The 57671-nt window shown below is 67.9% G+C and carries 48 protein-coding genes, 2 tRNA genes and 3 pseudogenes (1 of these 53 cut by a window edge); 40 read left to right on the plus strand and 13 right to left on the minus strand.

What is annotated here, in order from left to right:
• Positions 1-17 precede the first annotated feature (17 nt).
• From pufB to MSPGM_RS13705, 10 genes and pseudogenes are all read left to right on the plus strand, one after another.
• On the plus strand, positions 18-248 hold the full coding sequence (pufB, locus tag MSPGM_RS13660; RefSeq protein ID WP_003601874.1) for a light-harvesting antenna LH1, beta subunit: 231 nt from the start codon (positions 18-20) through the stop codon (positions 246-248).
• A gap of 11 nt (positions 249-259) precedes the next feature.
• Positions 260-448 (plus strand): light-harvesting antenna LH1, alpha subunit, encoded by a 189-nt coding sequence (pufA, locus tag MSPGM_RS13665; protein ID WP_003601873.1) that lies wholly within the window; start codon positions 260-262, stop codon positions 446-448.
• 75 nt (positions 449-523) lie between these two features.
• Positions 524-1348 (plus strand): photosynthetic reaction center subunit L, encoded by an 825-nt coding sequence (pufL, locus tag MSPGM_RS13670; RefSeq protein ID WP_003601872.1) that lies wholly within the window; start codon positions 524-526, stop codon positions 1346-1348.
• A gap of 122 nt (positions 1349-1470) precedes the next feature.
• Positions 1471-2436: pseudogene (gene pufM / locus MSPGM_RS13675) on the plus strand (photosynthetic reaction center subunit M); the annotation flags it as partial.
• Positions 2437-2443: 7 nt separating this feature from the next.
• A complete protein-coding gene (gene pufC, locus MSPGM_RS13680; protein WP_012753130.1) occupies positions 2444-3553 on the plus strand; it encodes a photosynthetic reaction center cytochrome PufC in 1110 nt (369 codons plus the stop codon).
• A 397-nt stretch (positions 3554-3950) separates the two neighbouring features.
• Positions 3951-5699 (plus strand): type I secretion system permease/ATPase, encoded by a 1749-nt coding sequence (locus tag MSPGM_RS13685; RefSeq protein ID WP_003601869.1) that lies wholly within the window; start codon positions 3951-3953, stop codon positions 5697-5699.
• Positions 5700-5739: 40 nt separating this feature from the next.
• A complete protein-coding gene (locus MSPGM_RS13690; RefSeq protein ID WP_261926403.1) occupies positions 5740-7044 on the plus strand; it encodes an HlyD family type I secretion periplasmic adaptor subunit in 1305 nt (434 codons plus the stop codon).
• Positions 7045-7196: 152 nt separating this feature from the next.
• Positions 7197-7322 (plus strand): type B 50S ribosomal protein L36, encoded by a 126-nt coding sequence (ykgO, locus tag MSPGM_RS13695; protein ID WP_003601867.1) that lies wholly within the window; start codon positions 7197-7199, stop codon positions 7320-7322.
• Positions 7323-7399: 77 nt separating this feature from the next.
• Positions 7400-8008 (plus strand): tetratricopeptide repeat protein, encoded by a 609-nt coding sequence (locus tag MSPGM_RS13700; protein WP_003601866.1) that lies wholly within the window; start codon positions 7400-7402, stop codon positions 8006-8008.
• A gap of 10 nt (positions 8009-8018) precedes the next feature.
• On the plus strand, positions 8019-9014 hold the full coding sequence (locus tag MSPGM_RS13705) for an alpha/beta fold hydrolase (RefSeq protein WP_003601865.1): 996 nt from the start codon (positions 8019-8021) through the stop codon (positions 9012-9014).
• Positions 9015-9065: 51 nt separating this feature from the next.
• Here the strand turns inward: MSPGM_RS13705 and pyk are convergent, their stop codons facing one another.
• Positions 9066-10502, minus strand: a complete 1437-nt coding sequence (gene pyk / locus MSPGM_RS13710) for a pyruvate kinase (RefSeq protein ID WP_003601864.1) — start codon at positions 10500-10502, stop codon at positions 9066-9068.
• Positions 10503-10869: 367 nt separating this feature from the next.
• Here pyk and MSPGM_RS13715 point away from each other — a divergent pair, with 367 nt between their 5' ends.
• On the plus strand, positions 10870-11727 hold the full coding sequence (locus MSPGM_RS13715; protein ID WP_003601863.1) for an outer membrane protein: 858 nt from the start codon (positions 10870-10872) through the stop codon (positions 11725-11727).
• A 325-nt stretch (positions 11728-12052) separates the two neighbouring features.
• Here MSPGM_RS13715 and MSPGM_RS13720 read toward each other — a convergent pair whose 3' ends face one another.
• Both MSPGM_RS13720 and MSPGM_RS13725 read right to left on the minus strand, forming a co-directional pair.
• Positions 12053-12508 (minus strand): DUF1036 domain-containing protein, encoded by a 456-nt coding sequence (locus MSPGM_RS13720; RefSeq protein ID WP_003601862.1) that lies wholly within the window; start codon positions 12506-12508, stop codon positions 12053-12055.
• A gap of 52 nt (positions 12509-12560) precedes the next feature.
• On the minus strand, positions 12561-13874 hold the full coding sequence (locus tag MSPGM_RS13725) for a glycerate kinase (RefSeq protein ID WP_003601861.1): 1314 nt from the start codon (positions 13872-13874) through the stop codon (positions 12561-12563).
• Between the two features lie 227 nt (positions 13875-14101).
• Between MSPGM_RS13725 and MSPGM_RS13730 the strand changes: the two genes are divergently transcribed.
• The 3 genes and pseudogenes from MSPGM_RS13730 to MSPGM_RS13740 all read left to right on the plus strand — a co-directional run bounded on the left by MSPGM_RS13730 (position 14102) and on the right by MSPGM_RS13740 (position 15624).
• On the plus strand, positions 14102-14875 hold the full coding sequence (locus MSPGM_RS13730; protein ID WP_003601860.1) for an N-formylglutamate amidohydrolase: 774 nt from the start codon (positions 14102-14104) through the stop codon (positions 14873-14875).
• 58 nt (positions 14876-14933) lie between these two features.
• Entirely contained in the window at positions 14934-15254 is a 321-nt protein-coding gene (locus MSPGM_RS13735) for a DUF1244 domain-containing protein (RefSeq protein WP_003601859.1), read from the plus strand.
• A gap of 104 nt (positions 15255-15358) precedes the next feature.
• Positions 15359-15624: pseudogene (locus MSPGM_RS13740) on the plus strand (DUF2312 domain-containing protein).
• A gap of 221 nt (positions 15625-15845) precedes the next feature.
• On the opposite strand, the gene MSPGM_RS13745 reads toward MSPGM_RS13740, so the two are convergent.
• From MSPGM_RS13745 to MSPGM_RS13755, 3 genes and pseudogenes are all read right to left on the minus strand, one after another.
• Complete coding sequence (locus tag MSPGM_RS13745) at positions 15846-17336, minus strand: DUF882 domain-containing protein (RefSeq protein WP_003601857.1); 1491 nt, start codon at positions 17334-17336, stop codon at positions 15846-15848.
• 153 nt (positions 17337-17489) lie between these two features.
• A complete protein-coding gene (locus MSPGM_RS13750) occupies positions 17490-19517 on the minus strand; it encodes a murein L,D-transpeptidase (RefSeq protein ID WP_261925672.1) in 2028 nt (675 codons plus the stop codon).
• A 246-nt stretch (positions 19518-19763) separates the two neighbouring features.
• Positions 19764-21253: pseudogene (locus tag MSPGM_RS13755) on the minus strand (sigma-54-dependent transcriptional regulator).
• Between the two features lie 329 nt (positions 21254-21582).
• On the opposite strand from MSPGM_RS13755, the gene MSPGM_RS13760 reads away from it, so the two are divergent.
• The 16 genes from MSPGM_RS13760 (at position 21583) to MSPGM_RS13835 (ending at position 40793) form a co-directional block, all read left to right on the plus strand.
• Complete coding sequence (locus MSPGM_RS13760; RefSeq protein ID WP_004446448.1) at positions 21583-23460, plus strand: M3 family oligoendopeptidase; 1878 nt, start codon at positions 21583-21585, stop codon at positions 23458-23460.
• Between the two features lie 68 nt (positions 23461-23528).
• Complete coding sequence (locus MSPGM_RS13765; RefSeq protein ID WP_004446449.1) at positions 23529-23753, plus strand: AbrB/MazE/SpoVT family DNA-binding domain-containing protein; 225 nt, start codon at positions 23529-23531, stop codon at positions 23751-23753.
• Entirely contained in the window at positions 23750-24136 is a 387-nt protein-coding gene (locus tag MSPGM_RS13770) for a type II toxin-antitoxin system death-on-curing family toxin (protein WP_012753132.1), read from the plus strand. Before MSPGM_RS13765 ends, MSPGM_RS13770 begins: the two co-directional genes overlap by 4 nt.
• Positions 24137-24228: 92 nt before the next feature.
• Complete coding sequence (locus MSPGM_RS13775; RefSeq protein WP_004446451.1) at positions 24229-25599, plus strand: ABC1 kinase family protein; 1371 nt, start codon at positions 24229-24231, stop codon at positions 25597-25599.
• 112 nt (positions 25600-25711) lie between these two features.
• Complete coding sequence (locus MSPGM_RS13780) at positions 25712-26005, plus strand: aa3-type cytochrome c oxidase subunit IV (protein ID WP_261925673.1); 294 nt, start codon at positions 25712-25714, stop codon at positions 26003-26005.
• Positions 26006-26116: 111 nt separating this feature from the next.
• Positions 26117-27256 (plus strand): Re/Si-specific NAD(P)(+) transhydrogenase subunit alpha, encoded by a 1140-nt coding sequence (locus MSPGM_RS13785; protein ID WP_004446453.1) that lies wholly within the window; start codon positions 26117-26119, stop codon positions 27254-27256.
• A gap of 21 nt (positions 27257-27277) precedes the next feature.
• Positions 27278-27730: a proton-translocating transhydrogenase family protein gene (locus MSPGM_RS13790; protein ID WP_004446455.1), complete on the plus strand. Its 453-nt coding sequence runs from the start codon at positions 27278-27280 to the stop codon at positions 27728-27730.
• A gap of 4 nt (positions 27731-27734) precedes the next feature.
• Positions 27735-29135: an NAD(P)(+) transhydrogenase (Re/Si-specific) subunit beta gene (locus tag MSPGM_RS13795; RefSeq protein WP_004446456.1), complete on the plus strand. Its 1401-nt coding sequence runs from the start codon at positions 27735-27737 to the stop codon at positions 29133-29135.
• A gap of 94 nt (positions 29136-29229) precedes the next feature.
• Complete coding sequence (gene recJ, locus MSPGM_RS13800; protein ID WP_004446458.1) at positions 29230-31065, plus strand: single-stranded-DNA-specific exonuclease RecJ; 1836 nt, start codon at positions 29230-29232, stop codon at positions 31063-31065.
• Between the two features lie 89 nt (positions 31066-31154).
• A tRNA-Tyr gene (locus MSPGM_RS13805) sits at positions 31155-31238 on the plus strand.
• 284 nt (positions 31239-31522) lie between these two features.
• Positions 31523-32257 (plus strand): Crp/Fnr family transcriptional regulator, encoded by a 735-nt coding sequence (locus MSPGM_RS13810; RefSeq protein WP_004446461.1) that lies wholly within the window; start codon positions 31523-31525, stop codon positions 32255-32257.
• A gap of 51 nt (positions 32258-32308) precedes the next feature.
• On the plus strand, positions 32309-33013 hold the full coding sequence (locus MSPGM_RS13815) for a sensor histidine kinase (RefSeq protein WP_012254125.1): 705 nt from the start codon (positions 32309-32311) through the stop codon (positions 33011-33013).
• A gap of 209 nt (positions 33014-33222) precedes the next feature.
• Positions 33223-35208, plus strand: coding sequence for an autotransporter assembly complex protein TamA (locus MSPGM_RS13820; protein WP_261925674.1), 1986 nt, complete (start codon positions 33223-33225; stop codon positions 35206-35208).
• Positions 35209-39600 (plus strand): translocation/assembly module TamB domain-containing protein, encoded by a 4392-nt coding sequence (locus MSPGM_RS13825; protein WP_261925675.1) that lies wholly within the window; start codon positions 35209-35211, stop codon positions 39598-39600.
• 470 nt (positions 39601-40070) lie between these two features.
• A complete protein-coding gene (locus MSPGM_RS13830; protein WP_004446473.1) occupies positions 40071-40331 on the plus strand; it encodes a hypothetical protein in 261 nt (86 codons plus the stop codon).
• A gap of 192 nt (positions 40332-40523) precedes the next feature.
• The gene (locus MSPGM_RS13835) at positions 40524-40793 is read left to right on the plus strand and encodes a hypothetical protein (RefSeq protein WP_004446475.1); all 270 of its coding nucleotides are present in this window, start codon (positions 40524-40526) and stop codon (positions 40791-40793) included.
• A gap of 101 nt (positions 40794-40894) precedes the next feature.
• Here the strand turns inward: MSPGM_RS13835 and cynS are convergent, their stop codons facing one another.
• The gene (cynS, locus tag MSPGM_RS13840) at positions 40895-41383 is read right to left on the minus strand and encodes a cyanase (protein ID WP_004446477.1); all 489 of its coding nucleotides are present in this window, start codon (positions 41381-41383) and stop codon (positions 40895-40897) included.
• A gap of 289 nt (positions 41384-41672) precedes the next feature.
• On the opposite strand from cynS, the gene MSPGM_RS13845 reads away from it, so the two are divergent.
• The gene (locus MSPGM_RS13845; protein WP_004446478.1) at positions 41673-43562 is read left to right on the plus strand and encodes a sigma 54-interacting transcriptional regulator; all 1890 of its coding nucleotides are present in this window, start codon (positions 41673-41675) and stop codon (positions 43560-43562) included.
• A gap of 162 nt (positions 43563-43724) precedes the next feature.
• Complete coding sequence (locus MSPGM_RS13850) at positions 43725-45251, plus strand: carbohydrate porin (RefSeq protein ID WP_004446480.1); 1527 nt, start codon at positions 43725-43727, stop codon at positions 45249-45251.
• Positions 45252-45275: 24 nt separating this feature from the next.
• On the opposite strand, the gene MSPGM_RS13855 is transcribed toward MSPGM_RS13850, so the two are convergent.
• On the minus strand, positions 45276-46334 hold the full coding sequence (locus tag MSPGM_RS13855; protein ID WP_004446481.1) for a cytochrome-c peroxidase: 1059 nt from the start codon (positions 46332-46334) through the stop codon (positions 45276-45278).
• A 169-nt stretch (positions 46335-46503) separates the two neighbouring features.
• Complete coding sequence (locus MSPGM_RS13860; protein ID WP_261925676.1) at positions 46504-46875, minus strand: hypothetical protein; 372 nt, start codon at positions 46873-46875, stop codon at positions 46504-46506.
• A gap of 183 nt (positions 46876-47058) precedes the next feature.
• Between MSPGM_RS13860 and MSPGM_RS13865 the strand changes: the two genes are divergently transcribed.
• The 3 genes from MSPGM_RS13865 to MSPGM_RS13875 all read left to right on the plus strand — a co-directional run bounded on the left by MSPGM_RS13865 (position 47059) and on the right by MSPGM_RS13875 (position 51603).
• A complete protein-coding gene (locus tag MSPGM_RS13865; protein ID WP_012753137.1) occupies positions 47059-49923 on the plus strand; it encodes an EAL domain-containing protein in 2865 nt (954 codons plus the stop codon).
• Positions 49924-50157: 234 nt separating this feature from the next.
• The gene (locus MSPGM_RS13870) at positions 50158-51015 is read left to right on the plus strand and encodes a manganese catalase family protein (RefSeq protein WP_004446486.1); all 858 of its coding nucleotides are present in this window, start codon (positions 50158-50160) and stop codon (positions 51013-51015) included.
• Positions 51016-51093: 78 nt separating this feature from the next.
• Positions 51094-51603 (plus strand): ferritin-like domain-containing protein, encoded by a 510-nt coding sequence (locus tag MSPGM_RS13875; protein WP_004446487.1) that lies wholly within the window; start codon positions 51094-51096, stop codon positions 51601-51603.
• 84 nt (positions 51604-51687) lie between these two features.
• Here MSPGM_RS13875 and MSPGM_RS13880 read toward each other — a convergent pair whose 3' ends face one another.
• Both MSPGM_RS13880 and MSPGM_RS13885 read right to left on the minus strand, forming a co-directional pair.
• Positions 51688-51813, minus strand: a complete 126-nt coding sequence (locus MSPGM_RS13880; protein ID WP_261925677.1) for a hypothetical protein — start codon at positions 51811-51813, stop codon at positions 51688-51690.
• Positions 51792-52463: a spermidine synthase gene (locus MSPGM_RS13885; RefSeq protein WP_012753138.1), complete on the minus strand. Its 672-nt coding sequence runs from the start codon at positions 52461-52463 to the stop codon at positions 51792-51794. Before MSPGM_RS13885 ends, MSPGM_RS13880 begins: the two co-directional genes overlap by 22 nt.
• 88 nt (positions 52464-52551) lie before the next feature.
• Between MSPGM_RS13885 and MSPGM_RS13890 the strand changes: the two genes are divergently transcribed.
• The gene (locus MSPGM_RS13890; protein ID WP_004446489.1) at positions 52552-52803 is read left to right on the plus strand and encodes a hypothetical protein; all 252 of its coding nucleotides are present in this window, start codon (positions 52552-52554) and stop codon (positions 52801-52803) included.
• Positions 52804-52966: 163 nt separating this feature from the next.
• On the opposite strand, the gene MSPGM_RS13895 is transcribed toward MSPGM_RS13890, so the two are convergent.
• A tRNA-His gene (locus MSPGM_RS13895) sits at positions 52967-53043 on the minus strand.
• A 148-nt stretch (positions 53044-53191) separates the two neighbouring features.
• Between MSPGM_RS13895 and MSPGM_RS13900 the strand changes: the two genes are divergently transcribed.
• The 4 genes from MSPGM_RS13900 (at position 53192) to MSPGM_RS13915 (ending at position 56900) form a co-directional block, all read left to right on the plus strand.
• Positions 53192-55036: a chloride channel protein gene (locus MSPGM_RS13900; RefSeq protein WP_043766900.1), complete on the plus strand. Its 1845-nt coding sequence runs from the start codon at positions 53192-53194 to the stop codon at positions 55034-55036.
• A 28-nt stretch (positions 55037-55064) separates the two neighbouring features.
• On the plus strand, positions 55065-55553 hold the full coding sequence (locus tag MSPGM_RS13905) for a hypothetical protein (RefSeq protein ID WP_003597471.1): 489 nt from the start codon (positions 55065-55067) through the stop codon (positions 55551-55553).
• Positions 55554-55563: 10 nt separating this feature from the next.
• A complete protein-coding gene (kdsA, locus tag MSPGM_RS13910; RefSeq protein WP_003597470.1) occupies positions 55564-56412 on the plus strand; it encodes a 3-deoxy-8-phosphooctulonate synthase in 849 nt (282 codons plus the stop codon).
• A 176-nt stretch (positions 56413-56588) separates the two neighbouring features.
• Complete coding sequence (locus MSPGM_RS13915; RefSeq protein WP_003597468.1) at positions 56589-56900, plus strand: hypothetical protein; 312 nt, start codon at positions 56589-56591, stop codon at positions 56898-56900.
• Positions 56901-57228: 328 nt separating this feature from the next.
• On the opposite strand, the gene queF is transcribed toward MSPGM_RS13915, so the two are convergent.
• Positions 57229-57671, minus strand: partial view of a preQ(1) synthase gene (queF, locus tag MSPGM_RS13920; RefSeq protein ID WP_003597466.1) — the 3' portion only. It continues 19 nt past the right edge of the window; the window shows 443 of its 462 coding nt (coding positions 20-462); the start codon falls outside the window, past its right edge — the gene reads right to left on this strand; its stop codon occupies positions 57229-57231.

Raw genomic sequence — 57671 nt, forward strand, 5'->3', positions numbered from 1 at the left:
CAGCGGAGGTTCGATCGATGGCGAACGGTATCATGGAAAGACCGAGCAGCCTGTCCGGGCTGACGGAACCCGAAGCCAAGGAATTTCACGCGATCTTCCTGACGAGCTTCATCATCTTCACGGCCATCGCCGTTGTCGCTCACATTCTCGTCTGGCTGTGGCGCCCCTGGTTGCCCGGGCCGAAGGGCTACGCCCTGCTCGACGGCGTGACCAACGCGGCCCACGGCCTTGTGTCGATGATCGGCTGAGGAGACGCGCGATGCACAAGATCTGGCTTCTGTTCGATCCCCGGCGCACCCTCGTCGCGCTCTTCACCTTCCTGTTCGTCCTGGCGCTGCTGATCCATTTCATCCTGCTCAGCACCGACCGGTTCAACTGGCTGGAAGGCCCGAAGGACGCGAAGGCGGCCGCCGCCCACAGCCTCGTCCTCCCGACGATGCCGGCCTGACCGCCGGTTCTGCCGCGGGCAGGCTCTTTCGGGTCCGCCCCGGCATCCTTCGTCCTCACCGCGGGGATTTCCGCCATGGCGATGCTGAGCTTCGAGCGCAAATACCGGGTCCGCGGCGGCACTCTGCTGGGCGGAGACCTGTTCGACTTCTGGGTGGGGCCGTTCTACGTCGGCTTCTTCGGCGTCACGACGATCTTCTTCTCGGTGCTCGGCACCGCACTGATCCTCTACGGCGCGGCCATCGGCCCGACCTGGAACATCTGGCAGATCAACATCGCGCCGCCCGACCTGAAATACGGGCTGGCGCTGGCGCCCCTGAAGGAAGGGGGCCTGTGGCAGATCATTACCTTCTGCGCGATCGGGTCGTTCGTCTCTTGGGCGCTGCGCGAGGTCGAGATCTGCCGCAAGCTCGGCATCGGCTACCACGTGCCGTTCGCCTTCGCAGTGGCGATTTTCGCCTATGTCTCGCTGGTGGTGATCCGCCCGTTCCTGATGGGCGCCTGGGGTTACGGCTTCCCCTACGGCATCCTTTCCCATCTCGACTGGGTGTCGAACACCGGCTACCAGTATCTGCACTTCCACTACAATCCCGCGCACATGCTCGCCGTGACGTTCTTCTTCACGACGACTTTCGCTCTGGCGCTGCACGGCTCGCTAATCTTGTCCTCGACCAATCCCGCCAAGGGCGAGACGGTGAAGACGCCCGAGCACGAGGACACCTATTTCCGCGACACGATCGGCTACTCGATCGGCACGCTGGGCATCCACCGGCTCGGCCTGTTCCTCGCGCTTTCCGCGGGATTCTGGAGCGCGGTCTGCATCGTCATCTCGGGGCCCTTCTGGACGCAAGGGTGGCCGGAATGGTGGGGCTGGTGGCTCAACCTGCCCGTGTGGCGGTGAACCGGACCGCCGCCCGGCACCCGCGCCGGCCGGCCTGAAGCGCAGGTTCGATCTTCGGGGCTCGGGGGTCTCCGCCGACGGCGTGAGCCTCGAACGACCGCGGGTCCAGGGAGGAAGCCGCCGTGGCCTATTATCAGAACATCTTCACGCAGGTGCAGGTCCGCCCGGTCGAGCCGGAACACGGCATCCCGATCTCGTCCGACGCCCGCATCGGCCGACCGTTCAACAGCTACCTGTTCGGGCTGATCGGCAACAGCCAGGTCGGGCCGATCTACGGCGGCTATCTCGGGGCTTTGTCCTTCGCCTGCGGCCTGATCGCCTTCGAGATCATCGGCCTCAACATGTGGGCCAGCGTGAACTGGGACCCGATCCAGTTCGTCCGCCAGCTCCCCTGGCTCGCGCTCGAGCCGCCGCTGCCCAAGTACGGCCTCAAGGTGCTGCCGCCGCTCAACGAGGGCGGCTGGTGGCTGATCGCGGGCTTCTTCCTCACCGCCTCGATTCTGCTGTGGTGGGTGCGGATGTACCGCCGCGCCCGGGCGCTCGGCATGGGCACGCACGTGCCCTGGGCCTTCGCCTCGGCGATCTGGCTCTACCTCGTGCTCGGCTTCATCCGCCCGCTTCTGATGGGCTCGTGGAGCGAGGCGGTGCCCTTCGGCATCTTCCCCCACCTCGATTGGACCGCCGCGTTCTCGCTGCGCTACGGCAACCTGTTCTACAACCCGTTCCACATGCTCTCGATCGTCTTCCTCTACGGGTCGACGCTGCTCTTCGCCATGCACGGGGGCACGATCCTGGCCACCAGCCGCTACGGCGCCGAGCGCGAGATCGACCAGATCGTGGACCGCGGCACCGCCACCGAGCGCGCCGCCCTGTTCTGGCGCTGGACCATGGGCTTCAACGCCACGATGGAATCGGTCCACCGCTGGGCGTGGTGGTTCGCGGTGCTGACGACGATCACCGGCGGCATCGGCATCCTGCTCACCGGCACCGTGGTCGACAACTGGTATCTCTGGGCGGTCAAGCACGGCGTCGCGCCGTCCTACCCGCAGATCTACGGGCCGATCACCGACCCGCTCGCGACGCCAGGGGGGCGCCATGAAGACTCTGCTCGTCGTCGCGGGCGCGGTCGTCGCCCTGTTTCTCACCATCGCCCAGTTCGGCACGGCGGGCTGGACGAGGCCGCCGATCCTGGCCCAGCAGCACGGTTTCCGCGGCACGGGCATGGATCAGATCCAGACCAAGGCCGGCGCGGCGGCACTGAAGGCCGCGAACATCCCGCCGGCCCCGGCCGAGCCGGTCGAGGCCGGCACCGAGAAGGCCGGCGCGGTCTACGAGAACGTGAAGGTTCTGAAGGATCTGAGCGTCGAGGAATTCAACCGCCTAATGGTCTCGATGACGGAGTGGGTCAGCCCGGAGCAGGGCTGCACCTACTGCCACAACACCGAGAACATGGCCGACGACAGCCTCTATCAGAAGCAGGTCGCCCGGCGGATGATCCAGATGGTGCAGCACATCAACACCACCTGGAAGGAGAAGCATGTCGGCGAGGCGGGGGTGAACTGCTACACCTGCCACCGCGGAAAACCCGTGCCGGCACAGATCTGGTTCCAGAATCCGGGGCCGAACTACAAGACCGGCTTCATTGCCCGCAACAACGGGCAGAACATGGCCTCGCCCTCCGTCGGCCTCGCCTCGCTGCCCTACGACACCCTGAGCGAATTCTTCGGCAAGAAGGACGCCGACGAGAACCTCATCCGCGTCAACGCGACGACGGCGCTGCCGGAGAGCAAGGGCAAGCCGATCCAGGCCGCCGAGCGGACCTACGGCCTGATGATGCACATGTCGTCGTCGCTCGGCGTGAACTGCACCTACTGCCACAACACTCGCGCGGTCTCGAACTGGTCGCAGAGCACGCCGCAGCGCACGCTGGCCTGGCACGCGATTCGGATGGTGCGCGATCTCAACGGCGACTACATCGAGCCGCTGACGACGACCTTCCCGGCCAACCGCCTCGGTCCGACCGGGGACGCCCCGAAGCTGAACTGCGCCACATGCCACAATGGCCAGAGCAAGCCGCTGGCGGGTGCGCACGTTATCGACAGCTATCCGGAGCTGGCACGGACGACCGCCGAGATGGCGGCCGTGCCGCCGAATCCGGAAACGTCCGAGCCAACACCGGAGGCACCCGCGTCACCACCGCAATAGCAAGTTGCCGCTCCGTTCAAAGTTTAGCGTATCGGGAAACGAAACGCCGCCGGTCCATCGAACCGGCGGTTTTTTCGTTCCGTGGACCTTGCCGGATATCCGCTCCGGGACGAGTTACGCTATTTGAATTCGCTTTCGAGCGCGGCAAATATTGAGCCGGAACATGATCTGATCTTGCGAATTATTAAGACCGGCCGCATTTGGTCGATCTCTCGGAGATGGTGAGATTTAAGAATGTATTCAATATGCCCGTAGGCCCAAAGGTGTAATCCGTTCTGATGAGAGCACCTATGCTGAAATTTGGTCGCATTTTTAACTTTCAAGACGCTCACTTGGCACGGGTCGCGCAGCGGTCGGAATGGCGGCAAATCCAGACCGCGGGCAATCAAGGGGTACGATGGTGAACGTTAGACACGAAAAGAACGAAATCGCCGCCGCTCTGGCGCGATGCAAGACGGCCTTCATCGGCGTGGCCGTGATGAGCGGGCTGGTGAACATTCTCTATCTCACCGGCTCGTTCTTCATGCTCGAAGTCTACGACCGGGTGATCCCGAGCCGTTCGGTGCCGACCCTGATCGGCCTCGCGGCCCTCGCCCTCGTGCTCTATGCGTTCCAGGGCGTTCTCGAGGCCCTTCGTGGCCGGATCCTCGCCCGTGTCGGCGCTGCCCTCGACGAGGCCTTGAGCGGGCGGGTTTTCGATCTCGTGGTGCGCGCGCCGCTCAAAGGCACGACCCAGGGCGATGGCCTTCTGCCCTTGCGCGACCTCGATCAGCTCCGCGCGTTCCTGTCCGGTTCCGGTCCTTCCGCCTTCTTCGATCTGCCCTGGATGCCGGTCTATCTGCTGATCTGCTTCCTGTTTCACCCGCTGATCGGCGTCGCCGCCCTCGTCGGCATGGGCATTCTCGCCGCCCTGACCTTCATGACCGACCGCGCCAGCAAGGGCCCGACGCGGGCCGCGACCGGCCACGGCATGCGCCGCAACGGTCTGGCCGAAGCCGGCCGCCGCAATGCCGAGGTGCTGGCGGCCATGGGCATGCAGGAGCGCCTCGCCGCCCGCTGGGCCGGAGCCAACCGCGAATATATGGAGGCGCATCAGGCCGTGTCGGATGCCGGCAGCGGCTACGGTGCCGGTTCCAAGGTATTCCGCATGGCCCTGCAATCGGGCGTGCTCGCGCTCGGCGCCTGGCTCGTCATCCATAACGAGGCCAGCGCCGGCGTCATCATCGCGAGCTCGATCCTCGTCTCCCGTGCGCTCGCGCCCGCGGAACTCACCATCGCCAACTGGAAGGGCTTCGTCGCCGCGCGGCAAAGCTGGCATCGGCTGTCGGAGCTGCTGGCCCGGCTGCCGCAGACCGAGCGTCCGCACGCGCTGCCGGCGCCGAGCGAGACCATCTCCGTCGAGGGCGCCAGCATCGCCCCGCCCGGCACGCCGCGGCTCGTGGTGCAGGATGTGAGCTTCGGCCTCAGAGCGGGGCAGGGGCTCGGCATCATCGGCCCCTCGGCCTCCGGCAAGTCTTCCCTTGTGCGAGCCCTTGTCGGCGTCTGGCCGCCGATCCGTGGAAAGGTCCGGTTCGACGGTGCCGCCCTGGATCAATGGACGAGCGGCGACCTCGGACCGCATATCGGCTTCCTGCCGCAGGAGGTCGAACTCTTCGCCGGCAGCGTGGCTGAGAACATCGCCCGGTTCGAGCCAGGCGCGCCGGCGGAGGCCATCATCGCGGCGGCCAAGGCCGCCGAGGTCCACGAGCTGATCCTGCGGCTGCCGGAAGGTTACGACACCCGCATCGGCGAGGGCGGCGCGGGTCTGTCCGCCGGGCAGCGCCAGCGCGTCGGGCTGGCGCGAGCTCTCTACCGCGAGCCCTTCCTCGTGGTGCTCGACGAGCCCAACGCCAATCTCGATGCCGAGGGTGAGAACGCCCTGACGCAGGCGATCCTCGGTGTGCGGCAGCGCGGCGGCATCTGCGTCGTCGTCGCCCACCGGCCGAGCGCGCTCGCCGGTCTCGACCTGATCCTGATGATGGCCGATGGCCGCGTCCAGGCCTTCGGGCCCAAGGACGAGATCCTCAAGCGCGTGCTGCGCCCGGCGCCGGCCCCCATTCCGGCCGCGGCCGAGCCCGCCGTGCCCTCGATCCGTGAGAGTGCCTGATGTCCACGACCCTGGCCCCCTCGACGTTCTCCCCCCGGCACTGCCGCGTCCCGTCGCCCACGGCTCGATCCGCAGCCACCTCACCGTCGCGATCGGCCTCTCCGCCGCCCTCGTCCTCGGCGTCGGCGGCTGGGCCACCTTCACCGAGATCTCGGCCGCGGTGATCGCGCCGGGCCAGCTCGTGGTCGAAACCGACGTGAAGAAGGTGCAGCACCCCACCGGCGGTGTCGTCGGCCAGCTCCTCGCGCGCGAGGGCCAGCGGGTTGCGGCCGGCGACGTGCTGATCCGCCTCGATGAAACCCAGACCCGGGCCAACCTCGACATCGTGCTCAAGGCCATGGACGAGCTGGCAGCGCGGGGCGCCCGCGACGAAGCCGAGCGCGACGGGCTCAAGACGATCACCTTCCCTCCCGACCTCGTTGCCCGCATCAACGACGATCCGAGCGTCGCCCGGCTGATCGACGGCGAATCGCGGCTGTTCGCCTCGCGCGTTGCCGGCCGCGAGGGTCAGAGGGCGCAGTTGCGTGAGCGCGTCGAGCAACTGCGCCAGGAGATTGCCGGACTCACCAAGCAGGCCGCAGCCAAGGACCGCGAGATCAACCTGATTGGCCACGAACTCGGCGGCGTGCGCGACCTCTATGCCAAGAACCTCGTGCCGCTCTCGCGCGTCACCGCCCTGGAGCGCGACGCCGCTCGGCTCGAAGGCGAGCGCGGCCAGCTCGTCGCCTCGACGGCCTCGGCGCGTGGCAAGATCGCCGAGACCGAGCTGCAGATCATCCAGATCGACAGCGAGATGCGCACCGAAGTCGGAAAGGACCTCGCCGAGATCCGCGGCAAGTGGTCGGAATTGCGCGAGAAGCGCGTGGCGGCGGAAGACCAGCTCAAGCGGGTCGAGCTGCGCGCGCCGCAGGACGGCTTCGTGCACCAGATGAGCGTGCACACGGTGGGCGGGCTCGTGACCCCGAGCGAACCGGCGATGCTGATCGTGCCGGCTTCCGACCAGCTCCTCGTCGAGGTTCGGGTGCAGCCCCAGGACATCGACAACGTGCGGGTGGGACAGAAGGCGGTGTTGCGCTTTGCCGCCTTCAACACGCGCACGACGCCGGAGATCGACGGCGAGGTGGTCCGCGTTTCGGCTGACGTGACCCAGGACGTGAAGACTGGACAGAGCTACTACACGGCGCGAATCCGCATCCGCGAGGATCAGAAGGAGCGTCTGAAGGGCCTGCGCCTCGTGCCGGGCATGCCGGTCGAGTCCTTCACCCAGATCGGCGAGCGCTCCGTCCTGTCCTATCTCACCAAGCCGCTCACCGATCAGATTGCAAAAGCGTGGCGGGAGCGCTGACAATCTTGCCTCACAGGCGGGTTGTCTGATAAGGCGACCGCCTCCCCGCGATGTCGCTGATGTCATCGCCGGAGCGTCCCCGTGGCGCTCCGTTCCTTCGAGACACATGAACAACAGGCGGCCGGTCTCGAATCCGTGCCGATGTGAGACCGATGAAGATTCGCAACTCGCTCAAGTCGCTGCGCGGCCGTCACCGCGATAACCAGCTCGTGCGCCGCAAGGGCCGCGTCTACGTCATCAACAAGACCCAGAAGCGCTTCAAGGCCCGCCAGGGCTGAGTCCTCGGTGCCGCGATTCGCACGCGGCACCGAAGCGCGTTGACGGGAGCCGGGTTCGGGGTGGAAGCTCCGGACCTATGGACGCTCGCCGCACCCCACTCCTGACCGCCCTTTGCCTCGGCCTCGCGCTCGCAGGCAGCACGGCCACCGCTGGCCTCGCGGCCGCCGACAAGGCGCGGCCGGAGAAGGAGCGCAAGGCGCATCCGCCGGTCAGCCTCGACGATCTCTACACCCGCCTCAAGCAGGCCGAGGACGAGACCGAGGCCAAGGCCGTCGCCACCTTGATCGAGCGCCGTCTCGGCCGCTCCGGCAGCGCGACAGCCGACCTTCTTTCCGATCGTGCCCGGCAGGCGATGAGCGGCAACGACCTGCCGCTCGCCGTCGAACTGATGGACCGCTCCGTCGCCCTGGAGCCGAACTGGTCCGAAGGCTGGAGCCGGCGCGCGACCCTGTTCTGGCGCCTGTCCGACACCGCCACCGCCATCGCCGACCTGCAGCGCGCACTTGTGCTGGAGCCCCGCCATTTCGAGGCCTGGGCCGCGCTCGGCAAGCTCTACCTCGCCCAGGACGACAAGGGCCGGGCCCTCGACGCCTTCCGCCGGGCGGAGGCGCTCTACCCGCAATGGGACGTGCTCAAGAAGGCGATCGAGCGTCTGACACCCGAGGTGCAGGGACGCGACCTCTGATTCGCGTCCCGTGAGCCTCGCTGAACCTCTCCGCCTCGCCGTAGGCCTGCTGGCAACGGCCATCGGTCTCGTCGCGCTGCTGCTGCTCTGCGCGGCCGTGGCAACGCGGCTGATCGCGTGGCGCGTCGAGGCGCGCTATCCGGCCGCCGACCGAAGCGTCGAGATCGAGGGCGGCCGGATCGCCTATCTGGAGGACGGGCCGGAGACGGGGGCGCGAGGCACGGTTGTCCTGCTCCACGGCGCCTCGGCGAATGCCTATGACCCGATGGAGGGCGTTGGCCGGCAGCTCGCCCAATCCGGCTTTCGCGTCATCGCGTTCGATCGGCCGGGCTACGGCAACAGCGACCGAATCAGCGGCGCGGACGCCGCCTCACCGGCCTTCCAGGGGCGGGCGCTGGGACAGGCCCTCGACCGACTCGGCACCGGGCCGGCCATTCTGCTCGGTCATTCCTGGTCCGGCGCGCTCGCCCTGCGGATGGCCCTCGACCGGCCCGAACAGGTGGCAAGCCTCGTCCTCGTGGCACCCGTGGCCATGCCGCTTCCGTCGCACCCGTTGCCTTGGTGGGCGCGGATCGCTTTGACGCCGCCGGTGACGTGGCTGCTCACGCAGACCATCGCGGTCCCGGTCGGCCTCTCCTACCTTCCTTCGGTCGCGCGAAGCGTGTTCAAACCGGAAGCACCGGTCGAGAACTACCTCGCGGCGAGCCGGGCACCGCTGATTCTCCGACCGGGTCCGGCGCTGGCCAACATCCGGGATCTCTCCGGACTTCCCGCCGCGCTCGCCGAGCAGGCGCCGCGCTACGAAACCATCGCCGTGCCCACCGTGATCGTGGCCGGCGAGGCCGATCCCGTCGTCCAAACCCGCTTGCAGACCGATCCGCTGAGCCGGGCGATGCCGCACGCCCGGCGCGTGGTGCTGCCGGGCGCCGGGCATATGTTGACCTACACCGCCCCCGACACGCTCGTGCGCGAGGTCGAGGCGTTGACGGCGGCGATCGCGCGGTAGAGCTTCCGCGCGATCAAGCGTCCACCCGGATCCGATATCCGGGGTGATGTGTCAGGCCCGCTCGGCGTGCTCGCGGGTGACGAAGGCGATGCGCACCATGTTGGTCGCCCCCGGAATGCCGAACGGCACGCCGGCCACGATGATCACTCGGTCGCCGATCTCGGCGAAGCGCTCGCGCACCGCGAACTTCGCGGCGCGAAAGGCCATGTCGTCCACGTCGCTGGCATCCTTGGTGACGATCGGGTGCACGCCCCAGGCCATGGTGAGGCGCCGCGCCGTCTCGCGCTTCGGCGTCAGCGCGATGACGCTGGCATTGGGCCGGGCGCGCGCCAGCCGCAGCACCGTTGAACCGGAATGGGTCCAGGCCATGATCGAGCGCAGGCTCAGCGCCTCGACGATCTGGTGGGCCGCGGCCGCGATGGCGTCGGAAGCGGTCGGCTCCGGCTCGGAACGCTGCGCCATCAGGATCGACCAGTAGAGCGCGTCGCGCTCCACCTGTTCGGCGATGCGGTTCATGGTGCCGATCGCCTCGACCGGAAAGTCGCCGGCGGCGCTTTCGGCCGAGAGCATCACCGCATCCGCGCCCTCGTAGACGGCGGTGGCCACGTCCGACACCTCGGCGCGGGTCGGCACCGGTGAGGTGATCATCGATTCGAGCATCTGCGTCGCGACGACGACCGGCTTGCCGAGCCGGCGGGCGACGCGGGTGATGCGCTTCTGCACGCCCGGCACCTGTTCGAGCGGCATCTCGACGCCGAGGTCGCCGCGGGCGACCATGATGCCGTCGGAGATCTCGATGATCTCATCGAGGCGGGTGAGCGCCTGCGGCTTCTCGATCTTGGCCATCACCAGGGCGCGCCCGGCGGCGACCTTCTTGACCTCCGCCACGTCTTCCGGGCGCTGCACGAAGGACACCGCGATCCAGTCGGCGCCGGCCGCGAGGCCCGCTTCCAGATCACCGCGATCCTTCTCGGTCATCGCCGGCACCGGCAGCACGGTGTGGGGCAGCGACACGCCCTTGCGATTCGAGATGCGACCGCCGACCTCGACGCGGGTGACGGCACGCCCCTCGCTCACCTCCGTGACGATGAGGCGAAGCTTGCCATCGTCGATCAGGATGCCGTGGCTGGGCTCCAGCGCCGACAGGATCTCAGGATGGGGAAGGAAGACGCGGTCGGTATCGCCCGGCGTCGGATCCGAATCGAGCACGAAGGTCTGGCCGTTCTCCAGCACGGCCGCGTCGCCGACGAAGGTGCCGAGCCGCAGCTTCGGGCCCTGAAGGTCGACGAGGATGCCGATGGGGCGCTTGGCCTCCCGCTCGATGGTGCGAATCACCTCGATGCGTTCAGGCAGCTTCTCGCGAGCCAGATGGCTCATGTTGATGCGGAACACGTCCGCACCGGCGTGGAACAGCTTCTCGATCATCTCCGGCGTGTCGGATGCCGGGCCGAGGGTGGCGACGATCTTGGTGCGGCGCGAGCGCTTCAAAGGGGCCTCCATCATACCCGCTGGACCCGCGAGGCGCGGCAATCGCGTGCGGGAACGGCCCGGCGGATGGGTGGCGCGCGGGCGGGCGCCGATGGCCGGACGGGGGCTTGGCGGCCAGAAGCATCCCCCGGCCCGCGAGGTCAAGGCCGGAGCATCGACGCATTTCAACCCGAAGGCTGATACGGGAACTTTTTCTTTGGCTCGCCACTGTCTGTTGTTCAACTTTCCGAGATCTAAGCGTTTACGCGCCGCACAACGCAACTCTGGCGTTATCGACGCTGCGTGTTGCTGGAAAGTCATAGGCAGCTTGGCCGTCCCGCTGGTAGCTTAGCCCTCGAAATCAGCATTCTTCGAAGGCGGACCCATCGTGATCAGAGCTCTCCTCCTGGGCGGCACCGCGGCACTCGTGAGCACCGCCGCGCTCGCCGCCGATCTGCCGCGCCGTGAGGCTCCGCCGATCGCTTTCGCGCCCGTCCCGGTCTTCACCTGGACCGGCTTCTACGCCGGCCTGCACACGGGTTACGCGTTCACCGACAACCCGAACATCCAGACCCGCGGCAACGACCCCTTCACCGCCAGCAACGTGACGCTCGCCCGTCGTCCCGCCTCCCTCAAGAGCGAGGTCGATGGCTTCTCCCGCATCGGCGGCGGCTTCGGCTACAACCATCAGTTCACGCCGGGCGGCGGCTTCGTGGCCGGTCTGGCCTTCGACGCCACCTGGCTCGACCTCGACAAGCGCACGGGCTTCTACGGCGCGCCGAACCCCACCATCGGCAACGCCAGCGTCTACACGCAGAGCCTCGACTTCCTCGGCACCGTCAACGGCAAGCTCGGCTACGCCTTCGACCGGTTCTTCGTCTACGGCACCGGCGGTCTCGCGTTCGGTCACGTCAGCTACGGCGCGGACTTCTTCAACCCGGGCGCCACCGTCCTCCAGTACACCGGCGGCGGTCGCAAGATCTTCGAGACCGGCTACAACTACGGCGGCGGCATCGAGTACGCGATCCCGGTCGACAGCTTCCTGAACTACTTCTCGGTCGGTCGCTGGCTCGGCATCAAGTCCGACGTGACGATCAAGGCGGAGTACATTCGCTACGATCTCGGCAGCCGCAACGTGCTGATCAACCAGACCGCGCCGGTCCCGGCCGGCTCCTACACCGCGCGCTTCGCGACCGAGGGCAGCCTGATCCGCGCCGGCTTCAACTACAAGTTCAGCGGCCTCTAAGCCTCGAACCTCACAGATCGACGACGTTCAACGGGCGCCTCCAAGAGGCGCCCGTTTTCGTTTGGGCGGGTCTGATCGGATGTGCTGCGGAGGAGGACGCTCTTCATTCGTCCGGATCGCCGTGGCTCGATTGCACCGCCGACGTCGCCGATGGCGGGGCGCCCGTTCCATTCCTCGCCTGAAGTTCGATGACGGCATGCGAGCCAAGGCCCGAGGGGACCTCGCTCCCGCATGGCGCGATGCCTCAATGGCCGCGTTCGGCAGCACCGATACAAATCGAAGTGGTCTACCCGGTCGCGCCGCGAATCGCGGCGAGCGGCCGTCTCTACGGGCCGCCGGCCAGAGGCTGGCCCGGATCGGAGAGCTGGATCGTCCAGTTCCGCTGCTGACCGGTATCGACCTCGATGAAGCCGTTGCGGTCGAAGCCGCGGGCAAGACAATCCTCGACACCGCGGATGGTGAAGGCGGTGTCGCGGGTGCACATCATGGCGCGCCCGCTCCACTCGCCGCCGCGGCTGTAATCGACGGCGTAGAGGTAATAGAACTGCGCCGCCAGGGAGCCTTTGAGCAGGGTCTCGCAGTTACGCGGCTTGAGATCCCACCAACCCTCCGTCACCCAGCCCTGCGCATCCCGGTAGCCCAGGGTCACGCCGACCTTGCTGGCGGTCTGGTTGCACAGGCGCAGATCGGCCGAAGCGGGGAGGGGGAGGAGCGCGGAGGCGCCGAGGCAGAGCCCGAGGACGGCCCTGCGCCGCGAGCGCGCTCTCGCTAGTTTCTGCATCGTCTTCTTCCAAAAGCCGGTGGCCGCCTTTTGGGACGATGCTGTCAGGAACTCAACCGACGAGGATGACGCGGCAATCGTTGACATTGGTCCGAGTGGGGCCCGGCTGAACGAGATCGCCGATTGTCGCGAAGAATCGCGTCGAATCGTTGTCGAGCAGCATCGCTTTCGGATCGAGCCCTGCAGCCTGTGCGCGCGACAGCGTCGTCGCATCGACCAAGCCACCTGCGGGGTCGGTCGCCGCACCGCGTCCGCCATCGGTGCCGTCGGTATCGGCGGCGATGCCGGCGATGCCCTCGGCTCCGTCGAGCGCGATGGCGAGCGCCAGCGCATATTCCTGATTGGGGCCGCCATCACCCTCGCCGCGAATGGTGACGGTGAGTTCGCCGCCGGAGATCAGGGCGACGCGACGCCCCGCCTGCCGCGCCTCCAGCGCCAGCCGGGCATGTTCGGCCGCGACCTCGCGGGCCTCGCCCTCGAGATCGGAGCCCAGCATCACCGGCTCGTAACCGGCCCGCCGGGCGGCCTCGGCCGCCGCTTCGAGGGCGTCGATCGGCCGGGCGATGATGCGGTACTCGGCCCGGGCGAAGGCCGGATCGCCCGCCTTCGGCGTCTCGTTGGCCGGATCGTTCAGCAGGGCGAGCGCGGATTCGGGCAGGCTGATGCCGCGGCGCTCGCAGATCGCGCGGGCATCGGCCAGGGTCGAGGGGTCGGGCACGGTCGGGCCGGAGGCGATCACGGACGGATCGTCATGCGGCACGTCGGAGATGGCGAGCGTCAGAATCGACTTCGCGTTGCGTGCCGCCATCGCGAGCCGGCCGCCCTTGATGCGCGAGAGGTGCTTGCGCACGGCGTTGATCTCGTTGATCGGCGCACCCGAGCGCAGCAAAGCCTTGGTGATCGCCTGCTTCTCCGCGAGCGTCAGGTTGCCGGCGGGCGCGATCCAGTTCGCCGAGCCGCCGCCGGAGAGCAGCACCAGAACCTCGTCCTCCGGGCCCGCGCTCGCGGCAAGGGCGAGGGCTTCCTTGGTCGCCTCGATGCCGGCCGCATCGGGAACCGGATGGCCGGCCTCGACCATGCGGATGCCGGGTGCCTCCTCGCCGTAACCGTGCCGGGCCACGGCGAGACCGACGATCCGGTCCTCCGGCACCCCGTGCTCCTGGCGGTAGAATTCGCTCGCCACCGCGGCCATGCTGCCGCCGGCCTTGCCCGCACCGAGGATGATCAGCCGCCCCGACGTCGGCGCCGGCAGGTGCCCGGCGAGGCACTTGCGCGGATGGGCGGCGGCAATCGCCTCATCGAGAATCGACGAGAGGAGGGCGCGACGCTCCGCGTGGGCCGGATCGGTCGGGGCAGGGGCGGTCATGGGCGTCCTCGCGCGGGTCTTGACGGTTCTTGTTTGTGCGTTTGCTTGCCCGAGCGCTGCCGTGTCGGCAAGCCTTCGCGGTTTCACAAAACTTTCGGGCGCCGGAGCATTCTTTTTGACCCCGGCACCATCCTTGCTCTTCGGTTTACGTAGCGCCCTGCGCATGGCGGGTCGGCGGCGAGAGCCGCGCCCCTTCCGATCTCGCCGCGGCGGCCCAGATAAGCGCCATGCTCTCCCTTGAACCCGAGACCAAAACCCGCCCCGAACACCCGATCGAACGCATCGAGGGCGATGCGTCCCTGGGCCTCCTGCTCGTCTGCGAACACGCTTCGAACGCGGTGCCGGAGGATCTCGGCCGGCTCGGCGTGCCGGAAGCCGAATTCTCCCGTCACATCGCCTACGACATCGGGGCTGCCGAGGTGACGCGCCGGCTCGCCGCCCGGCTCGGGGTTCCGGCGGTGCTGACGCAGTTCTCGCGGCTGATCATCGATCCGAACCGGGGCCGGCGCGATCCGACGCTGGTGATGCGGCTCTCCGACGGCGCGATCGTGCCCGGCAACGCCCGGATCGATGCGGCCGGCATCGCCGAGCGGATACGGCGCTTCTACGTGCCGTTCGACCGCGCCGTGGACGAGGCGGTCGGCCGGTCGGAGGCCGCAGGCGTGCGTCCGATGTTCGTGACGATCCATAGCTTCACGCCGTTCTGGCGCACCATCGCCCGACCCTGGCAGGTCGGCATCCTCTACGATCAGGACGTGGGGCTGAGCCGCCTGCTGATCGAGGCGCTCAAGGCCGATCCGGCCGGCCTCTGCGTCGGCGACAACCAGCCCTACGATGGCGGCCTGCCCGGCGACACGATCGACCGGCACGCCACCGTTCGCGGTCTGCCCAACGCCCTGATCGAGATCCGCCAGGACCTGATCGGCGGGCCCGAGGGCCAGGAGGAATGGGCGCAGCGCTTCGCCCGCATCCTGAGGCCGATGCTGCGTCCGCCCGCTTGACGGGAGGGGATCGCAGGGCGACCTCTGCGTGATCCCCTCGACAGCGAAAGCCGCCCCCATGACCGAGCCCATGAACGGAATCGATCCCGCGACGCAGACCGAGCTGGAGGCGGCCGTGTTCCGCCGCCTCGTGTCGCATCTGCGCAACCGCGCCGATGTGCAGAACATCGACCTGATGAATCTCGCCGGCTTCTGCCGCAACTGCCTGTCGAACTGGCTGAAAGACGCGGCTGACGAGCGCGGCCTCGCTGTCTCGAAGGATCAGAGCCGGGAGCACGTCTACGGCATGCCCTACGAGGAGTGGAAGCAGAAGCACCAGACCGAAGCGAGCCCCGAGCAGCGGGCAGGCTTCTCCGCGGCTCAGACCAGCGGTCACTGAGGGGGCGCTGGCATCAACGAGCAGGTAAGGTTGATGCCGTAATCCCCAGGCATCCGGCGTGGGTCTTCGGACGCACGCCACCCCTCGCGTGAAGGAGCGCTGCCATGGCCGCCTCGCCTGCCCCGCCGTCGACCCATCCTCGGTCGCCGCCGACCAGCTCAAGAGCATCATCGAGCGCATCGAGCGTCTCGAAGAGGAGAAGGCCGGCATCGCGGGCGACATCAAGGATGTCTACGCCGAAGCCAAGGCCAACGGCTTCGATGTGAAGGTGCTGCGCAAGATCATCTCCCTGCGCAAGCGCGACCACGACGAGCGCCAGGAGGAGGAGGCGATCCTCGAGCTCTACCTCCAGGCACTCGGCATGGCCTAGCGCCACCGAAGCCACATCAGTCCCGCCAAAACCTCATCCTGAGGTGCCGCGCAGCAGCCTCGAAGGATCCTCCAGCTTTCGCGCGATCCCTGGAAGATCCTTCGAGGCCCGCTGACGCGTGCATCTCAGGATGAAGGGCGTGAATGGAAAGCGGGTGCTCGTCGAGCGGCATCGGGGCCCACGGCTGAATGCCCCCGAAGGGAGCGCGGGCGCCTAAGGCGTCAACGGCCCTGGACCGGACCCTGCGTCGCGGACCCGGTGAAGCGGGTGGCGGACAGCGCGAGAGGTTCGGCCGAGAAGCGCCCATTCAGAGCCTCGACCGAGGGGATGTGCAGGGCCTCAGCGGGCAGCGCCTCGTCGGGACGCGGACGCGCCAGTGCCACGCGAACGAGAGCGGTCGGCGCGGCCGGCTCCGACACGCCCTGAACCGCGGCGAAGAACAGGCTGCGGACCTGCTCGCGCGGGTCGGCATCCGCCGGCACCAGACGCGCCTCGACAATGGCCGGTTCAGGCGCTTCGGTGGCCGTCTCGCTCCCCGCCTGCGCCACGTGAACCATGCCGCCCAGGCCCTCGCCATTGAGAGAGGCGAGCTGTACCGGGCGTTGCGGCGGCAGCGGAATGGTCAGGGCGGTGGCCACGACGGCGAATTCCAAGGGACGCCGCGGCGGCAGCGGTGCGACCACCGCCTGATCCGCTTCGCCCGTCAGCAATTCCTTCGCCGAGGCGCCGTCCCGGCGCAGGGTCGTCGCGCGCAAGGCTTCGGAGGCCGCGGGCGCGGCATAGGCCATGGCCCCGGTTCCGTCGGCCGGGTCGGCGCTGGCGACCGCGATGCTCGGCTTGGCCCGAGCCTTGGACGGTATGGCGGCGCCGGCGAGCGCGGCCGGCGGCGCGTCGGTCCCGCCGCTTCCGCCGAAGAGCGAGGCGAAGAAGCCCTTGAGCCCCGGCCCCTCGCCGACCTCGTCGGCGCTGGCGAGTGCGGTGTAGCCCAGCACCGTGCCGCCGCGGGACAGGATCTCGGCGCGAGCCTCCTCGTAGCGGGCGAGCGGCTTGCCGTTGGCGGGAAGGTGGACGGTCTTGCCGTCCGGGAAAAGACGGGCGAGCTGGTCGTGGCTCATGCGCGGCCAGGAGCGCACCGAGCCGACATCGAGATGCACGAAGGGCGAGCCGGAGCGGGGATACCAGCCGACGCCGCCGCGCTGCATCCGCATGCCGACCGCGCGGATCTGGTCGATCGAAGCGTCGGTCATGAAGAAATCCATGGCCTTGCCGAGCATGTGCTGGCTTGTGTCGGCGACGCCCGAGGAGCGGCGACGCAGCATGCCGTTGGTCTTCGGGCTGCGGTAGCCGCAGACGATGCGCAGCGGCGCGGTCGAGCCGACGGAGCGCTGCGCCTCCCACACCACGTCGAACAGGCGCGGGTCCATCTTGATCGATTCGTTCTCGCGCCAGTCGCGCATCAGCCAGTTGATTTGGTCGAGGGCGGCGCGGTCGTAGCGTCCATCGCGCTTGAAGGTGACGTTGAGCGTCTCCCCCGTGTGCTCGTGCACCATGGAGAGGCTGCGGGTGTCGCCGTTGGCGATCGCGTCCTGGGTCTCCACCGTGCTGGCGACGAGCAGGACGGCCATCGCACCGGCGGCGGATGCGAGGCGCTTCAGGCGCGGGGAGGGCGAAGTGCGGTTCGAGGACAGGCGGTCCTGGATCGTACGCAGCATGGTCCTCACCCCACGAAACGGCGCGGCATCGGCGATGCCGCGAGGCGCAAGGATGACCGAGGACCGGAAAGGCGGGTCGTCGGGGCCCGTGCTGCTCACCGTCTTTCAGAGATGGCTACGGACCAACCGTGGCAAAAAAGTGCCTCACAAGACTTAAGCGTGATCCCGGCCCCGTGCTGTCCCGCGCAGAACGACGCCGTCGATGGCTCGTCTGGAGTGAAACGCGACCGCCGGCCTACCAGTAGCTGCGCGGCGGATAGGCGTAGGTGGGGGCGCTCTCCGGCTCGCCGAACATGTCCGACGACCGGCGGGGGCGGCGCGGCGCTCGCTGCGCGCCGCCTCGCGCGCCACGGTCTGGCGCGGGGCCGAGCGGGCGGCCTCGGCACTTGCGCGCTTCTCCTTCGCGGGCGCTTTCGCCACGGCCTCCGAGCGGGCGGCGAGCCCCAACGCGACCTTCATCGGCCCATCGTAGCCATAGAGGTCCGACAGGGTGCGGTAGGAGCCGAGATCGTCCACTTCCGCCGTGAAGTAGGCGAGGTGCACCGGCAGTTTCTCAGGCAGGCGCAGCGTCCGCTCGCCCTTGCCGATCAGCTTTTTGAGGCGTTCCTGGGTCCAGCTCGGCAGCACCGCGTCGGCGAAGCGGAACGGGTCGTCCACGCGCACGCAGCCGTGGCTGAAGGCGCGGGTCGAGGCGGAGAACAGCGAGCGGTTCGGCGTGTCGTGCAGGTAGACCGCGTGCTGGTTGGGGAACATGAACTTGATGAAGCCAAGCGCGTTCCGCTCGCCCGGCGGCTGGCGCAGGGAGATGTTGCCGCCCCGGCGCACCACCTCGAACCCGGCGGTGCGGCCCGAGGCCAGCATCTGCTTCAGGATCGAGGGCGGCACGTACCAGGACGGGTTGACGACGGCGTATTCCATCATCCCCGAGAAGGTCGGCGTCGGGCTCGTCGGCTTGCCGACGATCACCCGGGTTTCGTCGCGCATCTGCCCGTCGCGAAACACCTTCAGCTTGAATTCGGGCACGTTCACGAAGACGTAGTTCGGCCCGAGTTCGGGCGGTAGCCAGCGCCAGCGCTCCATGTTGACGAGGATATCGGCCTCGCTCGCGCTCGTCTTCGGCACGCTCGAACTGGCGAGCGCCGCGACGGTGGCGCGGGTGAGCGTTCCGTTCGCCGGCAGGCCACGGCTGCGCTGGAAGTTCTTGACGGCATCGGCAACGGCGCGGTCGTAGGCATCCGCCTCGCCGGGCGCCGAATCGAGGGTGCCGGCGGCGCTCGCGTCGAGACCGAAGCGGCTGCGCAGCAACGGCACCCGGGGGTCGCTCATCCCGAGCTTGAGCACCGGCCCGTCGGGAAGCTTGACGCTCGGCGCGCCTTGCGTCCGGCCGGCACGCAGGCCGGCGAGGCGCTTCTTCAGGGCGAGGTAGCCGGGCTGGCGCGGATTGTAGCTCTGCAGTACGTCGCCGGCCCCCGCGCCCGAAGCGGCGAGACGGGTCAGCACCGTGTCGGCCGGCGGCAGGTCGAGGGTGGGCGTGATGAGCCTCGAGATCGCGGCCGGGTTCACCCGCCCGCCGCGGGCGTCGCGGGCGTAGAGGGCGAGCGCGGCCGAGAGCTTGAGGTCGGCCTCGGCGATTTCCGCATCCGTGTCTGGGCGGCTGAGTTTGCCCACCACCGGAACGGGATAGGCGTTCGGATCGAGCCCGTCCTCGCCCGCTTCTCGCAGGCGGGCGATGGCCGCGTTGGCGGCGGCGGTGAAGGCCCGGTTCTCAATCCAGATCGGCTTGAAGTTGCCGAGCGCGTAGAAGGCCTGGATCGCCTCGCGGTCCTTGCCGGTCAGCCGTTGCAGCAGCGGTGCGGTGTCGTTGAGGCGCGCATAGACCGCGGCCGGAAGCGGCTCGCTCGGCGCGACCGGAGCCGGTGGCCCCTCGGCCGCGGGCGCGGGCGCCGGCTCTGCGGAGGGCGCAGGCGCATCGGCGGTCGGTGCCGCGCCGTTGGAGGGGTCGGGCGTGACCACCGGCTCGTTGGCAACGTCGACAGCGGCCTTACGGATAACGACGCCGGACTCCGTCGCGGCAGGCGCTTCCTCGGCACGAGCCGGGGCTTGGCTGAAAGCGAGGAGGGCCGCCAATGCAACGGACAGGGTCCGCGCGATGCCCGTTCCGGCTTCCGATGCAGCGCGCATGTCGGCAACTCCCTGGATACGGCCGAGACTGCCGCAGCTCTGCTTAAAGATCATCGACCGAAGCACGGCCGTGCGCAACCACACGACCACATGTCGCGGCCAAGCCGGAACCTGAAGGCGAACAGCCAAGGCAAACGCAGCGTCCTTAATATCGGATCGAGGACGATGCGTTTGCCTCTTGTTTTCGCATCGTCCCGAAAGCCGGCGACTGCCTTTCGCGACGATGCTCTGAACGACTGTCCGGCCTCAGGCGGCGTCCTCGGAACGCTCCTCGTCGTCGAGGCCGAGCTCCTTGAGTTTGCGGTAGAGGGTCGATCGGCCGATTCCGAGGCGGCGGGAGACTTCGGACATTCGGCCGCGGTAGAATTGCAGAGCGAAGCGGATCACCTCCGCCTCGACCGCTTCCATCGTCTTCATGTCGCCGGTGTCCTCGACGACGAGCGACATGGCGTGGGGATCGCGCACCTCGACGCGGACGATCTCCCGCACCGGCTCAAGACCGCCCGCAGGCAGGGCGGCCTGTGTCGGCAGCGGCGGGATGCGGACGTCGAAGCCCTCAACCTGCGCCGCGATCTGCGGAAACTCGGCCACCGTCAGTTCGTCGCCATCGGCGAGCACGACCGCACGGAACAGCGCATTCTCGAGCTGGCGTACGTTGCCGGGCCAGGGATAGCGCGAGAGCAAAGCCATCGCCTCGGCCGTGATGCCGCGCAGGCGTTTGCCCTCTTCCGCCGCGAACCGCGCGCAGAACGAGCGCACGAGATCGGGAATGTCCTCGCGCCGCGCCCGCAGCGGCGGCAGCGTCATGGGGAAGACGTTGAGGCGGTAATAGAGATCTTCGCGGAACTTGCCCTGTTTCACGAGGTCGAGCAGCGAGCGGTTGGTGGCCGAGATCAGGCGGATATCGACGCGCACGGCGCGCTTGCCGCCGACGGGATCGACCTCGCCCTCCTGCAGCGCCCGCAGCAGCTTCACCTGTGCGTCGAGGGGCAGCTCGCCGATCTCGTCGAGGAACAGCGTGCCCCCGAGGCCTCGACGAACTTGCCGACATGCTTCTCCGTGGCGCCGGTGAAGGCGCCCTTCTCGTGACCGAACAGGGTTGATTCGACGAGGTTCTCGGGGATCGCCCCGCAATTGACGGTGACGAAGGCCTTGCCGCGCCGGTCGCCAGAGCCTTGGATCGCGCGCGCCAGCACTTCCTTGCCAACGCCTGATTCGCCCTCGATCAGGACGGGAATGTTCGATTTCGCCGACCGTTCGGCCAGCCGAATCACCCGCTCCATGTCCGGGCTCTTCGAGGCGAGATCCTTGAAGCCCAGCGCGCCCGAGGCGCGACGGCGCATCCGGCGCACCTCCTCCTCGAGCTGATCGACCCGCAGGGCGTTCTTGATCGAGACCTGGAGCCGCTCGGCACCGGCCGGCTTGACCACGAAATCGACGGCGCCCGCCCGCATGGCGTTCACCACCGCGTCGATGGAGCCGTTCGACGTCTGCACGATGACGGGCGTGTCGATGCCGCTCTTGCGCATCTCGGCCAGCACGCTCAGCCCGTCCATGCCGCCGGGCATGACGAGATCGAGCAGCACGACATCGACGCTCTCGCCGCTGCGCAGGAGGTTCAACCCGTCATGGCCGTTCTCCGCAATCTGTGCCTGGAAACCGAGGCGGCGCACCATTGCCTCGGCGAGGCGACGCTGCACGGGATCGTCGTCGATGATGAGAACGGTGGTCGACATGCGGGGCGCCTCGCTTTCCGCTCAAACCGGCCGCGGGCCGACCCGGGCTCCCAGCGGAGACCGGCGGCGCATGGCGGCGGCTGTTTCGTTTCGAGGCACAGGGTCGCCCAAGAGCGTAAAGCGCCGCTTAACGACGCTCGAATTTAGCCCGCACGGCGTTCCAATCGACGTGACAGCGCGTCCAGGGGGCACCTTCCGTAGGCGCTCATGCGCCCCAGATTGCGGAGCGCGGTTGATCGCGACGGTCCTGCGCTCGATATCTGCCCCTGGCCGCGCTGGCGCGCCCGATGCCGAAGCGGCGGTCTACCACGTCGAGGAAACAGCACATCATGTCGAGCCGAGCCGTTTTCGCCGCCCTGTCGCCGGACCTGCCGAGAGAGGCTGAGGAACTCGCGGCGGTGCGCGGCGCGATCCAGGCGGTCGATCTCGGCGTGCTGCCGGAATGGGACCTCACCGACCTCTATCCGAGCATGGACGCGCCGGCCTTTCGCGAGGATCTCGACCGGGCCGAGGCCGAGAGCCGAGCCTTCGCCGAACGTTATGCGGGCCGGATTGCCGAGATCGCGGCGGGGCCGGATGCCTCGTCCGTCCTCGGCGAGGCGGTGCAGACCTTCGAGCGGATCGAGGATCTGATGGGGCGGCTGATGTCCTATGCCGGTCTCGTCTATTCCGGCGATACGACGGACGAGACCCGCGCCAAGTTCTACGGCGACACCCGCGAGCGGCTGACCACGGCCTCGGGTGACCTGCTGTTCTTCGGCCTGGAATTGAACCGCGTCGAGGATGCGGTGCTCGACGCGGCGATGGCGGACGGGCCGCTCGCCCATTACCGCCCCTGGATCGAGGATCTGCGGCGCGAGAAGCCACACCAGCTCGACGACCGCACGGAAAAGCTGTTCCTCGACAAGTCGGTGACCTCGAACGCCGCCTGGGACCGGCTGTTCAACGAGACGATCGCTTCGCTGCGCTTCTCGGTTCAGGGTGAGCGTCTGACGCTGGAGCCGACGCTCAACAAGCTCGTCGATTCGGACGGGGCGGTGCGCCAGGAGGCGGCGCAGGCGCTCGGCGAGACCCTGCGGGCGAATCTGCGCATCTTCACGCTGATCACCAACACGCTGGCCAAAGACAAGGAGATCTCCGACCGCTGGCGCGGCTTCAAGGACGTGGCCGATGCCCGCCACCTCTCGAATCGCGTCGAGCCGGAGGTCGTGGCCGCCATGGTCGAGGCCGTGCGCGCGGCCTATCCGCGGCTGTCGCACCGCTACTACCGGCTCAAGGCCAAGTGGTTCGGCGTCGAGGCGCTGCCCTATTGGGACCGCAACGCGCCGCTGCCGAAGGTCGAGCAGCGCACGATTCCCTGGGCCCAGGCCCGTGACACGGTGCTGGAGGCCTACGATGCCTTCTCGCCGGATATGGCTGGTATCGCCAGAAAGTTCTTCGACGGCGGATGGATCGATGCGCCGACCCGGCCCGGCAAGGCACCCGGCGCCTTCGCGCATCCGACCGTGCCCTCGGCTCACCCCTACGTGCTAGTGAATTACCAGGGCAAGCCGCGCGACGTGATGACTCTCGCGCACGAACTCGGCCACGGCGTGCATCAGGTGCTCGCCGCCCCCAACGGCGCGCTGATGGCGCCGACCCCGCTGACGCTGGCCGAGACCGCAAGCGTGTTCGGCGAGATGCTGACCTTCCAGCGGCTGCTGGGCCAGACCACGGACCCAACCCAGCGCCGGGCGATGCTCGCGGCCAAGGTCGAGGACATGATCAACACGGTGGTGCGCCAGATCGCGTTCTACTCGTTTGAGCGTAAGGTTCACCTCGCCCGCGCCAAGGGCGAGCTGACGGCCGAGCAGATCAACGAACTTTGGATGTCGGTGCAGTCCGAGAGCCTCGGCCCGGCGATCACCCTCGACAAGGGCTACGAGCCGTTCTGGGCCTACATTCCGCACTTCATCCACTCGCCGTTCTACGTCTACGCCTACGCGTTCGGCGATTGCCTCGTGAACTCGCTCTACGGCGTCTACGCCCGCGCCGAGCCCGGCTTCGTCGAGCGCTACTTCGCCCTGCTTTCGGCGGGTGGCTCGAAGCCCTACGGCGAGTTGCTGAAGCCGTTCGGGCTCGACGCCAGCGATCCCGGCTTCTGGCAGATCGGGCTGGGGATGATCGAGGGGATGATCGCGGAGCTGGAGTCGATGGAGGCTGCCTAGCCCACACTCTATGGGCTGGATGCCCCGTACGTGTTATACGGTCAGTACAACGCGTACGGGGTGCCCGCATGAAGCTCGAAGTCAAACGCGTCGGCAATTCGACCGGCCTCATCCTACCGAAGGAGCTCGTCGGCCGGCTCAAGCTCGAACAGGGCGATTGGCTCTACGTGACCGAGAACGCCGACGGCACGGTGCGCCTGTCACCCTACGATCCGACCTTCGAGAAGGGGATGAAGATCGCCGAGCGGGCTATGAAGACCTACCGAAATGCCCTGGCCGAGCTGGCGAAGTGAGCGAGATCATCTGGCTGACGAGCGATCTCGTCCAGGCCATTCACGCCCATCAACTCAAGCTTTTCGGCGGACCGCCCGGCATACGCGATCCGGGAGCTTTGGAATCGGCCTTGGGGCGCCCAATCAATCGGGCCGGCTATGGGGAGCCTGATCTGGCAGAACTGGCAGCCGCCTACGCTTTTGGAATCGCCAAGAACCACCCGTTCATCGACGGCAACAAGCGCGCCGCGTTGCTGGCGCTCATCACCTTCCTCGGCCTGAACGACATAGATTTCATCGTCGACGAGGCGGAGGCCGTCGTAATGATCCGTGGTCTCGCCGCCGGCGAGATCGATGAATCCGGCCTGACCCGCTGGATTCGCGATAACTGGCCGAAAGCGTAGCGCGGCCCGCGGCGCGCCGTCCCAGCGCCCTGGGCGCGAGACCGGGCAGCGCCTATCTCCGGTCAAGTCACGATAGGAATCGATCCGAATCCATGGCCGAGACCGACCGCGAAGCCAACCGCTTCACCGCCCGCGCGAGCCGCTACGCCAGCGTCGGCGCCAATGTTGGAGGGGTGGCCGCGCGGATGGCGGCGGCGCGCCTGTTCGGCGGCAAGGATGGTGTGAGCCTGAACAACGCGGCGGCTCTGGCCCAGGCGCTCGGTGGTCTTAAGGGGCCGATCATGAAGGTGGCGCAGTTGCTCGCCACCGTGCCGGACCTGCTGCCGCCGGAATACGCGGCCGAACTGCAGAAGCTTCAGGCCGACGCGCCACCGATGGGCGCGGCCTTCGTCAAGCGCCGGATGATGGCCGAACTCGGCGCCGACTGGCAGAGCCGCTTCGGCAGCTTCGATCTCAAGCCGGCCGCCGCGGCCTCGCTCGGGCAGGTCCACCGCGCTCAGTCACGCGACGGCGCGCCGCTCGCCTGCAAGCTCCAGTATCCCGACATGCAATCGGCGGTCGAGGCGGACCTCAAGCAGCTTCAGGTCGCCTTCGCGCTCCACCGGCGCATGAATTCCTGGCTCGACACCTCCGAGATCGCCAAGGAAATCGGCGCGCGGGTGCGCGAGGAACTCGATTACGGTCGCGAGGCCAAGCACGCGGCCCTCTATGGCGACGTGCTCAAGGACATCGATTCCGTGCGGGTGCCTGCGGTGCATTCCGATCTGTCGACGAAGCGGCTTCTCACCCTCGGCTGGCTCGACGGCGAGAAGATCCTGAACTTCACGCAGAGCCCGATCGAGATCCGCAACCGACTCGCCCAGGCGATGTTCCGGGCTTGGTGGCATCCCTTCAGCCGCGCTGCCGTGATCCATGGCGATCCGCATCTCGGCAATTACACCGTCTTCTCCGAGGGCGGAGAAGCGCAGGGCATCAACCTGCTTGATTACGGCTGCGTGCGCATCTTCCATCCCCGCTTCGTCGGCGGTGTGGTCGATCTCTACCGCGGCCTGCTGGAAGACGATCGCGCGCGGGTTGTCCACGCCTACGAAGTCTGGGGCTTTAAGAAGCTCGACAACGAAACCATCGACATCCTCAACATCTGGGCCCGCTTCATCTACGGCCCGCTGCTGGAGGATCGCACCCGCACCGTCGCCGACGGGATCGATCCGGGTGCCTACGGACGGCGCGAGGCGTTTTCCGTGCATCAGGCGCTGAAGGAGAAGGGCCCGGTCACAGTTCCGCAGGAATTCGTGTTCATGGATCGGGCCGCGGTCGGGCTCGGCGCGGTCTTCCTGCACCTGCGCTCCGAACTGAATTACCACCAACTATTCGAAGCCGAGATCGAGCGCTTCTCGCTCGACACGCTTTCCGAGCGGCAGGGGGCGGCGCTGGCCGCGGTCGGATTGCCCGATCCGGTGTGACAAAAGCCGGCTCACGACATGTGTACCTGAGCGTCAAGCTGATTGCTCGCGGATAAGCGTTGCGCTAAATCCGCGCGTGACAAGCAAAACGATACCAGGGAACGGGCGCGCAATGGCGGACACGAAGACCCTCACCGGCCTGCACTACAGCCCGGCGATGGACGAGAAGACCCACGAGCAGACCTATCGGGGCTTCGTCCGCTTCGTCGAAATCGGTACCGTCACGGTGTTGTGCTGGGTGACGGCTCTCGCCATCGGCGGCGTGAACGAAGCGTGGGTGACCGCGATCATCGGCGTGCTGGTCTCATGGGTGGCCGCGGCCGTCGGTGCCTTCGTCCCCGCCATCGGCTGGAAGGCCCAAGCCTTCGTTTTCGCCGCACTCCTCGCGATTCTCTTCCTCAGCTGAGGATCGAGACTTCCGGGCCGACCCCTCGCGTCGGCCCTTTCCAGATCTGAACTTCCCAGCAAGCTCGGATACCGGCACGCCGAAAGGCGGCTGTAAGAACGGGAGCAACTGATGCGTATTGCCGTCTTGACGGAGACGGACCCGATAGAACCACGGGTCGCGGCCGTCCCAGAAACGGTCAAGAAGTTCATAGGTCTGGGGTCCGATGTCGTCGTGCAATCGGGGGCCGGCGCCAAGGCCGGCGTTCCCGATGGCGAGTACGAAGCCGCCGGCGCCAAGATCGCCGGGAGCGCCGATGAGGCTCTCTCCGGCGCCGACCTCGTCCTGAAGGTCCGCCGTCCCAACGCCGAGGAACTGGGCAAGATCCAGAAGGGCGCCACGGTCATCGCGATCATGGACCCCTACGGGCACGAGGACGAGCTGAAGGCCGCCGCCGAGGCGGGCGTCAACACCTTCGCCATGGAGCTGATGCCTCGCATCACCCGCGCGCAGGTGATGGACGTCCTCTCCTCGCAGGCGAACCTCGCCGGCTACCGCGCCGTGGTCGATGGCGCCGCCGAGTACGGCCGCTCCCTGCCGATGATGATGACCGCCGCCGGTACCGTTCCGGCCGCGCGCATCTTCATCATGGGCGTCGGCGTCGCCGGCCTCCAGGCTATCGCCACCGCCCGCCGCATGGGTGCCGTGGTGACCGCCACCGACGTGCGGCCCGCCACCAAGGAACAGGTCGAATCGCTGGGCGCCAAGTTCGTCGCCGTCGAGGACGACGAGTTCAAGCAGGCCGAGACCTCCGGCGGTTACGCCAAGGAGATGTCGGCCGAGTACCAGAAGAAGCAGGCGGAGCTGGTCAAGGGCCACATCGCCAAGCAGGACATCGTCATCACCACGGCGCTGATCCCCGGCCGGCCCGCGCCGAAGCTTGTCTCCGAGGAGATGGTCGCTTCGATGAAGCCCGGTTCGGTGCTCGTCGACCTCGCGGTCGAGCGCGGCGGCAACGTCGCCGGCGCCAAGGCGGGTGAGATCGTCACCGTCGGCAACGGCGTGAAGATCGTCGGCCACGTCAACGTGCCGGGCCGCCTCGCAGCCACGGCGTCGAGCCTCTACGCCCGCAACCTCTACGCCTTCGTCGAGACCCTGATCGACAAGGAGTCGAAGGCGCTGGCGGTGCAGTGGGACGACGAACTCGTCAAGGCCACCAATCTGACCCGCGACGGTCAGGTGGTCCACCCCAACTTTCAGCCCAAAGCCTGATCGGTCGCGGAGGATCTCACCATGGCAACCCCCCTTCCGCCCGTCTCACCTGCAGAGCAGGCCCAGGCCGCTGCCTCGGCCGCGCGCGCCGCGGCTGACATCGCCCATCAGAACGCCGCCCAGGCGCAGTCGATTGCCGACTCGCTCGGGCACGGCATCGCCGCCGCCACCCATGGCGCCGTCGATCCCACGGTGTTCCAGCTCGCGATCTTCGTGCTCGCGATCTTCGTCGGCTACTACGTTGTCTGGTCGGTGACCCCGGCCCTGCACACGCCGCTGATGTCGGTGACCAACGCGATCTCGTCGGTCATCATCGTCGGCGCGCTCCTGGCGGCCGGTGTGCCGCTCATCGAGAAGGGCACCGGCTGGGCCCGCTTCTTCGGCTTCATCGGTATCGTCCTCGCCTCCGTGAACATTTTCGGCGGCTTCCTCGTGACCCAGCGCATGCTCGGCATGTACAAGAAGAAGGCCTGAGGCGATGTCGGAAAACGTCTCATCCCTTCTCTACATCGTCGCCGGCGTCCTGTTCATCATGGCGCTGCGGGGGCTCTCGCACCCCACCACATCGCGACAGGGTAACCTGTACGGCATGATCGGCATGGCGCTCGCCGTGCTCACGACCCTGGTCGGCCATCCGCCGGCGGGACTCGGCGCCTGGATCCTGGTGCTGCTCGGCCTCGGGATCGGTGGCGGCGCCGGCGCCGTGATCGCCAAGCGGGTGCCGATGACGGCGATGCCGCAGCTCGTCGCCGCCTTCCACTCGCTCGTCGGCCTCGCCGCCGTGGCCGGTGCGGCAGCGACGCTCTACGCGCCCCAGGCGGTCGGCATCCTCGAGAACGGCCACATCCACAAGGAGTCGCTGTTCGAGATGGCGCTGGGCGCGGCAATCGGCGCGATCACCTTCACCGGTTCGGTCATCGCCTTCGCCAAGCTCGACGGGCGCATGTCCGGCAAGCCGATCATGCTGCCGCAGCGGCACGCCATCAACATCGCGCTGGGTATCGCCCTGGTGGTGCTGATCGCCGTGTTCATCGGCAACGAGAGCAAGCTGGTCTTCTGGCTGATCGTGCTCCTGTCGTTCACCCTCGGCGGGCTGCTCATCATCCCGATCGGCGGCGCGGACATGCCCGTCGTCGTCTCGATGCTGAACTCCTACTCGGGCTGGGCGGCGGCCGGCATCGGCTTCACCCTGGGCAACCTCGCGCTCATCATCACGGGTTCGCTGGTCGGCTCCTCGGGTGCGATCCTGTCCTACATCATGTGTAAGGCGATGAACCGGTCGTTCATCTCGGTCATCCTCGGCGGCTTCGGCGGTGATTCCGCCGCGGCGGCCGGTGGCGGCCAGGTCGAGACGCGCCCCGTCAAGCAGGGCTCGGCCGACGACGCGGCCTACATCATGAAGAACGCCGAGCGTGTCATCATCGTGCCGGGCTACGGCATGGCGGTCGCCCAGGCTCAGCACAGCCTTCGCGAGATGGTGGACCTGCTGAAGAAGGAAGGCGTGGAGGTGAAGTACGCCATCCACCCGGTGGCGGGCCGCATGCCGGGGCACATGAACGTGCTCCTGGCCGAAGCCAACGTGCCCTACGACGAGGTGTTCGAGCTGGAAGACATCAACGGCGAGTTCCCGCAGGCCGACGTGGCCTTCGTGATCGGCGCCAACGACGTCACCAACCCGGCCGCCAAGACCGACAAGGCCTCGCCGATCTACGGCATGCCGATCCTCGACGTGGAGAAGGCCAAGACCGTCCTCTTCATCAAGCGCGGCATGGGCTCGGGCTATGCCGGCGTCGAGAACGAGGTGTTCTTCCGCGACAACACGATGATGCTGTTCGGAGACGCCAAGAAGGTCGTCGACTCGATCGTCAAGAACCTCTGACCCGTCCAAACGACGGGCAGCGCGGCGGGGCGGGCGAGCAATCGTCCGCCCCGCTGTCGTTTGCGGGGCGCAGTCTTCGGCCGCGGAAACGACTATGGTCGCCCGCGTGACCGCCGCCATGCTCATCGATCCGTCCTCGGACCTCCCGCGTCCGTTCCTCGACGTCACCGCCTCGGCGCTCGGGCGGCCGTGGCGCGAGCGCTGCGGCGATCCCGGCCTCCAAGCGCTCGCCGTGACGATGACGCAGGCCTATGGACTGCCCGATCTGCTCGCGCGCGTCCTCGTCGGGCGCGGTGTGCGGCCGGCGGAGGCGGACGCCTACCTCGCCCCGCGTCTGCGCGACCTGATGCCGGATCCGTCGGTGCTCGTGGATATGGAAGCGGCGGTCGAGCGGCTTGCCTATGCCGTACGCGCCCGGGAAACGGTGGCGATCTTCGGCGATTACGACGTCGACGGCGCGTCGAGCGCAGCCCTGCTCGCCGACTATCTCCGGGCGCTCGGCGTGCCGGTGCGCATCCATATCCCCGACCGCATCACGGAAGGGTATGGCCCCAATGTCGGCGCCGTCACGACCCTGCGGGAGGAGGGCGCGGGACTGCTCGTCTGCGTCGATTGCGGCACCGCCGGCCACGAGCCGCTGGCCGCGGCCGCGGCGCTGGGCCTCGACGTGATCGTGCTCGACCACCACGGCGCGCCGGAGGAACTTCCGCAGACGCGGGCCCTGGTCAATCCGAACCGTCTCGATGACCTGTCCGGCCTCGGCCATCTCTGCGCGGCGGGCGTGGTCTTCATGACCCTCGTCGCGCTCGCCCGCCGGCTGCGGCGGGACGGCGTCTTCGCAACATCCGCCGAGCCGCGCCTCACCGACTTCCTCGATCTCGTGGCGCTTGCCACCGTCGCCGACGTGGTGCCGCTCACCGGTCTCAACCGGGCCTTCGTCGTCCAGGGACTCGCGGTGATGCGCGGGCGCGGGCGTCCGGGATTGGCGGCGCTGCTCGACGCAGCCGGGCTGAGCGAACCGCCGGAAGCGTGGCATCTCGGCTTTCTCGTCGGGCCACGCATCAATGCCGGTGGGCGGATCGGCGATGCCGGTCTCGGCGCGCGGCTGCTCACCACCGCCGACCCGATGGAGGCCCGTCGCATCGCCGACGAACTCGATCGGCTCAACCGCGAGCGGCAGGCCATCGAGGCGCAGGCGGTCGCCGAGGCCGAGGCGGAGATGGATGCCCACCTCACACGCGATCCGGACCGTCCGGTCCTGATCGCCGCCTCGCCCGAATGGCATCCCGGCATCGTCGGCCTCATCGCCGCCCGGCTCAAGGAGCGGTTCGGCCGGCCGGCCTTCGCCTTCGCGGTCAAGCCCGATGGCAGCGCCGTCGGCTCCGGCCGTTCGGTCGTCGGTGCGGATCTCGGCGGTGCCGTGCGCAGCGCGGTCGAGGCGGGGCTCGCGGTCAAAGGCGGTGGGCATGCCATGGCCGCGGGCGTGACCCTCCCGCCCGGAGGCCTCGCCGCCTTCGGGGAGAGCCTCACCCACGATCTCGTCGAGACCGTCGGTCGGGCCCGTGCCGCCGAGGCGCTGCTGATCGACGGAACCGTGAGTGCCGGAGGCGCAACCGCCGAGCTGGTGCGCCTGATCCAGCGGGCCGGCCCGTTCGGGCAGGGGGCGCCCGAGCCGGTGATGGCCTTGCCCCGCCACCGCATCGTCGATGCCGGGATCGTCGGCAACGGGCATGTCCGCGCCCGCCTCGTCAGCGGTGACGGGCAAGCGGTCGGCGCGATCGCCTTCCGTGCCGCGCAGGGTCCGTTGGGCGTCGCCCTGCTTGGCGGGATCGGGCGGAGCTTCCACGTTGCGGGAACCCTGTCGTGCGACCGCTGGCGCGGGGCGGAGCGGGCCCAGGTGCGAATCTGCGACGTGGCGCCCTGTGGATAGAAATTGGGCCGGGCAGATCGGTTGACACCCGATCGCGCCCTAATCATAAGGGCCTCGCCCGCCGCGAACGACACGCGGTGACCCGGTTTGGGGGAATGTCCCGAGCGGCAAAGGGGGCGGACTGTAAATCCGCTGCGTAAGCTTCGTAGGTTCGAGTCCTACTTCCCCCACCAAACTCCACGTTGCACGATTGCAGCCGTTTATGTCGTCTGGTGCCGAGTTTGTCGGCCTGCGACGCTTACTAAAAATTACGTCTGTTTCGGCTGATCGCGGCGGCTGCAAGCGACCTGAGCGACTTCTTCGAAGCAAGCTGAAGCGCGGGCGTACTGACCTTTCGCCTTAGCCATACGCCATGATTCTGTTCACAGCTTAACGCTTTCCCGCGCAAAATTAACGTGCGTTAGTTCCGCCAGATTTTCAGAGCGCTAGGTTGTGGCGATTAGGCCAAGGAAACCCAGTGGCAAACCCGCTCGTCCGCAAGCTGGAAAACTTCATCCGCCTCACTTCCGAAGAGAAGCAGGCGTTGGAGAAGATTGCTCAGCCGACACGAAGACTCGGACCGCGTGAGGACGTGGTTCGTGATGGCGACTGGCCGCGTCACGTCAACGTCGTGCTCGAAGGCTGGGCCTGCCGCTACAAGCAGCTCGAGGACGGGCGCCGTCAGGTCATCTCGATCTTCCTGCCCGGCGATCTCTGCGATCCGCATGTCTTCGTTCTGCGGAAGATGGACCACTCGCTCGGCACGCTGACCTCGGTGGTGCTCGCCGAGATTTCGGAAACCGCCATACGGGAGCTCGCCCAGCAATTCCCGCGCGTGGCGGAGGCGTTGTGGTGGGAAATGCTCGTGACGGCCGCGATTCAGCGCGAATGGACCGTCAGCCTCGGTCAGCGGCTGGCGACCGAGCGGCTCGGGCATCTGTTCTGCGAACTGTTCCTACGCCTGCGCGCCGTCGGACTGACGAACGACACGAGTTGCGAATTCCCGATAACCCAGGCCGATCTCGGGGATGCGATGGGGCTTTCGACCGTCCACATCAATCGCACCCTCAAAGAATTGCGGGCGGCGGGCTTGATCCGCCTCCGTGGTCGACAATTGACGATACCAGACTTTTCGGCACTCCAAGCCACTTCGCTCTTCGACCCGGCTTATCTGCATTACGAGCGCAATCCATTGAATACGGATGAGGATTAAAGATCGGCCGTTGGCCGATTCATCTCAACGAGGTCAGCGAACGGCTAAGTCATGAACCAGGATCCGCGCGACGCACGTATTGAGGAGCTGGAGGCCGAGAATCGGCGCCTGCGCCGCTTCCTCGATGAGACGGGCTTGCCCGCGGAGCTGCGCCACAAGGTGCGCAACACGCTGTCCATGCTGCGGGCGATCATCCGTCGCTCCGCCGAGACCAGCGACTCGGTGGAGACCTATGTCGCCCATCTCGATGGGCGGCTCGACGCGCTCGCCCACGTGCTCAATGCGCTGATGCGCAGCGTACCCGAAGGGATCACCCTGCATTCCCTCGTCGCGGACGAGTTGCTGGTCCATCTCGCGCGCGAGGGTGAGCAGGTCGCGATTTCCGGTCCGAGCCTCCTTCTGCGCCCAGGTGCAGCGGAGGTGCTGGCCATGGCCATCCACGAACTGGCCGTGAACGCCGTCGAGCACGGCGCCCTGACCGTGCCGCAGGGCCGTATCCACGTGAGCTGGACGCTGTCGCCGCCGACCGAGCCGTCCGGAACTCGCCCGCAATTGACCTTCGTCTGGGAAGAAAGCGGTCTCGCGAACCTCCCGCCGGTGCCGTCTCACTGCGGCTTCGGCACGGAGGTGCTCACACGCAGCCTTCGTTATGAATTGAAGGCCGAGACGACCCTCACGTTCGAGCCGCAGGGACTGCGCTGCACGATCAGCCTGCCGCTGCCCACTCAGATCACTGTGGTCGAAGACGAAGAGTAGCACCGCGTCCGCGAACGCGTTGCGGGTCGCGTCGACCGGCCCGAACTGCGGCCCGCCGGGTACACCGGTGCGTTGTCCGCTCACCATTCCTCGATCATGCACTGTGCCAAGCAGGGCCGGGGTAGCGGCGCAAGGGATCGACGGGTACTTAACATCTGGATGCTTTTTGGAGGCATCGCCCGTCACGAGCCACGGACCCCGCCCAGCGAATGCATGTCCGGATGAACTGCCTGCTGCGTTCGCCGGTCTTTGGTGGCGTTCTTCTGGGTGTCGCGACGCTGGTCCTTCTGCCGCGTCCGGCGGCCGCCTTCGACCTGTTCGGCTTGTTCGGCTCGGAAGAGGAGCCGCCGGCCCCGAGCGCGACGGCACTGCCCTATAGCCTGCGCTTCACCGGCACTGACGATTCGGACATCCTTCGGGCCCTGCAGGATACCTCGACCCTCTACCGCCTGCGCCAGGAGGCGCCGCCGGGCGGCGAGGGGCTGGTGCGGCGCGCCGAGGCCGATCTGCGCCGCCTGACCGATGTGCTCTCCGGTTACGGCTACTATCAGGGCACCGTTTCGATCCGCATCGACGGAGTGCCGGTCGGCGGCGAGGCCTCGCTGGTTGCCGCCGCACGGGTTGCCGAGAACGCGCGCGCGCGCACGCTAGTGCCGGTCAAGATCGCGGTCGATCTCGGTCCCGCCTACACCCTGCGCACCGTGCGCGTCCTCGACCCCCGCGGCCGTCCGTTCTCGGAGGAGGTGCTGCCCGAGCGCTTCACCCGGACCGGCGACGACGTTCCGGCCCGCTCGGCGACCGTGCTCGCCCGCGAAGCGAAAATCGTCGATCGCTTCCGCGCTCTTGGCCACCCCTTCGCCAAGGCCGTGACGCGCGATCCCGTCGTGGACGATGCGGCCCACGTCATGGACGTGACCTTCACCATCGATCCCGGACCGATGGCGGGCCTCGGCGAGGTGTCGGTGAAGGCGACCGACGGCATCGATCCGGCGGTGATCCGCTCGTTCATCTATTCCGAGCCCGGCGATCCCTACTCGCCGAAGGCGGTCTCCGACATCCGTCGCTCGGTCGCCCGCATCGAAGGTCTGGGCGCGGTCCGCGTGCGCGAGGGCGAGAGCCTCGATGCGCAGGGCAACCTGCCGATCTTCGTCGAGGTGAGCGAGCGCGAGCGCAACCTCATCGGCGTCTCGGCGCGCTACTCCACCGTCGATGGGCCGGGCGTGCGCGCCTACTATGCCAACCGCAACCTCTGGGGCGGCGGCGAGACGCTGCGGCTCGATGCCGACATCTACTATCTCGGCCTCGGCTACGATCCGTTCGCGACCCAGCGAAAGCTCGCCGGCATCGACACGACTGGCCTTGGCGGACGCCTTTCGGCGACGTTCGTGAAGCCGGCGCTCGGCGGCACCCGCAACGACCTGCTGGCGAACCTCTTTGTCACCCGTGAGGTGCAGCAGAGCTACTTCGTGGACGCGGCCGGGGCTTCGGTCGCGGTCCGCCACCGCTTCTCCGACACGTTCTCGGCCCAGATCGGCCTCGACGGGCAAGTCGGCCGCTCGAAGGATGCCATCGGCACCGTCGATTACCGGCTGATCGGTGTGCCGCTCTCGGTGACCTACGACTCGACTGACAGCCTGCTCGACCCCACCGAGGGCTTCCGGGTGATCGCCTCGGCCGTGCCTTATCCCGGCTTCCTTGGCTCGGATCCGGGCATCTTCGTCGCGAAGGCCCAGGGCTCGACCTACTACGCGCTCGATGACGAGGCGAAATACGTGCTCGCCGGGCGCGTCGGCTTCGGCTCGGTCTCGGGCGCCCGGCTCGACGAGATCCCCGACAATTTCCGCTTCTTCGCCGGTGGCGGCGGATCAGTCCGCGGCTTTGCCTTCCGCACGCTGGGCCCCCGCGGACCGTTCAATCTGCCGATCGGCGGGCGTAGCCTGCTGGAGGCCTCGATCGAGGCCCGCATCAAGATCACCGACACGATCGGCATCGTGCCCTTCTTCGACGCGGGCACGGCCTTCGCCTCGACGCTGCCGGATTTCGATGAGCGTATCCGCAAGGCGGCGGGCATCGGCCTGCGCTACTACACCGGCATCGGTCCGATCCGCGCCGACCTCGCTTTCCCGCTCGATCGGATTAAGGGAAACCGCGAGTTGCCGGCCGCCCTGTATATCAGCCTCGGACAGGCGTTCTGAATGGCGTTTTCTGCTCGCGGACGACACCGTCGCAGCCTGCCCGCCACGGCGGGCGAGGGGCGGAGCCGAGCCTACGGCCGAGCTGTGGTTGCGGCCGCGTTCCTGTCGATCGCACTGCTTTTCGCCGCCTTCATCACAACCGACGACACCCGCGCTGCCGATGGCGAGAAGACGGTGCTCGGCGGCCTCCTGTCGAAGGCGCTCTCGACGCCCTCGTCGCAGGTCACGATCGGCGCCGTCGATGGCGCCCTGTCCTCGGACGCCACGATCCGCGACGTGGTCATCAGCGATTCCGACGGCCCGTGGCTGAAGCTCGACCGCGCCCGCCTGGTCTGGCGGCGCCTCGCCCTGCTGTCCGGCCGGCTGGAAGTCGACACTTTGGAGATCGGCCGTCTCGAAGTGCTGCGCAAGCCGGTGCCGGGCCCGACGCCGGCCGAGGCCGAGCCCGATGGCAGCCTGCTGCCGGACCTGCCGGTGAAAGTCGAGATCAAGAGCTTCGCGCTGGCCGAACTGCTGCTGGGCGAGAGCGTCGCGGGCCAGCCGGCACGGCTCGCGGGTGAGGGCAAGGCCACGCTCGGAAACCCCTCTGAGGGACTCGACGTCAGCGCGGATTTCCGTCGCCTCGACGCGGCCGGGCGCTTCATCGCCCGCCTCCTGTTCGTGCCCAAGGGCGAGCGCCTTGAGGTGAAAGCCAGCCTCGTCGAGCCGGAGGGCGGGCTGCTCTCGAAGGCGGCGAACCTTCCCGGCACGCCACCGATCAACTTCGACCTCGATGGTCGCGGCACCCTCGATTCCTTCAACGCCCGGCTCGACTTCGATGCCGGTCCGGAGATCGGCGCGAAGGGCGGTGCGCGCCTCTCTCGCATCGGCACCGACCGGCGCCTGAGCCTCGACCTGACCTCGCGCATCGAAGGCCTCGTGCCGGGCCCGGCCGCGGCGATCTTCTCCGGCGAGACCAAGCTCGACGGCGGCATGGCCTTCTCCGATACGGGGTCGTTCCGCATCGACCGGCTCGACCTCGCCTCGCGCACCGCACGGCTCGCGATCGGCGGCACCCTCACCGCCGACCGGGTCGCGGATTTCACGATCTCGGCCCGCGCGGTCCCGACCGAGGGCGGCGTCACCAAGGCAGCGGATGCCGAGTTGGACACCCTCGTCTTCGACGGCAGCCTGAAGGGGCCGCTCTCGGCACCGCGGGTGAAGGGCAATCTCAAGGCGGCGGGCCTGCGCACCAGCGAATCGAGCCTGGAGCGGGTCGATGCCGTTCTGAACATCGAGCCGACCGGCGCCGACAAGGCGCAGCGCTTCACCATCACCGCCGATGCCGCCGTGGACGGCCTGCGCCTCGCCGATCCGGCCCTGCGCCGCGCTGTCGGCAGCCGGGCCAAGCTGATCCTGCGCGCCGCCGCCGGCTCGGACGGCGTCTTGGACGTCACAACCCTGACCGTCGAATCCGATACGGCCCGCGCCGCCTATGCCGGACGGATCGGGCAGAACACGCTGGCCGGCACGCTCGAGGCGGCTTTGTCCGATGTCGGCGTTTTCTCGGGCATCGCCGGCCGGACCCTCGCCGGCCGTCTCGATGCCAAGGCGATCCTGGGCGGTGATCCCGCCCGCAAGGCGCTCTCCGCCGACCTCGACCTGCGCGGCGGCGGTCTCGTGCTCGGCGAGGCGACCGCCGACCGGCTCGTCGGCCGCGCTCCGACGCTGACGGGACGCGTCTCTCAGACCTATGACGGTTACGGTTTCGAGCGCCTGCGCTTCCAGGGCGCGGGGCTCGTCGCCACGCTCCAGGGCCAGGCGAACGCCAAGACCGCGGACGTCGCCGCCCGCGTCGATCTCAAGAACCTCTCCGCCTTCGATGAGCGCCTGTCCGGGCCGGCGAGCGCCGATGCGCGACTGACGGGCTCCCTGCTCAAGCCGGCCGTCACCGCCGCGCTCCGCGCACCGGAGGTGACGGCCAACGGGCGCCCGATCCGGGATCTGCGCTTTGATGCGGCGCTGAACGACCTACGCGATGCGCTCGACGGCACCCTGCGCATGACCGGCGACATCGCCGGCAAGCCGCTGCGGGCCGAGGCCCACATCGCCCGGCCGAACCGGAGCGACTACGCCCTCGACCGGCTCGCCTTTGCTCTCGGCTCCGTCGCGGCGGACGGGCAAGCGGTCGTGAACGCCGACAGCCTCCTCGCCGAGGGCGCCCTGACGGTCCGTGCCGGCGATCTCGCCGACCTGTCGCCGCTGGCGCTTGCACCCATGGGCGGCAGCCTCGACGCAGCGGTGAACCTCTCCCGCGCGGGCGGGCGCCAGGACGCGACTGTCCGCGCCACCGGTTCGAGCCTGCGCTACGACACGTTCGGCCTCGCCAAGCTCGACGCGGATCTAACCGGCCGCGACCTGCGGGCCCATCCGGTCATCGACGGCCATGCCGACGTCGCGCGGCTCGTCGCGGCGGGCCAGAGCATCGATACGATGCGGCTCACGGCCAACGGCACCGCGGCGGCGAGCGACATCACCCTCACCGCCCAGGCCCGCGGCTTTGCCCTCGACGGTGCCGCCCGGCTGATCCCGGCCGAGCGCACGCGGATCGAGATTGCCCGGTTCTCGGCGCAGCGCGGCGGCGACCGTCTGGCGCTGGCCGGCCCCGCCGCGATCACCCTTGATGACGGCTCGGCGCTGATCGAGAATCTGGTGGTCGCCGCCGGCTCCGGCCGGATCAGCGTGCAGGGGCGGGCGGGGTCCGATCTCGACCTCAAGCTCGGTATTCGTGCCCTGCCGCTGTCGCTTGCGCGGATCGCGAGCCCGAGCCTCGCGCTCTCCGGCACGCTGGAGGGCGAGGCCGACCTGCATGGACCCGCCGCGCGGCCGGAAGGGCGCTACGCCCTCACCGTTGCCGGCCTCGTGACCCCCGAAACCCGCAAGGCTGGCCTGCCGCCGATCACCGCGCGGGCGAGCGGCCGGCTCACTGATGGCGCGGCCAGCATCGACGGGCGGGTCTCGGCCGGGCGCGGCGCCGACGTGACCGTGACGGGTACCGTGCCGGTCGAGGCCGGCGGCGGTCTGAATCTCCGCGCCCGCGGCAACCTCGACGCGGCGCTCGCCAACTCGATGCTGAGCGCGAGCGGGCAGCGGGTTGCCGGCCGTATCGTGCTCGATGCGGGTGTGGCCGGCACGGTCGCGGCGCCGAAGGTCGAAGGCTCGGCGACGCTTTCGGGCGGCAGCCTCACCGATCCGATCAACGGCATCCGCATCACCGACATCCAGGGCCGCGTGACGGGCCGCGGCGACACCATCGTCATCGAGCGGCTGACCGCGGCGACCCGCAACGGCGGGCGCCTCTCCGTGGACGGGCGCGTCGCCGTCGAGCCGGCCTCCGGCTTTCCCGGCACGCTTCGCATCACCGCCGACCGGGCCGAACTGGTCTCAAGCCCGCTGATGACGGCGGTGTCGAGCCTCAACCTCGCCCTGTCGGGACCGCTCGCCCGCAAGCCGACCATCAAGGGCCGGGTCGATGTCGTCTCCATCGACGTCTCGGTGCCCGATCGCCTGCCGGCCACGGTGCAGCCGCTGCCGGGCATCCGCCGGGTCAATGTGACGCCTGAGGTGCGCGAGCGTCTCGCCAAGCGGGCCGAGCGCAAGGCGCAGATCGAGGCCGCTGGCCGCCGGAAGAAGGCGGCGCCGCCTTTCGACGCCGGTCTCGACGTCATCGTAAGCGCGCCGAGCCGCATCTTCGTGCGCGGGCGCGGCATCGACGCGGAACTCGGCGGCGAGTTGCACGTCACCGGCTCCTCGCGCGACCCGCAGGCCAACGGAGACTTCTCCCTGCGCCGCGGCGTGTTCAGCCTCGGCGGCCAGCGCCTCGACTTCACCCGTGGCCGGGTGTTCTTCGCGGGCGACATCGCGCAGCCCGACCTCGACTTCGCCGCCGAGACCAAGGCCGCCGACGTCACCGCCCGTGTCGCGGTCACCGGCCCCGCGGCGCAGCCCGTCTTCGCACTCTCCTCCGATCCCAGCCTGCCGCAGGACGAGATCCTCTCGCGCATCCTGTTCAAGAAGGCGGCGGCCGGGCTCTCGGCGTTCCAAGCGCTGCAACTGGCTCAGGCCGTGGCGCAACTCTCCGGCGGGGCAGGAGGGCCCGACGTGTTCGAGGCAGCCCGCAAGGGGCTCGGCCTCGACAGCCTCGATGTCTCGACGGGCGCGAGCGGCGGCCCGGCGGTCGGCGCCTCGCGCTACATCAACGACCGCATCAGCGTCGGCGTGAAGGCCGGCGCCAAGCCCGCCGACACCGCCGCGACGATCAACTACGACGTGACGCGACGGATCAAGCTGAACGGCGAGGCCGGCAGCGACGGCCGTACCTCGGTCGGCGTCGGCGCCGAGTGGGAATGGTGACGCGCTAACAGGCGCCGAGCCCGTCGCGTCCCTCGCGCCCGTCGGGGTCATGCTGCAGCAGGGCGACCCGACCGAAGAAGTCTGCGGCTGGCCTCGCCTCTGTCTCGCCCGGCCATGACCTGCCTGGGTCGCGACACGGTCCGCTCGACCCCATGAGCAGCGGTGAGGGGCGGTACGCAGCCGTTCGCGGCCGACTGGAAACCGCCGGATGTGCTCCGAAGCGTTTTTTCGGGGCGGGTCGGTGACCAAGCCATATCGGACGCTTGGGACCGTATTGCCCAGTGAATTGTATGCCGTTGTTCTACATTACGTTTGAGTAGTAGATTTATTCCCGATTAAAATTTTGGCTCCGTGCAAATTTATTGCAATATGACAGATGTGTTCTTACGCACTTGGCTTCCAGTATCGGATTTATATTTAAGCAATGTGCCTCTTGTTTGGGCCGCGCTCTGCAAGACAGGAGAAATTTGTTGTTTCGTGGATTAAACCGCGCACTGGGTCTGCTTGTGGCCGTCACGCCTATCCTCCTGCCGACATCGGCGCTGGCTCGGCGCACGATGGATCTCCAAGGCCCCGGCGATCCCAATCGGATGTACTGCGACATCGTCGTGAAACGTCCCGGCGGAAACCCGACGCAGGACATGACCGGCTCGATCGGTCACGCAAAGAGCTATCAAAGCGGCGGCCGTCGAGCGAACCCGCTGATCTGTTATCTCCCCGGAACACGCTGAACGCATCCCAATGCGACGTGGAGGGCGGGCGCGCGGCAGGTCTCCGAGAATAGATCCGATCGCGACGGATTAATTCCGGTCAAAGACCACTCAGATGCGGCGTGCGGCGGCGCATATTCGGAATAGACGCTCCGACAGAAGAAGGATCCACAAAATACGAGAAGGATCCGCAATCGAACAGGGAGACGAAGCGTGACTGGAACGACATCTTTGAGAATCGCACTCGTCGGCGTGATCTACCTGCTCGCGCACACGGCCGCGAATGCGATGAATCATCCGGCGCAGACCGGGACGGGCGGCGGCCCGGAGACGACCATCACGGCTCCGCATGTCGCGCCGACAGGAAGAGTCATCCCTCGCCCGCAGGTCTTGGGCTCGCCGACAAACGGCGAGGCTGCGCAGAAGCCTGAACCTCAGTTCAAGGACAGCTTCCTCATGAAGGACATTTGTGTCGGCTGCTGAGCCGGATCGGGCGAGGGCGGTATCGATCCAACAGCAGCCCTGTGAGACGAAGAGAAGCCCGGCGCCGTCGTGGCACCGGGCTTTTCTGAACCGGAGGGCTCCTACGGCTCCTTGAAGCCGTATTCCGGCACGCCGTCCTCGTTGCCGTAATACTTGTAGGGCAGGAACTTGCCCGAGAGGTTCATCTTCACCCGATCGCCCTTGTTGTTGGGCTCGCGCTCCATCGTCATGTTGAAGTCGATCGCCGACATGATGCCGTCGCCGAATTCCTCTTGGATCAGCTCCTTCCACGTGGTGCCGTAGACCATCACCAACTCGTAGAAGCGGTAGATCAGCGGATCGGTCGGCGGCATCTGCGGGATCGAGCCGCGATAGGGGGCCTCGTTCAGCATCCGCTCCTCAGCCTGGCTCAGCCCGAACAGCTCGGCGGCCTTCTTGGCCTGAGCCTTCGGCAGCTTCATCTGGCCCATGCAGGCGGCGGTGATGAGGATCGGCGAGATGCCTCCGATCTCGTCCTGGATGTACTTCCAGGTCCAGCCCTTCTCGCGCTTGATGTCGAGAAGCTTCTCGGTGAGGTCTTCGCGCTTCATGCTTGTCTCCCTTCCGGCCGAGGGCCGGCTGCGATGGGGGCGGCCGTTCGGATGCATGGGGGCGCAGCGTCCGAACGACCGGACCGTCTCGACCCGTTTGAGCGGACCGGGCGGCACTCGGATGACGGGCCCAGAGCCGAGCCGCGCCATTACGAACATGATCCGCAAACGGCGTGCCAGGCCAATGCGGCGCCGTAAGTCACGACTTTTCAATAACTTGTGCTCGCTTCGCCAATCTACGAAATTTCGTCTATGACGAATTATCGTAGAAAGACTGCGAGATTTCGTCGTGTCCGCATCAGCGCTGGAAGCGCCCTCGGTTTACGGCTCCGCCTTCGATGAGAATCGCGAGGCGATGCTGGTGTTCGAGCCCCTGACAGACCGCATCGACGACGCCAACGCGGCGGCCGCCCGGTTGCTCGGCCACGACCGCGCGGCCCTACGAGCAACGCCCGTGAGTGCCCTGCATCCCGACCAGCGGCCTGCGCTCGTGGTGTTCACCCAGGCCGTCCTCGCCGAGGGGCAATGGTGGACACAAGGCCTCACCCCGCGCCACGGCGCCGGCAAGCTGTTGCGCCTCGAATATGCCGGCTGCGTGCTCTCAAGCGAGCCGACGCGGCTCCTCGTCACCCTCTTCGATCTCGATGAGCGCGAGCGCCGCCGCGTTGACCGGGAGGCCGAGGCGCACATGCGCGCCGGCCTGCCCGAATGGCAGCGCATGGAGCGCATCTTTCGCGACATCGAGCGCGGCAACCGGCTGATCCTGCGCGCGGCGGGGGAGGGGATCTACGGCGTCAACGCGGACGGGATCACCACCTTCGTCAACCCCGCCGCGGAGCGGATGCTGGGATGGGCCTCGGCCGATCTCGTCGGCAAGGACATGCACGCCACCGTCCACCATACCCACGCAGGCGGTGCGCATTACCCGCATCACGACTGTCCGATCTACGCGGCCTTCCGCGACGGGGCCGTGCATCAGGTCGATGGCGAGGTGTTCTGGCGCAAAGACGGCACCTGCTTTCCGGTCGAGTACACCTCGACGCCGATCCGCGAGGGCGGGCAATTGCTCGGCGCGGTGATCGTGTTTCGCGATGTCAGCCAGCGCCGTGAGGACGAGGACCGGTTGCGGGCCGCACTCGCCGAAGTCGATTCCCTGCGCGAGCGCCTGGAGCAGGAGAACGCCTACCTGAAGGAGGAGATTCGCGCCGAGAGCCACCATCAAGGCATCATCGGGCGTAGCCCGGTCATGGAGGCGTTGCTGCGCCAGATCGACGTGGTGGCGGGCACCGATGCCACCGTCCTCGTCACCGGCGAATCCGGCACCGGGAAGGAGCTGATCGCCCGGGCCATCCACGAGGCAAGCCGCCGCCACGAGCGGCCGCTGATCCGCGTGAACTGCGCAGCGATCCCGCGCGACCTGTTCGAGAGCGAGTTCTTCGGCCACGCCAAGGGCGCCTTCACCGGGGCGCTGCGCGACCGAATCGGGCGGTTCGAACTCGCTGACGGCGGCACGCTGTTCCTCGACGAGGTCGGGGAGATCCCGCTCGACCTCCAGGGCAAGCTGCTGCGCGTCCTGCAAGAGCGCCAGTTCGAGCGGGTCGGCGAGGAGCGCACCCGCGCCGTCGATATCCGGCTGATCGCCGCGACCAACCGCGATCTCAAGGAGGAGGTGCGCCGCGGGCGTTTTCGCGAGGATCTCTACTTCCGCCTCAACGTGTTCCCCCTAACCTCCGCGCCCCTGCGGGAACGCCGCGAGGACGTGCCGCTGATCGCGCAGCACGCCCTGAAGGCCGCCGCGCGGCGCCTCAACCGGACGGATCTGTGCCTGACCGAGGCCGATGCCCGCCGCCTGTCCCGCTACGATTGGCCGGGCAACGTGCGCGAGTTGGAGAACGTGATCGAGCGCGCCGCGATTCTCGCCGAGCGTGGGCGCCTGCGCTTGGATTTGCCGGAAGCCCGCAGCGCCGGCCCTGTCATGCCCGCGCCGGAGCGCCCGGCGGATCTCGGCCGGCCGCTATCCGAAGAGGAGCGCCGCGCCCGTGCCCGCAGCGAGATCGAGGCGGCGCTTCACATCAGTGGCGGAAAGGTCTTCGGTGCCGGCGGTGCGGCCGAGCTGCTCGGTCTCAAGCCGACGACGTTGCGCTCGCGGATGAAGGTGCTGGGGATCGAACCGCTCTGACGGTCGGCGATCCCCATCGAACGACCCCGGCGAGGGCGGCGCTTCGCAGAGCTGTCATTTGCGCCTGCTTGGGTATCATCCGATATGGCCCGACCCGGCCGCCCCTCGACGGGGTTTCGCCGCCTTACGGAAACACGCCTGTGTGTCGAGCCGAGCAATGACGTGAGAGCGGAAACGACACGCCGCCGCGCGGCCCGAACGCTCCGGCTCCTCGCGAGCGGCGTCGCGGTCCTCGCCCTGTCCGCTCCGCTCTGCATCGCCTCGGTCCCGGCTCGCGCCCAATCGCTGCCGTCGCTCGCCTTACCCATGCCGCTCGGCCTTCCGCTAACGGGCGCAGGCGGCGACCCACAGACCGCGATCGCGCAATCGCGGACGTCGGATCAGGTGTCGGTGACGAACGAGGGCTCGATCCAGGACGTGCTGGGCCCCTACGGCGACCCGTTCGGCCTGCGCGCCGCGCTGGCGGCGCGGGGCGTCACCTACGTCCTCACCTATATCGGCGAAGGGTTTTCCAGCGCCTCCGGCGGGCTGCGGCGCGGGACGACCTTCGGCGGTCGCCTCGACGCCTCGCTCGACATCGATCTCGATCAGCTCGCCGGCTGGGGCGGCGCCCGGTTTCATACCGACTTCTTCCAGATCCACGGTCACGGCCTGTCCCGGCGCTTCGTCAACAACCTCACGACGGTCAGCGGCATCGAGGCTTTGCCCTCGACGAGGCTGTTCGAGTTGTGGATCGAGCAGCGTTTCTTCGGCGACCGGCTCTCGGTGAAGGTCGGCCAAGTCTCGGCGGATACGGAGTTCGCCATCGCGCAGTCGGCGGTGGTGTTCATCAATGCCGGATTCGGCTGGCCGAATATCGGCGCGGTCGTGTTGCCGAGCGGCGGGCCGATCTATCCGCTGGCCACGCCCGCCATCCGCCTGAAATACGAGCCGACCGCCGAACTCTCGCTGCAGGGTGGGCTGTTCAACGGCGATCCGGCCGGGACGCCGGCCGGCGACGAGACCGATCCGGAGCGGCGCAACCGCAGCGGCACGAGTTTTCGCGTCAACGATCCGGCGCTGCTGATCGGCGAGGTGGCCTATGCCTATCCCAGCCTGCCCGGGGCCGAGCGGCTGGCCGGCACCGCGACCCTGGGCGGCTGGTACCATTTCGGCCGGTTCGACAGCCCCCGCCTCGACGAAGTCCGGGGGCGACTGCTGGCCGATCCCGAGGCGAGCGGAATCGCCCGGCGCTTTCGCGGCAATGCGGGGCTCTACGCGATGCTCGACCAGACGATCTATCGCGAACCCGGCACGGTGAACGAGGGTGCCTCGGCGTTCCTGCGGGTCTCCGCCGTGCCGACGAACCGCAACCTGATCGATCTCTACGTCGATGCCGGCGTTGCCTATCGAGGCCTGTTCGAGGGCCGCCCCAACGATACGCTGGGCCTCGGGGTGATCCATTCCCGCATCAGCCCGGCCGCACGCGCCTTTGACCGCGACCAGCGCGTTTTCGGGGCCGGATCGGGGCCGCTGCGCAGCAGTGAGACCGTGTTCGAGGCGACCTATCAGGCGGAGCTGGTGTCCGGCTTCACCCTCCAGCCGGATCTCCAATATGTCATGCGGCCAGGCGGCGGCGTGGCCGACGAGCGCGGGCGCCGGCTGCGCAACGCCACGGTTTTAGGTCTGCGCGCGACCATCAACTACTGACGGACGCGCCGGCCCCGGTATCCCTTACGGCCGCGGTGGCTCGGCTCCGATCGGCTGGTAGGCGGGCCCCTCGGCGCCGTCGTCGTTGAGGGTTTCCAGGAAGGCGATGAGGTCGGCCTTCTCCTGTACCGTCAGATGAAGCGGACGGATGTCGCGGGACCGGCTCGGCCGATCGATGCCGCCGCGGTCGTAGAGGTCGATCACCTCGGACAAGGACGCCAACGATCCGTCATGCATGTAGGGCGGGCGCCGCGCGACGTTGCGCAGGGTCGGCGTCTTGAAGGCGTGGCGCAGGGCCGTCGAGTTCGGGAAGAACCGCCCGCGGCCAATCGCACCGTCCGTGGCGACGCCGATGTCGTGGAACGAGCCGTCCGTGAAGTTCCAGCCCGAATGGCAGGCGGCGCAGTTGGCCCTGTCGTTGAACAGATCGAAGCCGCGCTTGGCGGCTGGGCCCAGTGCGCGTGCATCGCCCTCGACCCAGCGGTCGAAGGGTGCGCGACCGGAGACGATCAGGCGCTGGAAGGTGGCGAGTGCCTGTTCGATCCGCTCCTGAGTGATCGGCCCACCGGTCGGGGTGGGACCAGGGAACGCATCAGCGAAGGCGACGACATATTTCGGATCGGCCGAGAGGCGACGGACCATCTCCTTGGGCGGCATGTTCATGTTGCCCGGCGCGGTCAGCGGGGTGCGGGCCACCGCTTCGAGTCCGCGGAACTTACCATCCCAACCGTAGATCGTTTCGGTCCAGGCGACGTTGAGCAGCGTCGGCGTCCGGAAATCCATGAAGCCGCCGTCGCTGCGCGGGGCGCGCGGAGTCGTGTCGGTCCAATCCTGCCCTGGGACGTGACAGGTGGCGCAGGTGCGGTCGCTGTCCCGTGAGAGAGCAGGCTCGAAGAACAGCGCGCGGCCGAGTTCGGCCTTTGCGGCCCGATACGGGTTGTCGTCGGGGAAGGGAATCTCGGCCGGACGGCGGTACTCGGCGAGCACAGCCGAACGATCGGGCTCGCCGTTCGTCGCGATCGCCAAGCTTCCCATCAGGATCGTTAGGAGGGCTGCGACGCCCCCCACGAATTTCCAAGCCATTCGAACCTCGACAGGTTCGACCTTCGGGGCTTTGGCTTTAATTTCAGTTAAGGCATTGGCTTAATAGTGGCGTGAATGGCGCTGGCCGGCCCAGATCTTGAGATGATGACGGACCGATAGCCTGGAAAACATCTCGGTCGCGTGCAACTTTAAGGTGAACTGCGCTTCTTTACTTCACCGAGACCGCGAGCTTCATTTTCGGATGAATGCCGCACAGGATCGTGAACCGCCCCGGCTTCGGGAAGAAGACGACGGTTTTGCTTCCCGGAATCTGCTCTCCGGTGTCGAAGCTGAAGTCCGGATTTTCGAGATAGGCGTGATGGACGAGTTCACCGTCGTCGTTCACGATCGCGAGGCCTTCGCCGGCCCGCAGGGAGATTGCCCCCGGGGCGAAGGACCGGCCCTTCTGCGTGACGCGGTGGGACGCTGTATCGCCCGCCAGCGCAAGCGCCGTTCCGGATGCGATGAGGGATGTGAGCAACAGGACTGAACCTGTACGCCGCGGCGTGGGCGCAGTTCTCATCCGGCACGCATCCATCATGCCCGTCTCCTCTACTTCGAGGACGCCCCCGCGCACTCGTTCGTTTCAGATGAGCATCCATGAAGTTGCGTTCGCCTTAACGGCATCACCGAATTCGAGGGATACACTATCGAAATCGCTGACGTCGCAGATTACCTTAACGATTGTCGGACATGCTGGCTGCGAGAAGCGAGCGTTTGCCCGATGAGCCTTTCACGCCGACCCTTTGGCTTTTCGCTCGGGCGCACCGCCGTCGGGGCCGTGCTGCGCGGTGGTCGCACGATTCGCGGCCGCATCTTCCTCGCCTTCCTGATGCTGAGCGCGATCACAGCGGCGCTCGGCGGCTACGCCGCCTTCGGCATCATGACGACGGGTGCACTGGTCGACAAAACCTACGATCGCTCTCTGATGGCGATCAATTACGCCCGGGCTGCCGCGACCGACCTCGCGATGCTCCAGGCTGCGGTGGCCCGAGCTCGCCTGGCGGGCGATAGCGCCGAGCGACGCACGCTTGAGGCTCGGATCGAGGCGCTGACGCAATCGTTCGAGGAAGATCTGGAGATCGCCGCGGATCGGGCCCAGTCGGAGCGTGCGACGCGGGAGGCCGCCGCCGCCAAGGACGCCGTCGCCCACTGGCTCGCCGCTCGGAGGGAATTCGGCCCCGATCAACAGACGGTGGATGTCTGGCAGGCGCTCGATGCCCACGCGGCGGTGGCCGAGCAGCATATCGACCTGCTGATCAACTTCACCGCCGGGGACGGCTTCTCCTATCGGCAGACGGCCCGCGCGGACGTGGCCCGCGACGTGCGGCTCAGCATCTTCGCGACCTCACTCGCGATCGTTCTTTCGGGCATCGTCGCCTTGCTCCTGTTGCGTCAGATCGTTCGGCCGGTGGCCGACGCCTCGACGGTCGCGAGCCGCATCGCCGCCGGTGAGTTGACCGTGCGCGTACCCGAGGGCGGCGACGACGAGTTCGGCGCCCTGCTGCGCGCCATGGCGGTCATGCGCGACAACATCGCGGCGATGATGCAGGAGGAGGTCGCGCAGCGCCGCTCCGCCCAAAGCCTGCTCGCCGACGCTGTGCAGGGGTCGATCGAAGGGATCGTCGTCGTCGATGCCGGGGGCTGCATCGTGCTCGCGAACGCGCGGGCGGCCGCTTTGCTCGGGATCGATCAGGCCGAGCCCGGCCATCGCCCGCTCTCTGATGCGCGCGGTTCGGCCGTCGCCGATGCCCTGCTCGCCATGCCCGGCCACGCCACCCTGACCGCCGAGACGCACACCGCCGACGGGCGCTGGCTACGCATCAGCCGCAGTCCCACACGCGAGGGCGGCTTCGTTGCCGTCTGCAGCGACGTCTCCCTGCTGAAGGAGCAGGAGGATCAGCTCAAGCGCAGCAATGCACAGCTCGACGCGGCTCTCAGCAACATGCTCCAGGGGCTCTGCCTCTACGACGCAGAGGGCGGCCTCCTCGTCTACAATCGCCGCTTCTGCGACATGTTCGGTGTCGATGCCGCCGCGTTGCGGCCCGGCATGAGCATCCGCGACGTGGCCCGTCTCGTCGAAGCCTCGTCCGATAATGGCCGCGCGATTGATCTCCTCGTCGAACAGGAGGCCCTGCTCCAACGCGGGTTGAGCGCCTCACTGTGTTGCCCGATCCGGACGGATTGCATCGTCGCGCTCAAACAGCAGCCGACGGCTGAAGGTGGTTGGATCGCCACCTACGAGGATGTCACCCAGCGCTACGAGGCGGAAGCGCGGATCATCACCATGGCGCGCAAGGACGCGCTGACGGGGCTCGCCAACCGCATGGTGTTCGGCGAGCGCCTGGAAGAGGCCGCCGCGCATCTCGACGAAGGGGCCGGTGCCGGGTTCGCCACGCTCTGCCTCGATCTCGACCGGTTCAAGGAAGTCAACGACACGCTCGGCCATCCCATCGGCGACGGGTTGCTGCGCAGCGTTGCGGAACGGCTACAAGGCTGCCTGCGCGACACCGATCTCGTGGCGCGTCTCGGCGGCGACGAGTTCGCCATCGTCCAAGCCGGCGTCCAGGCCGGCACGCATGCGCGGCGGGATGCGAGCGCCCTGGCCAAACGCCTAATCGCGGCCTTCCAGCAGCCCTTCCTGCTCGACGGACACACCGTGACGGTCGGGCTCAGCATCGGCATCTCGCTCGCACCGGAACACGGAACGAGCCCGGAGAAGCTGCTGAAGAGCGCCGATCTCGCGCTCTACCGCGCCAAGGCCACCGGACGGGGCTGCTGGGCGTTCTTCGACGAGGAGATGGACGTCGAGCTGCGCAAGCGCCGAGCTCTCGAAAGCGATCTCAAGAAGGCTGTCGGGAACGGCGAGTTCGAGCTCGTGTTCCAGCCGATCGTCAAGCTCGACCGGCAGCGGATCGCCAGTTGCGAGGCACTGCTGCGCTGGCGCCATCCCGAGCGCGGCTATGTCTCTCCCGCGGATTTCATTCCCCTGGCGGAGGAGACGGGCACCATCGGCGAAATCGGCGAATGGGTGCTGCGCAAGGCTTGCAGCGAGGCCGCGACCTGGCCCTCGAACATCCGCGTCGCCGTCAATGTCTCCGCCGCACAATTCAAGAACGCGGCCGTCGTCCGGGCGGTGATGGATGCGCTCGCCGCGAGCGGGTTGCCGGCGCACCGGCTGGAACTGGAAATCACCGAGTCGGTCCTGCTCAACGACAGCGTGACGACGCTGGCGACGCTCCACACCTTGAAGCGCCTCGGTGTACGGGTCGCGATGGACGATTTCGGCACCGGCTTCTCGTCGTTGAGCTACCTGCAGAGCTTCCCGTTCGACAAGATCAAGATCGACCAGTCCTTCGTGCGTAACCTTGCCGCGCCGGGCAACTCGCGGCTGATCGTGCGCTCCGTGGTCGGCCTCGGCCGCAGCCTCGGCATCACGACCACGGCGGAGGGCATCGAGACCGAGGCGCAACTCGAGCAGCTTCGGCTCGAAGGATGCGACGAGGGTCAGGGCTACCTGTTCAGCCGCCCCGTCCCCTCGGCCACGATCCGTGAATTGGTCACGGCACTCGGCCGCAACGCGGCCTGAACGGCGGCGCGACCGGTCTCGGCTCCCGTCGCTCTCACGAGGCTATAGGTTACCTCACTGCGATTATGCATTGTGCTATATCAGCACAACATATGAGTGCGACACGATCGGCGTGAGTTTCCGCTGAACAAAGCGCGGAGTTGGCGATTTCCCCGACACAAGAGCCGAAGCGCAGCCAGTCGAAAGACTTGGCCGTGCACGGCTGTGTGATCTGTGTGCCGAGGAAGTTAGCCGATGTACTATTTCGACAAGAAGCTTCAATACCCGGTACGGGTCGATAGCCCGGATCCGATCTATGCCCGGATGCTGCAACAGGCGATCGGCGGTGTCGAAGGCGAGATCCGCGTCTGTATGCAGTACTTCTTCCAGGCCTGGGGTAATCGCGCGCCCAACACCAAGTACCGCGACATGCTGCTCCACACCGCGACGGAGGAGATCGGCCATATCGAGATGCTGGCGACAGCCGTTGCGATGAATCTCGAAAACGCACCGACCAAGGTTCAGGAAGCCGGAGCGGCCGATGCCATCGTCGGCGCTGTGATGGGTGGCGAAAACCCGCGCCACATCGCCGAGGGGATGCTGCACAAGCACCTGCTCTCCTCAGGGATGGCCGCGTTCCCCGGCAATTCCGACGGCGTGCCGTTCGACATGAACCACATCTATGCCAGCGGAAACATCGCCGCCGACATGTATTGCAACGTCGCCGCCGAGGCGACCGGCCGGACGTTGGCGGTGCGCCTGTCCAACGCGACCAACGATCCCGGCATGAAGGACATGTGGAGCTTCCTCATCGCCCGTGACACGATGCACCAGCAGCAATGGCTCGCGGTCATCGAGGAGCTTGGCGGCGCCGAGGGAGCCTTGCCGATCCCGAACAGCTTCCCGCAATCGGAAGAGAACCAGAAGTTCAACTACAGCTTCTTTGCGACGAACCGCGACGGTGCTCCGCCGCCGGAAGGCCGGTGGACGGCCGGCCCCTCGATCGACGGCAAGGGCAATTTCAGCGTCTTCCAGAACGAGCCCATGGGTCAGGAGCCCGTGCTCGGGCCTGCTCGCCCCGACAGTGGCGCCGAGACGCAACAGATCGGCTGATTCATCGCCCGGCTGCCTCTGCGGCCGGGCGATTCTTTTGCGCTTCACCCCACACCGTTTGAACAGGAGACGCCGACGATGGCCCTCGACACGCGCGAAATCTACGTCACCGCACTCAAGAACACCCACGCTCTCGAAATGCAGGCCCTGCAGATCATGGAGCGTCAGGTGGAACGGCTCACCCGCTACCCTGAGATGGAAGAGGCTCTGCGCCGCCATATCGAGGAGACGCATGGCCAGCGCACCCGCCTGGAAGAGGCTCTTCAATCGCTCGGCGACAGCCCCTCGGCGATCAAGGAAGGCATTCTCGGCTTCGTCGGCAACATGATGGCGCTGGGTCACACGCCGGCGCAGGACGAGATCCTGAAGAACACCTACGCCAACCACGCCTTCGAGAACTTCGAGATCGCAGCCTACGAATCGCTGCTGACCATTGGCGAGGCGGCCGGGCAGGGCGGTAGCCTGACGGGCTTCCGCCAATCGCTACAGGAGGAAGAGGCGATGGCGCGCCGGGTGCGTGAACTGATCGGCCCAACGACGAAGCGTTACGTCGATCTCACCATCGCGGGCGAGAAGGCGGACCGCTGATCCGCAGGCGAACTCGGCATTCACATCGTCGAGCGATACAACATCGCGCATCGGGCCGAACGATTCCGGCCCGGTGCGCGTCTCTCACGGTTCCAGCATCTGTGCGGAATCGAACAGGTGGGACACGCTCGCAACGAGGCTGGTGAAGCGCGTGTCCCGGCCGTTCTGCGCCAACAGCGCACCGAAGGTCAGGGCTGCGTTGCGAGCCAAATGACATGGCGGGGACCGCTTGAACCGCTGGCCGGCCGGCGAACCTCCTCGACGGTGAAACCGAGCCGCTGAAGCCGCGCCTTGAACTTCCGGTCCGGCGTCCCCGACCAGACCCCGAGCGTGCCGCCGGGTTTCAACGCCCATTGCGCCCGCTTCAGGCCCCACTCGTCGTAGAGCCGGTTGTTCGCGCGCCGCAGCAGACCCTCCGGGCCGTTATCCACATCCAAGAGGATCGCATCCCACCCGGCGGCTTCGGACTGGATCAGGCGGGTCACGTCCGTCTCGCGCAGCTCGACGCGCGGATCCTCGAGGCAGCCGGCGAAGATGGAAGCGAGCGGTCCCCGTGCCCAGGCGGCCACCGCCGGCACGAGTTCGGCGACGACGATGCGCGCGTCCGGTCCCAGCTCCCGCAAAGCGGCGCGCAGCGTAAAGCCCATGCCGAGGCCTCCGATCAGGATGCGCGGCGCCGGCCGGCCCGTCAGCCGAGCGCAGGTCAGCGAGGCCAGCGCCTCCTCCGAGGTGCCCCGCGTGCTGTTCATCAATTCGATGTTGCCGACGACGATGGAGAATTCACCGCCGCGCTGCATCAAGGCGAGGCTCTTACCGCCGCCGGGCACGTCGCTGGTTTCGAGGTGCACCCACTCGTTCATCGCTGCCTTTTCCGGCCGGGCGCCGGGTGCGACCCCGCATGCGTCCGTCGCCATTGCTCTTTCCGCTGAAGGCCGCCTATCAGCGGGCATGTCTAAACGCACCAAATCTCTGCCGCAGCAGCGCGGCTTCGTTCTCTTCGACGTTGTCTTTGAGGACGGCACACGCGCCTCGAACCGGCGTGTCCCGATGGAAATCCTCGGCGGGCTCGACGGCGACGAGCCGGCGCGTCAACTCATCGCCGAGCAGGAAGCGGAAATCGCGCAGAAGGCCGGCCGGGCACCGCGTGAAATCCAGCAGCTCACGCGCTCGCCGATCGCGAAGCCGGTGATCGCCACCTGATGCCATGGCGCTGCCCCCTGCGCGCTGCCTCGTAGCGGCAGGGGAAGCCCGGCTTATCTCGGAAGAGGGTCCGACCGCCTCGCAAGCGCCGGCGGATCGGCCGGGCCCAAACGAAGAAGGGGCTGGCTCAGCGCCAACCCCTTCACAACCATACGAAATTCGATGGTACCACCGCCCCGGCTCGAACGGGGGACCCCTAGATCCACAATCTAGTGCTCTAACCAACTGAGCTACGGCGGCACGTGAGGGGGGACTTATCCCGAGGCTCGCGGCATTTCAAGCGTCTTGAATGCGCCTCTTCACGGTTCGCACCATCGATCCACCGATGCTAGACGGCGGGCGCATGGCCGCTATGGCCTGCGATCCGGACCCAGCTTCCGCGAGTGCGATGAGCCCGTCTCCGTCTCCGCCCACCGCCGCCCCGCTCGTCCAGGCACCGGTGCGGCTTCGGTCCTGGGTGCGGGGGAACGAGATCGCCCTGGTGGGGCTCGCCGCCGTCACGGGATGCGTCGGAGGGCTCGTCGTCGTCGCCATGAGCGGCGCCAGCCAGTTCCTACGCGAAATCCTCTACCGGCTTCCCGCGGGCCAGCGCCTCAGCAGCCTGACGGATCTTCCGACCGAGGCGCTGATGGGGGCCCCGTTCCTGGCTCCGGCGCTCGGCGGCGCGATCCTCGGCCTATTGCTCCTGATCGCGACGAGGGGGCGCGGCAAGGCCAAGCGCGCAGTGGTCGATCCGATCGAGGCCAATGCCCTGCACGGCGGGCGGATGTCGCTGCGCGGCTCCCTCGACGTGGCCGCACAGAACGTCGTCTCGAACGGCTGCGGCGCCTCGGTCGGGCTGGAGGCGGGCTACACCCAGGTCGCGTCGGGGATTGCCTCTCGGCTCGGCATCGCCTTCGAGATGCGGCGTTCGGACCTGCGCACCCTGGTCGGCTGCGGTTCGGCGGCCGCCATTGCCGCCGCGTTCGGCTCGCCGCTGACCGGCGCCTTCTACGCGTTTGAACTCATCATCGGCACCTACACCATCGCGACGCTCGCGCCCGTCGTCGTCGCGGCCCTGTGCGGCAGCCTCGTGGCGCGGGCGCTCGCGCCCCAGCCGGCTTTGGTCGATGTCGGCGCTCTGGCGCTGGCCAAGAATACGGCTTTGGGGGCGGGCGACACGCTGCCGTGTCTTGTCCTCGGCCTCGTCTGCGCCGGCCTCGCGGTGCTGCTGATGCGGGGCGTAACGCTGGTGGAGCAAGGCTTTCGCGCCTCGCGCCTGCCCGCACCCCTCCGGCCCGTCCTCGGTGGCTTGTGCGTCGGCGGCCTCGCGCTCGCGACGACCCCCCAGGTGCTCTCGGCCGGGCACGGCGCGCTCCACATCACCCTCGCGCCCGAAGCGACGGCCGGGCTCGGTGCGCTCGCCGGCCTCATCGTCGCCAAGGCCGCGGCGTCCGCGATGTCGATCGGATCGGGCTTCCGCGGCGGTCTGTTCTTCGCCTCGTTGTTCCTCGGCGCGCTGGTCGGCCGGCTGTTCGCCGGGCTGGCGCCGATGGTCTGGCCCGGCTTCGAGGGGTTCGGCCTCGCGCCGGTCGGCTATGCCGTGATCGGCATGAGCGCCTTCGCCGTCGCCATCGTCGGCGGCCCGCTCACCATGACCTTTCTCGCCCTGGAGATGACGGGCAGCTTCCCCGTGACCGGGCTCGTGCTCGCCTCGGTGATCGCCTCCTCGCTCACGGTGCGGAAAACCTTCGGCTACTCCTTCGCCACATGGCGCTTCCACCTGCGCGGCGAAAGCATCCGCAGCGCCCACGATGTCGGCTGGATGCGCTCCCTGACCGTCGGGCGGATGATGCGCAAGGACATCCGGCCGGTGCCCCTCGACACGCCGATGGCGACATTCCTGCGCGCGCATCCCCTCGGCTCACCGTCGCGCGTGGTCGTGGTGGACGCGCACGATCGCTATGCCGGAATCGTCCTCGTGCCGGAGGCCCATGCGCGTGCGGCCGAGAATGGTGGCGAGACGCCGCACCTTGCCGACGTCGTGCGTTACCCGGGGTCGTTTCTGCTCGCCGACATGACCGTCAAGCAGGCGGCGGAAGCGTTCGACGAGGCCGAGAGCGAGGAGCTCGCCGTGCTCAGCGATCGGCAGAGCCGCCGCGTGATCGGTTTGCTGACCGAGAGCCACACGCTGAAGCGCTACAGCGAAGAGCTGGACCGGCAACGACGCGCCATGCTCGGTGAAGCGGCTTGAGCGGCGCGCCCGTGCTATGGATCGCGGCATGACCCTGCGCGCCCTTTTCGCCGGCCTCGCCCTCGTTTTCGCCCTCGGCACGACGGCGCAAGCGGATTCCTGCGATGGGCTGACTGTGCGATTGATCCGGGGAACGGGCGTCGCCCTGGCCGGACGCAGCGGCGCCACCGTCGTGTTCCGCGCCGCCGACGCCGACCGGATGAGCCTCGATTGCGACACGCCGCGGCGGCTCGCGTTCCGCTCGAATCTGCGCGAGCCGCCGCGCGGGTTCTTCGTGCTGATCGGGCTCGCCGCGCGGACCCTGGCCGGCGCACCGGCCGATTCCGTTGAGACGCTTGCCCAGCGCCTGCATCAGGACAGCCTGCTCACCGGTGCGCCGCAGCTCGGCCGCGTCGGCGGCGCGGTGGTCCGCTGCGATCCCGGCGACCGGCCGGACGGCTTCGGTGTCGGCAGCCTGTGCCGCCTGGCAGCGGACCGGCCCCGTCGCGGTCTTTCCCGCGCGGCCTCGCCGGGCTAGAGCGGGCGCCATGCCCGAGACTGCACAGACTTCCGGTTCCGTCGTCCAGACCGGCGGCGTCGCCTTCGCCAATCATCTGCCGCTGGCGCTGATCGCCGGCCCGTGCCAGCTCGAAGGGCGAAATCACGCCCTCGAAATCGCTGCCGCTCTCAAGGAGATGGCGGCCAAACTCGGCATCGGCCTCGTGTTCAAGTCGTCCTTCGACAAGGCCAACCGGACCTCCGGCCGCACCGCGCGGGGCGTCGGCCTCGACGAGGCGCTTCCGGTCTTCGCCGAGATCCGCGAGAGCCTCGGGCTTCCCGTGCTCACCGACGTGCACGAGGCCGAGCATTGTGCGCGGGCGGCGCAAGCCGTCGACATCCTGCAGATCCCGGCCTTCCTCTGCCGCCAGACCGACCTCCTGCTCGCCGCCGCCGCCACTGGGCGGGCGGTCAACGTCAAGAAGGGCCAGTTCCTCGCGCCCTGGGATATGGCCCATGTCGCGGCCAAGGTGACCGAGGCCGGCAACCCCAACGTCATCGTCACCGAGCGGGGTGCCTCCTTCGGCTACAACACGCTCGTCTCCGACATGCGCTCGCTGCCGATCATGGCCCGCGTCACCGGCGGCGCACCGGTGGTGTTCGATGCAACGCACTCGGTGCAGCAGCCGGGCGGGCAGGGCGCCACCTCCGGCGGGCAGAGGGAGTTCGTCGCGGTGCTCGCCCGCGCCGCGGTGGCGGTCGGCGTGGCCGGCGTGTTCATCGAGACCCATCCCGATCCCGACCGCGCGCCCTCCGACGGGCCGAACATGGTGGCCTTGGCCGATCTGCCCGCTTTGATCGAGACCCTCATGGCGTTCGACCGTCTCGCCAAGGCGTAAAGCCGGCGCGAACGCACCAGCTTCAGATTCCATTCAGGCAACCTGGGCGATATTCGACCGCAATCGAGAACAACGCGGCTCCGCGTGAGGCTTCGATCCTGATCGGAGCCCGCGGGAACTTCCGGCAAAGCTCGGGTGTTTGACCTCAAAGATGCTTCTGGATTGGAAAGGACGCTATGCGTAAGCTTGCCCTTGTGACCGCCGCCCTGATCTCCGTCGGCACGCTCACCGCCACATCCGCCGATGCGCGCCCCTACGGCCGCGGCTACGGCCACCATTACGGTCATTATCATGGCGGCGGCTACGGCCCGCGCGCCTATTACGGCGGTCGCCGCCGTGGCATCGGCACCGGCGCGGCCGTGGGCCTCGGCATTGCGGGTCTCGCAGCCGGCGCGATCGCTGCCGGCGCGGCGCGCGACGCCTATGCCCGCGACAGCTACTACGGCCGTCCGGCCTACGGCGGCGGCTATTACGATTACGGCTACTGAGGCCTGAGCCTCATCCGATGCGAAGAGGCGGCCGGGCAACCGGCCGCCTTTTTCGTGCGCGAGCATGCCTGAGATCGCGCGAGAATCTGCAGCGAACGAGAATCGAAAGACACGCCGGGATTGCACCCCCGCCGACGCCAACACCGCCATCGATCATCTCGCGCCGCTTCTGCGGGACAGGCTCGACGCCTCCGAGCGCGATGATCTGGAGCGGATGCTGGAAACCGTCGCCGTCATCCATGGCGGGCCGATCGAGGCCAAGGAGCGCTTCATCGCGCACACCGTCCGCGTTCTGGCCGAGCAGCACGGACGGCGGAGGCGTGGTGGCTCAGCCGCGACCGCGATAGGAGGCGACCCCCTGGTCCGGCAGCCAGACGGATTTCAAGGGCTCACCCGTCTGCCAGAACACGTCGATCGGAATGCCGCCGCGCGGATACCAATAACCGCCGATGCGCAGCCAGCGCGGTTCGAGCAATGCGACGAGCCGCCGCCCGATGCCGACGGTGCAATCCTCGTGGAAGGCGCCGTGGTTGCGGAAGGCGCCGAGGTAGAGCTTCAGCGATTTCGACTCCACGAGCCAGCGATCCGGCACGTAGTCGATCACGAGCGTCGCGAAATCCGGCTGCCCTGTCACCGGGCAGAGCGAGGTGAATTCCGGCGCGGTGAAGCGGGCGAGGTAATCGGTGTCGGCATGAGGGTTGGGCACGCGGTCGAGCTGTGCGGCCTCGGGCGAGGCCGGCAGCGGCGTCTGCTGCCCGAGTTGCTTGGCGT

The sequence above is a fragment of the Methylorubrum sp. GM97 genome (assembly GCF_024347855.1).
Taxonomy (GTDB): Bacteria; Pseudomonadota; Alphaproteobacteria; order Rhizobiales; family Beijerinckiaceae; genus Methylobacterium; species Methylobacterium extorquens.

Coding starts and splice junctions, on each gene's coding strand:
- pufB (WP_003601874.1), top strand. CDS start 18: ATGGCGAACGGTATCATGGAAAGACCGAGCAGCCTGTCCGGGCTGACG.
- pufA (WP_003601873.1), top strand. CDS start 260: ATGCACAAGATCTGGCTTCTGTTCGATCCCCGGCGCACCCTCGTCGCG.
- pufL (WP_003601872.1), top strand. CDS start 524: ATGGCGATGCTGAGCTTCGAGCGCAAATACCGGGTCCGCGGCGGCACT.
- pufC (WP_012753130.1), top strand. CDS start 2,444: ATGAAGACTCTGCTCGTCGTCGCGGGCGCGGTCGTCGCCCTGTTTCTC.
- MSPGM_RS13685 (WP_003601869.1), top strand. CDS start 3,951: ATGGTGAACGTTAGACACGAAAAGAACGAAATCGCCGCCGCTCTGGCG.
- ykgO (WP_003601867.1), top strand. CDS start 7,197: ATGAAGATTCGCAACTCGCTCAAGTCGCTGCGCGGCCGTCACCGCGAT.
- MSPGM_RS13700 (WP_003601866.1), top strand. CDS start 7,400: ATGGACGCTCGCCGCACCCCACTCCTGACCGCCCTTTGCCTCGGCCTC.
- MSPGM_RS13720 (WP_003601862.1), bottom strand. CDS start 12,508: ATGCAGAAACTAGCGAGAGCGCGCTCGCGGCGCAGGGCCGTCCTCGGG.
- MSPGM_RS13725 (WP_003601861.1), bottom strand. CDS start 13,874: ATGACCGCCCCTGCCCCGACCGATCCGGCCCACGCGGAGCGTCGCGCC.
- MSPGM_RS13730 (WP_003601860.1), top strand. CDS start 14,102: ATGCTCTCCCTTGAACCCGAGACCAAAACCCGCCCCGAACACCCGATC.
- MSPGM_RS13735 (WP_003601859.1), top strand. CDS start 14,934: ATGACCGAGCCCATGAACGGAATCGATCCCGCGACGCAGACCGAGCTG.
- MSPGM_RS13745 (WP_003601857.1), bottom strand. CDS start 17,336: ATGCTGCGTACGATCCAGGACCGCCTGTCCTCGAACCGCACTTCGCCC.
- MSPGM_RS13750 (WP_261925672.1), bottom strand. CDS start 19,517: ATGCGCGCTGCATCGGAAGCCGGAACGGGCATCGCGCGGACCCTGTCC.
- MSPGM_RS13760 (WP_004446448.1), top strand. CDS start 21,583: ATGTCGAGCCGAGCCGTTTTCGCCGCCCTGTCGCCGGACCTGCCGAGA.
- MSPGM_RS13765 (WP_004446449.1), top strand. CDS start 23,529: ATGAAGCTCGAAGTCAAACGCGTCGGCAATTCGACCGGCCTCATCCTA.
- MSPGM_RS13775 (WP_004446451.1), top strand. CDS start 24,229: ATGGCCGAGACCGACCGCGAAGCCAACCGCTTCACCGCCCGCGCGAGC.
- MSPGM_RS13780 (WP_261925673.1), top strand. CDS start 25,712: ATGGCGGACACGAAGACCCTCACCGGCCTGCACTACAGCCCGGCGATG.
- MSPGM_RS13785 (WP_004446453.1), top strand. CDS start 26,117: ATGCGTATTGCCGTCTTGACGGAGACGGACCCGATAGAACCACGGGTC.
- MSPGM_RS13790 (WP_004446455.1), top strand. CDS start 27,278: ATGGCAACCCCCCTTCCGCCCGTCTCACCTGCAGAGCAGGCCCAGGCC.
- MSPGM_RS13795 (WP_004446456.1), top strand. CDS start 27,735: ATGTCGGAAAACGTCTCATCCCTTCTCTACATCGTCGCCGGCGTCCTG.
- recJ (WP_004446458.1), top strand. CDS start 29,230: ATGGTCGCCCGCGTGACCGCCGCCATGCTCATCGATCCGTCCTCGGAC.
- MSPGM_RS13815 (WP_012254125.1), top strand. CDS start 32,309: ATGAACCAGGATCCGCGCGACGCACGTATTGAGGAGCTGGAGGCCGAG.
- MSPGM_RS13820 (WP_261925674.1), top strand. CDS start 33,223: ATGCATGTCCGGATGAACTGCCTGCTGCGTTCGCCGGTCTTTGGTGGC.
- MSPGM_RS13825 (WP_261925675.1), top strand. CDS start 35,209: ATGGCGTTTTCTGCTCGCGGACGACACCGTCGCAGCCTGCCCGCCACG.
- cynS (WP_004446477.1), bottom strand. CDS start 41,383: ATGAAGCGCGAAGACCTCACCGAGAAGCTTCTCGACATCAAGCGCGAG.
- MSPGM_RS13855 (WP_004446481.1), bottom strand. CDS start 46,334: ATGGCTTGGAAATTCGTGGGGGGCGTCGCAGCCCTCCTAACGATCCTG.
- MSPGM_RS13860 (WP_261925676.1), bottom strand. CDS start 46,875: ATGATGGATGCGTGCCGGATGAGAACTGCGCCCACGCCGCGGCGTACA.
- MSPGM_RS13865 (WP_012753137.1), top strand. CDS start 47,059: ATGAGCCTTTCACGCCGACCCTTTGGCTTTTCGCTCGGGCGCACCGCC.
- MSPGM_RS13870 (WP_004446486.1), top strand. CDS start 50,158: ATGTACTATTTCGACAAGAAGCTTCAATACCCGGTACGGGTCGATAGC.
- MSPGM_RS13875 (WP_004446487.1), top strand. CDS start 51,094: ATGGCCCTCGACACGCGCGAAATCTACGTCACCGCACTCAAGAACACC.
- MSPGM_RS13885 (WP_012753138.1), bottom strand. CDS start 52,463: ATGAACGAGTGGGTGCACCTCGAAACCAGCGACGTGCCCGGCGGCGGT.
- MSPGM_RS13890 (WP_004446489.1), top strand. CDS start 52,552: ATGTCTAAACGCACCAAATCTCTGCCGCAGCAGCGCGGCTTCGTTCTC.
- MSPGM_RS13900 (WP_043766900.1), top strand. CDS start 53,192: ATGAGCCCGTCTCCGTCTCCGCCCACCGCCGCCCCGCTCGTCCAGGCA.
- MSPGM_RS13905 (WP_003597471.1), top strand. CDS start 55,065: ATGACCCTGCGCGCCCTTTTCGCCGGCCTCGCCCTCGTTTTCGCCCTC.
- kdsA (WP_003597470.1), top strand. CDS start 55,564: ATGCCCGAGACTGCACAGACTTCCGGTTCCGTCGTCCAGACCGGCGGC.
- MSPGM_RS13915 (WP_003597468.1), top strand. CDS start 56,589: ATGCGTAAGCTTGCCCTTGTGACCGCCGCCCTGATCTCCGTCGGCACG.